40 protein-coding genes (2 of these 40 running past the window's edge) are annotated in these 57,671 nt (G+C 43.6%); 23 read left to right on the forward strand and 17 right to left on the reverse strand.

Annotated elements, in window-relative coordinates; genetic code table 11:
- A protein-coding gene (locus tag AHMF7616_RS01795) for a VCBS repeat-containing protein (protein ID WP_115371328.1) crosses the window boundary here: on the forward strand, nt 1–402 show its end. Its footprint begins 3,147 nt before the window's first position; only the last 402 of its 3,549 coding nucleotides appear in the window; the start codon falls outside the window, past its left edge; it ends in the stop codon at nt 400–402.
- Nucleotides 403–409: 7 nt separating this feature from the next.
- Nucleotides 410–2,005, forward strand: a complete 1,596-nt coding sequence (locus AHMF7616_RS01800) for an FG-GAP repeat domain-containing protein (RefSeq protein WP_115371329.1) — start codon at nt 410–412, stop codon at nt 2,003–2,005.
- A 90-nt stretch (nt 2,006–2,095) separates the two neighbouring features.
- Here AHMF7616_RS01800 and AHMF7616_RS01805 read toward each other — a convergent pair whose 3' ends face one another.
- Nucleotides 2,096–3,448 (reverse strand): vanadium-dependent haloperoxidase, encoded by a 1,353-nt coding sequence (locus tag AHMF7616_RS01805; RefSeq protein WP_115371330.1) that lies wholly within the window; start codon nt 3,446–3,448, stop codon nt 2,096–2,098.
- A 248-nt stretch (nt 3,449–3,696) separates the two neighbouring features.
- Complete coding sequence (locus AHMF7616_RS01810) at nt 3,697–4,326, reverse strand: RNA polymerase sigma factor (RefSeq protein ID WP_115371331.1); 630 nt, start codon at nt 4,324–4,326, stop codon at nt 3,697–3,699.
- A 474-nt stretch (nt 4,327–4,800) separates the two neighbouring features.
- On the opposite strand from AHMF7616_RS01810, the gene AHMF7616_RS01815 reads away from it, so the two are divergent.
- The 4 genes from AHMF7616_RS01815 (at nt 4,801) to AHMF7616_RS01830 (ending at nt 14,806) form a co-directional block, all read left to right on the forward strand.
- Nucleotides 4,801–5,841, forward strand: coding sequence for a FecR family protein (locus AHMF7616_RS01815; RefSeq protein ID WP_115371332.1), 1,041 nt, complete (start codon nt 4,801–4,803; stop codon nt 5,839–5,841).
- 48 nt (nt 5,842–5,889) lie between these two features.
- Nucleotides 5,890–9,489 (forward strand): SusC/RagA family TonB-linked outer membrane protein, encoded by a 3,600-nt coding sequence (locus tag AHMF7616_RS01820; protein WP_115371333.1) that lies wholly within the window; start codon nt 5,890–5,892, stop codon nt 9,487–9,489.
- Between the two features lie 46 nt (nt 9,490–9,535).
- Nucleotides 9,536–11,128 (forward strand): RagB/SusD family nutrient uptake outer membrane protein, encoded by a 1,593-nt coding sequence (locus AHMF7616_RS01825; RefSeq protein ID WP_115371334.1) that lies wholly within the window; start codon nt 9,536–9,538, stop codon nt 11,126–11,128.
- 165 nt (nt 11,129–11,293) lie between these two features.
- Complete coding sequence (locus AHMF7616_RS01830; RefSeq protein ID WP_147275587.1) at nt 11,294–14,806, forward strand: VCBS repeat-containing protein; 3,513 nt, start codon at nt 11,294–11,296, stop codon at nt 14,804–14,806.
- A gap of 102 nt (nt 14,807–14,908) precedes the next feature.
- Here AHMF7616_RS01830 and AHMF7616_RS01835 read toward each other — a convergent pair whose 3' ends face one another.
- Entirely contained in the window at nt 14,909–15,712 is an 804-nt protein-coding gene (locus AHMF7616_RS01835; RefSeq protein WP_233507254.1) for an NIPSNAP family protein, read from the reverse strand.
- Nucleotides 15,713–16,163: 451 nt separating this feature from the next.
- On the reverse strand, nt 16,164–17,207 hold the full coding sequence (locus AHMF7616_RS01840) for a nucleoid-associated protein (RefSeq protein ID WP_115371337.1): 1,044 nt from the start codon (nt 17,205–17,207) through the stop codon (nt 16,164–16,166).
- 149 nt (nt 17,208–17,356) lie between these two features.
- On the opposite strand from AHMF7616_RS01840, the gene AHMF7616_RS26280 reads away from it, so the two are divergent.
- Nucleotides 17,357–17,515, forward strand: coding sequence for a hypothetical protein (locus AHMF7616_RS26280; protein WP_158546073.1), 159 nt, complete (start codon nt 17,357–17,359; stop codon nt 17,513–17,515).
- Here the strand turns inward: AHMF7616_RS26280 and AHMF7616_RS01845 are convergent.
- The 9 genes from AHMF7616_RS01845 to proB all read right to left on the reverse strand — a co-directional run bounded on the left by AHMF7616_RS01845 (nt 17,504) and on the right by proB (nt 27,547).
- Nucleotides 17,504–18,112: an SET domain-containing protein gene (locus AHMF7616_RS01845; RefSeq protein WP_115371338.1), complete on the reverse strand. Its 609-nt coding sequence runs from the start codon at nt 18,110–18,112 to the stop codon at nt 17,504–17,506. The genes AHMF7616_RS26280 and AHMF7616_RS01845 overlap by 12 nt on opposite strands.
- Nucleotides 18,113–18,625: 513 nt before the next feature.
- Complete coding sequence (locus tag AHMF7616_RS01850; protein WP_115371339.1) at nt 18,626–18,832, reverse strand: hypothetical protein; 207 nt, start codon at nt 18,830–18,832, stop codon at nt 18,626–18,628.
- A 94-nt stretch (nt 18,833–18,926) separates the two neighbouring features.
- Nucleotides 18,927–19,577: an OmpH/Skp family outer membrane protein gene (locus AHMF7616_RS01855; protein ID WP_115371340.1), complete on the reverse strand. Its 651-nt coding sequence runs from the start codon at nt 19,575–19,577 to the stop codon at nt 18,927–18,929.
- A 310-nt stretch (nt 19,578–19,887) separates the two neighbouring features.
- On the reverse strand, nt 19,888–20,757 hold the full coding sequence (locus tag AHMF7616_RS01860) for a 3-keto-disaccharide hydrolase (protein ID WP_115371341.1): 870 nt from the start codon (nt 20,755–20,757) through the stop codon (nt 19,888–19,890).
- Nucleotides 20,758–21,043: 286 nt separating this feature from the next.
- Nucleotides 21,044–22,582: a TolB family protein gene (locus AHMF7616_RS01865; RefSeq protein WP_115371342.1), complete on the reverse strand. Its 1,539-nt coding sequence runs from the start codon at nt 22,580–22,582 to the stop codon at nt 21,044–21,046.
- A gap of 366 nt (nt 22,583–22,948) precedes the next feature.
- On the reverse strand, nt 22,949–23,716 hold the full coding sequence (locus AHMF7616_RS01870) for a 3-keto-disaccharide hydrolase (RefSeq protein WP_115371343.1): 768 nt from the start codon (nt 23,714–23,716) through the stop codon (nt 22,949–22,951).
- Nucleotides 23,717–23,824: 108 nt separating this feature from the next.
- Nucleotides 23,825–24,409, reverse strand: coding sequence for an NAD(P)H-dependent oxidoreductase (locus tag AHMF7616_RS01875; protein WP_199474050.1), 585 nt, complete (start codon nt 24,407–24,409; stop codon nt 23,825–23,827).
- A gap of 154 nt (nt 24,410–24,563) precedes the next feature.
- A complete protein-coding gene (locus AHMF7616_RS01880; RefSeq protein ID WP_115371344.1) occupies nt 24,564–25,811 on the reverse strand; it encodes a glutamate-5-semialdehyde dehydrogenase in 1,248 nt (415 codons plus the stop codon).
- Between the two features lie 647 nt (nt 25,812–26,458).
- Entirely contained in the window at nt 26,459–27,547 is a 1,089-nt protein-coding gene (gene proB / locus AHMF7616_RS01885; protein WP_115375414.1) for a glutamate 5-kinase, read from the reverse strand.
- A gap of 131 nt (nt 27,548–27,678) precedes the next feature.
- Here proB and AHMF7616_RS01890 point away from each other — a divergent pair, with 131 nt between their 5' ends.
- Entirely contained in the window at nt 27,679–28,137 is a 459-nt protein-coding gene (locus tag AHMF7616_RS01890; RefSeq protein ID WP_115371345.1) for an MEKHLA domain-containing protein, read from the forward strand.
- 241 nt (nt 28,138–28,378) lie between these two features.
- Here AHMF7616_RS01890 and AHMF7616_RS01895 read toward each other — a convergent pair whose 3' ends face one another.
- Nucleotides 28,379–29,677, reverse strand: a complete 1,299-nt coding sequence (locus AHMF7616_RS01895) for a glucuronyl esterase domain-containing protein (protein ID WP_115371346.1) — start codon at nt 29,675–29,677, stop codon at nt 28,379–28,381.
- A gap of 2 nt (nt 29,678–29,679) precedes the next feature.
- On the opposite strand from AHMF7616_RS01895, the gene AHMF7616_RS26285 reads away from it, so the two are divergent.
- The 6 genes from AHMF7616_RS26285 (at nt 29,680) to AHMF7616_RS01915 (ending at nt 37,882) form a co-directional block, all read left to right on the forward strand.
- Nucleotides 29,680–29,838 carry a hypothetical protein gene (locus AHMF7616_RS26285; RefSeq protein WP_158546074.1) on the forward strand — a complete coding sequence of 53 codons (159 nt, stop codon included), beginning with the start codon at nt 29,680–29,682 and terminating at the stop codon, nt 29,836–29,838.
- A gap of 42 nt (nt 29,839–29,880) precedes the next feature.
- Nucleotides 29,881–30,996, forward strand: a complete 1,116-nt coding sequence (locus tag AHMF7616_RS27640; protein ID WP_317047571.1) for a transglycosylase domain-containing protein — start codon at nt 29,881–29,883, stop codon at nt 30,994–30,996.
- Nucleotides 30,993–32,219 carry a penicillin-binding transpeptidase domain-containing protein gene (locus AHMF7616_RS27645; RefSeq protein ID WP_317047572.1) on the forward strand — a complete coding sequence of 409 codons (1,227 nt, stop codon included), beginning with the start codon at nt 30,993–30,995 and terminating at the stop codon, nt 32,217–32,219. Before AHMF7616_RS27640 ends, AHMF7616_RS27645 begins: the two co-directional genes overlap by 4 nt.
- Nucleotides 32,220–32,402: 183 nt before the next feature.
- A complete protein-coding gene (gene ggt, locus AHMF7616_RS01905; RefSeq protein WP_233507745.1) occupies nt 32,403–34,022 on the forward strand; it encodes a gamma-glutamyltransferase in 1,620 nt (539 codons plus the stop codon).
- Nucleotides 34,023–34,220: 198 nt separating this feature from the next.
- Complete coding sequence (mutM, locus tag AHMF7616_RS01910; RefSeq protein ID WP_115371347.1) at nt 34,221–35,036, forward strand: DNA-formamidopyrimidine glycosylase; 816 nt, start codon at nt 34,221–34,223, stop codon at nt 35,034–35,036.
- A 335-nt stretch (nt 35,037–35,371) separates the two neighbouring features.
- Nucleotides 35,372–37,882, forward strand: coding sequence for a S8 family serine peptidase (locus AHMF7616_RS01915; RefSeq protein WP_115371348.1), 2,511 nt, complete (start codon nt 35,372–35,374; stop codon nt 37,880–37,882).
- A 367-nt stretch (nt 37,883–38,249) separates the two neighbouring features.
- Here the strand turns inward: AHMF7616_RS01915 and AHMF7616_RS01920 are convergent, their stop codons facing one another.
- Complete coding sequence (locus AHMF7616_RS01920) at nt 38,250–39,050, reverse strand: M57 family metalloprotease (RefSeq protein WP_115371349.1); 801 nt, start codon at nt 39,048–39,050, stop codon at nt 38,250–38,252.
- A 227-nt stretch (nt 39,051–39,277) separates the two neighbouring features.
- Nucleotides 39,278–40,093, reverse strand: coding sequence for a M57 family metalloprotease (locus tag AHMF7616_RS01925; RefSeq protein ID WP_115371350.1), 816 nt, complete (start codon nt 40,091–40,093; stop codon nt 39,278–39,280).
- Between the two features lie 577 nt (nt 40,094–40,670).
- Here AHMF7616_RS01925 and AHMF7616_RS01930 point away from each other — a divergent pair.
- Nucleotides 40,671–42,902 (forward strand): bifunctional alpha,alpha-trehalose-phosphate synthase (UDP-forming)/trehalose-phosphatase, encoded by a 2,232-nt coding sequence (locus tag AHMF7616_RS01930; RefSeq protein WP_115371351.1) that lies wholly within the window; start codon nt 40,671–40,673, stop codon nt 42,900–42,902.
- A 437-nt stretch (nt 42,903–43,339) separates the two neighbouring features.
- The gene (locus AHMF7616_RS01935; RefSeq protein ID WP_115371352.1) at nt 43,340–45,127 is read left to right on the forward strand and encodes a glycoside hydrolase family 15 protein; all 1,788 of its coding nucleotides are present in this window, start codon (nt 43,340–43,342) and stop codon (nt 45,125–45,127) included.
- Nucleotides 45,128–45,240: 113 nt separating this feature from the next.
- On the opposite strand, the gene AHMF7616_RS01940 is transcribed toward AHMF7616_RS01935, so the two are convergent.
- Nucleotides 45,241–45,741 (reverse strand): Mpo1 family 2-hydroxy fatty acid dioxygenase, encoded by a 501-nt coding sequence (locus AHMF7616_RS01940; RefSeq protein WP_115371353.1) that lies wholly within the window; start codon nt 45,739–45,741, stop codon nt 45,241–45,243.
- A gap of 876 nt (nt 45,742–46,617) precedes the next feature.
- Between AHMF7616_RS01940 and AHMF7616_RS01945 the strand changes: the two genes are divergently transcribed.
- From AHMF7616_RS01945 to AHMF7616_RS01970, 7 genes are all read left to right on the forward strand, one after another.
- Nucleotides 46,618–49,845 carry a SusC/RagA family TonB-linked outer membrane protein gene (locus AHMF7616_RS01945; RefSeq protein WP_233507256.1) on the forward strand — a complete coding sequence of 1,076 codons (3,228 nt, stop codon included), beginning with the start codon at nt 46,618–46,620 and terminating at the stop codon, nt 49,843–49,845.
- A gap of 14 nt (nt 49,846–49,859) precedes the next feature.
- Nucleotides 49,860–50,117 carry a hypothetical protein gene (locus tag AHMF7616_RS26145; protein WP_147275588.1) on the forward strand — a complete coding sequence of 86 codons (258 nt, stop codon included), beginning with the start codon at nt 49,860–49,862 and terminating at the stop codon, nt 50,115–50,117.
- Nucleotides 50,027–51,607, forward strand: coding sequence for a RagB/SusD family nutrient uptake outer membrane protein (locus tag AHMF7616_RS01950; protein WP_115371354.1), 1,581 nt, complete (start codon nt 50,027–50,029; stop codon nt 51,605–51,607). The genes AHMF7616_RS26145 and AHMF7616_RS01950 overlap by 91 nt, the downstream gene beginning before the upstream one ends.
- Before the next feature lie 30 nt (nt 51,608–51,637).
- Entirely contained in the window at nt 51,638–52,798 is a 1,161-nt protein-coding gene (locus tag AHMF7616_RS01955; RefSeq protein WP_115371355.1) for a glycan-binding surface protein, read from the forward strand.
- 19 nt (nt 52,799–52,817) lie between these two features.
- A complete protein-coding gene (locus tag AHMF7616_RS01960; protein WP_115371356.1) occupies nt 52,818–54,377 on the forward strand; it encodes an IPT/TIG domain-containing protein in 1,560 nt (519 codons plus the stop codon).
- 286 nt (nt 54,378–54,663) lie between these two features.
- Nucleotides 54,664–56,319, forward strand: coding sequence for a glycosyl hydrolase (locus tag AHMF7616_RS01965; RefSeq protein ID WP_115371357.1), 1,656 nt, complete (start codon nt 54,664–54,666; stop codon nt 56,317–56,319).
- A 150-nt stretch (nt 56,320–56,469) separates the two neighbouring features.
- Nucleotides 56,470–57,671, forward strand: the 5' portion of a protein-coding gene (locus AHMF7616_RS01970; RefSeq protein ID WP_115371358.1) for a glycoside hydrolase family 9 protein. 589 nt of this gene lie beyond the right edge of the window; only the first 1,202 of its 1,791 coding nucleotides appear in the window; the start codon lies at nt 56,470–56,472; its stop codon lies beyond the right edge, outside the window.

A 57,671-nucleotide genomic window follows, 5' to 3' on the forward strand; every position in this document is an offset into this window, starting at 1 on the left:
GACGCCTTAATTGGATTGTATTTGCAAGGAAACGGTAAAGGTAAATTTACACCCGTGCCGGTTTCCCGTAGCGGTTTTTTTGTAAACGGCGATGCGAAAGGCTTAGCCCAACTCTACACCAAAGATGGTCAAAAACTAACTTTAGTAACGCAGAATCAGGATAGCTTAAAGGTGTGGCAAACTACACCATTATCAAAGCAACCTGTTAACAAAGTAATAACCTTACAACCAATGGATGCTTCGGCCGAAATAACTTACCAGAACGGGAAAAAGCAACACCTGGAATTTTATTATGGCCACACGTATCTTTCCCAATCCTCGCGTAAATTGGCGTGGCAACCCGGTATGGCCTCTATTATCATAAAAGATTTCTCAGGCCGTAGCCGGCAACTAGATTTTTAAAAAACAAATGCGATTTTTCTGCTTGTGGTGCTTAATAGCTTGGTTAAGCATTTGTTGTACACCCAAAAAAAAAACGGTTACATCGGTAGTAAATGTAACAGACTTAGCGAAAGTTTTGCCTGACTCTACCGAAACCGCCGCCCTGGATGGAAATAATTTAGCCCACGTGTACTGCTCGGCTTGTCATCAGTTTCCGGAACCGGCTTTGCTCCCTAAAGTTACCTGGGAAAAAAGCGTATTACCCGTTATGGGTCTTCGTCTCGGTATTGGAAGCGATTTAAGTATGTACACGCGTCTGGCCCCTCAAGAAATAATGGCTCTTCTAAAAGCTGAGATTTATCCCAGTAAACCTTTAATCGCTAAAAAAGATTGGATCAAAATAAAAGCCTACTATCAAAATCAAGCCCCAGAAAAGCTGGCGCCACCAAAATTACTTTCCCTGGATTCCTTAACGCTTTTTCAAGTAAGTGCATTACCCATAAACAAAGGGCGAAATGCCTTAACTTCTCTTTTAAAATACGAACCAAAAACCAAAGAATTACTCGTTGGGGACCGGCGGAATAAGCTATTTAGAATCAATGCCCAATTACAACCCACTGATTCATTACAATTAGATACTCCTCCGGTAGCCGCTATCAGTACTATAAATAAAGAACATTATCAAATACTTACGGTAGGTTCGCTTACTCCCTCTGATGCACCTTATGGCCGCCTTTATTCCTGGAATACAAAAGATAAAACTGCTGCTAGTGCGCAGCCCCAATTAACCGATTTGCAGCGCCCGGTGCAATTGGTCAGTAGTGATCTTAACCAGGATAATCGTCCCGATTTAGTTGTTTGCCAATACGGAAATCAAATAGGTAAATTAAGCTGGTACGAAGAGAATAAGGATGGTACCTATCGGGAGCATATTTTAAAAAAAGTACCGGGTAGCCGGCAAGTAATCATTCAGGATATTAACCACGATAATCTGCCGGATGTTATAGCTTTATTTGCCCAAGCCACCGAAAGTGTAATTGTATTTTATAATAAGGGAGAAGGCCGGTTTGAAGAAGAAACGTTATTGCAAATGCCGCCGGTTTATGGATCTAGTTACTTTACGTTAACAGATTTTAATAAAGATAGCGCGCCGGATATTTTACTGGCAAACGGCGATAATGGCGATTATTCTTCTTTGCTGAAGCCTTATCACGGAATCCGGGTGTATTTAAATAATAAGAAAAATAGCTTTCAGGAAACTGTTTTTTTGCCTTTGCCGGGAGCTACGCAAGCGGTAGCGCGCGATTTTGACCAGGACGGTGATGTAGACATAGCTGCCATTGCCTACTTTGCTGATTTTGAAAAACAACCGGCGGCCGGCTTTGTGTATTACGAAAACCAAGGGAATAATACCTTTCACAGCAAAACTTTTCCGGAATCTACCCAGGGCCGTTGGCTTACCATGTCTACCGGCGACTTAGATCAGGATGGCGATGAGGACATTATGCTGGGTTCTTTTATTTTTGCCACTACCCCAGTACCGACTACTTTACAGGAAAAATGGATTAAAAATGGTCCTAGTGTTTTGGTCTTAAAAAATAAGCTACAACCAAAAGTTGAATAACCTGGTTGTAACTTGTATTAAATGGGCTAATAAATGCGGCCAAATTTTTAAATTTTTGCATAGAAGGTGGCTCGTAGCCGCTGCAAAACTTTAGGGCAGCTTCGCTAATTGGCCATTCCGGCGGGTTTTTAACTTCTGATAAACGAAGTTACCTACTTCTTTACCTTCCTCAGCCCCATACTCATTGGCGGGTCTAAAGTGAATACCGCCGTACATCCGGCTCATGCCCGCCTCCCTGGATGCATCGTAGAAAGAGTTGAACTTCCGGACGGGTAAACCAATCGCTAACTGCGTAGAATCCGTAAAAGCAAAATTATCGCCGAATAAATTGGTAAGCGCAGTAGCGGCAGCTGCCGAAATAACGCTGTGCCCACTCGGAAACTCCGGAAAAGGGGGTGTTTGCAACAAGGGGTCCCATTCCGGATCAATGTATTTTTCAATGTAAGTTTCCGGGCGAATATGTACGTGTTTGTACTTGGCATCCCAACAGCTGATAAATCCGTCGGCTAACGAAGTTGTTACAAAAACAAAGGCTTCGGCCTGCTCCATAGGATTTATATTTTTAGCTTTACACACATTAGAAGTTATGGTAATCCAATGGCCACCCGGCGTTAGTTTTTGTTTAAAATAAGTAATATGGCCTTTCGTGTAAGAAACATTCGGGTTGTCGTCCCAGAATTTGGCAATTAATTGTTTTTCTGCGTCGGAGTTCTCACCCAACATGTAAATTTCTTTAGCCTCTTTATAAAATTTAGAGTTAGGCAAAGTGTCGAATGGAGTTGGGTTACGCGGTTTACATTGTGCCGCCGAATCCATTACAAAAGGTCGGATGGTATTCCAATGGGGCTCAACGGCTTGCATGTAATCGGGTGGGGTAGGCTGCCACTCATTTATCTTCTCCGACAACATGTGGCGCTGCATGGCCCTTGATTCCAGGTAATTATCTTTTAAAGCCCAGGCGATCACGTGCTCACCCACTTTTTTGCCGTAAGCTAAGGAGTTTTCTAAAACTTCCTTTTTAATCCCGGTTTTTTTAATTTTTTCCAGGTATTCGGTTTCAAATTTTTCGGTATTAGCAGGTACCAACGTTAATTTTTTCATAACGGTTGCAAATGCCTCAGCGCTCGCTACCGGATAGTAATATTCTTTGCCTTTCTCGGGTGCGGGTACATTTTCCAGGCCATTTAATTGCCCTGCCAACGACTGGCAAGCCGGATAGCCAGGTACTAACGCTTCGTATGCCGCAATGTTGGTATAAGCATAAATACGGCTGGCTACGGGCGGCGAAAAAATATCCGTAATAATAATGTGACTGAGATGCTTGTTCCAATCAATCAACTGAAACCGGGTAAAAGCATCGAGACCGGCTGGATTTGGTTTGGGCTGGCAAGCAGAAATATTAGCCAGAATTAAAATAAAGAGAAAGCGGGTAATTAATTTCATGTTCACTGGCAGATTGCCTAATCTAAACTAAAATATAAATATAACTAAAATTATGTTTAAGGCAACCAAGTTAAATAAGCTTCCATGATTCAAAAATATAAATAATGTAAAGCGCTAGTTGTAAGATAACCAGGGGAAATGTTTGACAAAATCTTAAAGCCGTTCCCTCTATTATATAAATAGTACTTACAATGTGCGATAAGAAAAATTTTAAAATTTAACTGGTGTGGTTCTTATTAAGTACCCTGTTAAGAACTTAATTTAAAAGAAGCCCGACCCAGTAAAGCGGCCAAATTAGGGTGTTGCCGGATATTATTTAAAGCCCGTTGAATATGGTTAAGCACCGATTGATAACTAACATCCATTAACTGAGCTACCTCGGTAAAACTTAAATCTTCGTAATACCGCAGGTACAAAGCCTCTTTTTGCCGCTTGGGCAAACTGTTTAATAAAATTAGTAAATTCTTAGTAGTTTCCTGATCTATCTCGGACCGTACTACTATTTCTTCCGAAGAAAAAACAACGTCGGGTTGGTAAAAAAAACGGGTAAATGCTTTTTGCTCCGTTTTTTTACGCTGTAAAATTAACCGGCGGTACGATGTAAAAAGATAAAGCTTAATAGATTGCACCGCATTAATCCGCTCCCGCGACGCCCACAGCGTAACAAATAAATCCTGAATGCAATCCTCACTTAAAGCCGCATCCTGGCTTAATCTAAGGCCATACCGGAATAAGCTCTTGTAATAACTACGGTGCATGTACGCCAAAGCTGCTTCGTTACCCTGGCGTAAATTTTCCCATAATTCTGGTTCCGACAAAGCCGCATGGGGCTGAAGTATGGCTTCTTGTAAAGTATATAAGGGTAAAATAAGTGCCATAAGCAATTACACCAAATAAATTATTTTTCTGTGAGTATAACATCGCTATATGTTAAAAAAGAGAAAGTTAGCCATACCAGCCATAAACAACCTAATCTCTTTTTTAAACAGGGAGTAACGAATAAAAATTAATAAGCTAGTTATAATAGTACTAATAAATTTTGAAAAATGGTAATTCTCATCCGGATAAATTATACAGGGGTAATGCACAGCAACTAGGTCTTACACTGCTTAATTGTTTAAGCAACACTTATTAAAATGGAGAAAAACTCTTCTGTAAGTACAATGATCAACTACTTATTCAAAAGTTAAAAAAAGCTTTAATCAAAAGAAAAGTTGATTGGTAATTTTTTAAATTTTTATGATTTTAATTAATGAAATTGTAAATTTTTTAAAATAGTTGTTCTCGTGAGTAGAAATTACCCTTTTTTACCTCTTTACATAAAACAAGCATTGCTCTAGGTTTACTACTCCATGAAATTGCCAGACTATACGCTTCAAGATTTTTTACAGGATGCATCCTTTCCGCACTGGGTGTATAAAACTGATGCAGCAGCTGAGCAAAAGTGGAATGCTTTTTTGGCTGCATATCCCGAAAAAAAGGCTCTGGCTCACCAAGCGGCATTGCTGCTCACCGGTATTTCGGTTAATCCTGCGCCCGTGCCAGATAGCCAAATGCAGGACAGTTGGAATCGCGTAAAGCACCAACTGGCTTTTGCCGATAATACGCGCCCGCTAACCACCTCGGAGCCAAGCAAGCTGAAACGTATATATTGGCCAAATTGGGCAGCCGCACTCGTACTTTTTTGCCTGAGCAGTATTTTGGTTTATTATCTGGCTAATGAGCAAAAGCAGCAGATATACCATACTCAATTTGGCGAAACTGCTACTATTATTTTACCTGATTCCTCTACGGTAGTGCTTAACGGCAATACCACTTTGCGTTATACCGCTGGTACCAAATTTAATCAAAACCGCGAAGTGTGGCTCGAAGGAGAAGCGTTTTTTAGTGTAATCCGGAAACCTGGCCCGCGTAAGGTGCATTTTTGGGTGCATACTCCGGAGGTAAACGTGCAGGTACTGGGTACCCGCTTTAATGTAACTAATCGGCGCCGGAAAACCCGGGTGGTACTAAACTCGGGTAAAGTTAATTTATCAACCGAAACCCTGGCGAAACACCCGGTAACGGAAACATTAAAACCCGGCGAAATGGCGGAGTTATTACCAGCACAGCAAAAATTTAAAAAAAGTACGGTAAATCCGGAAATTTATTCTGCCTGGACGCATAAGCAGCTTATTTTTCAGGCTACTCCCCTGGCCGAGATTGTAACCCTGCTCGAAGAAAACTATGGTTATAACGTACAGGTAACCGATCCGAAGATTTTAACCCGGAAAATTACCGGCGAAATTTTTATTGACGATGTAAATACTTTACTAGTGGCTTTAGCCACGTCGTTTAATTTAAAAATTGAAAAACAAAGCCAGCAAACCTTACGCATTACTTCGCCTATGTAATAATAGGAAGTTTATAAATACTTAAATTAAAATTAAAGCTCGTGAGAAATGATTACTAAAAAGAAAAAAGTGCTGCTTCGAAATGCCTTCCTATTGGCGTGTCTGGCTACTATGCCAGAGGTTTACGCGCAAGATTTACTTTTAGCGAACAACCAGCAAAGTAAAACCCAGGCTACGCATACTGCTAGTAAAAAAGTATTGCTGGCCCAGGTTCTCCAGGATTTACAGCATCAATACCATGTTTCCTTCTTGTACGAAACACAAAATTTAGAAGGAAAACTGGTAGCTGCCTATTTAACGCCAACGGGCAAAATAGAACAAGATTTAGATAAACTACTTGCTAACGTTAATTTACGTTTTGCTAAAATTAACGAACGCACTTTCGCTATACTTCCCGATACCAAAACTGCCGAAATAAGCTTACCTAGTGCTTTCCGGCCGCTCACATCCCCAAACGAAACGGCAGAACAAGGCTCTGGTCTTGCGTGGTTAGCCAGCAGTCGTCCCGAAATATTACCCAATTACGTAGCAACTAAGGCCCCGGAATGGCAAATTACCGGCAAAGTAACCGGTGCTAACGGCGAAGGTTTACCTGGGGTAACCGTATTGCTCAAGGGAACTACCACCGGTTCTACTTCTGGTCCCGATGGCACCTATACGTTAAACATTCCTGAACAAGCTGGTACTTTAGTTTTTTCTTTTATTGGCTATACTACGAAAGAATTACCGGTTAGCGGATCGGGTCCAGTAAATGTTACCCTGAGCGAAGATACCCAAGCCTTAGAAGAAGTGGTTGTAGTGGGTTATGGTACGCAAAAGAAAGAAGCCGTTACTGGAGCTATCACCTCCGTGGGAGCCAAGCAAATTGCTGAGATTCCCGTGCCTAACGTGCAGCAAGCCATGCAGGGCAGAGCGGCTGGGGTAATGGTTATCAATCAAGGTTCGCCGGGTACGGCTCCTAACGTGCGGATCAGAGGTATTGGTTCTATTTCTTTTGGTACCGAGCCTTTATACGTAGTAGATGGAGTGCCTACCGGAGGTCTGAATAACATTGACCCGAAAGATATTCAATCGGTGGATGTTTTGAAAGATGCGGCGGCCACGGCTGTTTATGGTTCCCGGGCGGCGAATGGGGTAGTTATCATTACCACCAAAAACGGTGGCCGCGATGGTAAGTTCCGCGTGAACTTAGATTCTAATGTAGGTGTTCAAAACGCCTATAAAATGTACGACTTGTTAAATACTGAACAATACGTACAATATGGTACTACTTTAACCCGAAATAACAGCGCTACAGCGGGATTGCCTCCCCGGTTCGATCAGTTAGGTCAAACTATTCCGGGCACAAATCAAACCTACGGTCAAACCAACACTAACTGGATGGAAGAGCTTTTTCAGCCAGGATTATTAACGCAGCATAATTTGTCCTTGTCTGGTGGTACCGAGAAGTCTCAATTTTATACCAGTGCCGGTTACTACAAACAAGAAGGCACCATGATCGGATTAGGTTTTGATCGATATAATGCCCGCATTAACTCTACCCATAAAATCAGTAATTTTGTTACGGTTGGTCAAACTTTGACCGCAGGTTACAATCAACAAGATTACGACAACTCGGCGCAAAGAAGCCGCATTGTAAATGCCATCCGGATGGTACCTTATTTACCAGTTACCAATCCCTTGGTAAACAGTGGTTACCGGGAAATTGATGGAGCCGATTCCAATGACCCAGATAACCCGGTTCGTTTATCGTTATTGAATACCGCTGAACGACGGAATACCAATATCATCGGTAATATCAACGTGGAATTAAGATTTACCAATTGGTTACGCTTTAAAACAATTGGCGGGGTAGATTACTTTAATAATTTAGATTTTCAACGTCAACCTCAATTTTCAAGCGGGTCTAAATCAAACGCTAGCTTAATTCTACAAAACAACCGGAATACCGGACGTACTTTGTTGACTACTAATCAGTTAACGTTTGATAAAACCTTTGGCGATCATTATGTAAATGCCATTGCGGTATATGAGCGCCAGGGTAATAAGTCGTTGCAGGAAAATATTACCGGTAACCAACCAAACAATACGTTCGAAACGCTTTATAACGCTACCCAGCAGGTTACCAATTTTCAACGGTTTGAGACTTTGCTTATTTCTTATTTAACGCGTTTAAACTACGAGTATAAAGCAAAATACTTAGTTAGTGCTTCTTTCCGGCGCGATGGATTTTCGGTATTTGCTCCGGGTAATAAATGGGGTAACTTTCCGGGTGCATCCGTTGGCTGGCGCGTAACTGAAGAACCTTTTATGAAAGGTCTGACGACTTTATCGGAATTAAAATTACGGGCTAGTTATGGCAGCGTTGGTTTTAATAATATTGGAGCTTATCCATGGCAAGCGAATGCGTTGGTGAATAATGCCAACTATCAGTTTGGGGGCACATCGCCGGTTAATAGTTCTTACTACAACGGTATATCCAACACGCAATTAGGATGGGAAATTACTAGAATGGTTAACTACGGAGTTGATTTTGGCTTCCTGAATAACCGAGTAACTTTCTCCGCTGAATATTTCGACAGAACTACCACCGATGATAACCGTTTGATTCTGCAGGTGCCTACTGCTCCAAGTTTTGGTTTTACTGGTGCTACTGTGGCCCAAAACGTGGGTAAAATGAAAAACTCGGGTGTAGAGTTTCAGTTAGGTTATAACGAAAGCGATAAAGCCTTTAAGTGGAGTGTAAACGCCAATGCCAGCGTTATTAAAAACAAAGTAGTGGAAATGAGCCCGGCTCTTCCATTCTTGGATGCGGGCGCGAACCAGGATTTTGGTAATACCGATTTTACCCGTACTGCACCTGGTGAGCCAATACAGTCTTTCTACGGCTGGGTAATCGATGGTATCTACCAAAGCCAGGATGAAGTAAACGCCGATAACGTAAAACCTACGACTGATGCCCGAGCTACCGCTCAGGTCTTAAATCCAAATATTACCGCAGATCAACTAAATGGTATAAAGGGCTATCGTCAAAATGAAAGAACCTCAGCTGGTGATTTTAAATACAGAGATTTAAACGGTGATGGTAAAATTGACAATAACGACCGGACATTCCTGGGTAGTCCATGGCCAACTTTCCAGTATGGTTTAAATGCCTCGGCTAATTACCGGAACTTCGATTTAAGTTTATTCTTACAAGGAGTAATCGGCAATAAAATTTATAATGCTACCCGTGTACAATTAGAAGGAGGTCAGCGTTTATTTAATGCTGGTACAGCTGTACTAAATGCCTGGACGCCAACTAACACCAATACCGATGTTCCCAGAATGATTGCTTCGGACCCCAATGGAAATAACCGAACTTCTGGCCGGTTCTTAGAGGATGGTTCTTATGCCCGGTTAAAGAACATCAGCTTGGGTTACACCATTCCGCAAGCAGCCCTTAGTTCTTTTTCAAATGGTAAAATTGGCGGCATCCGGATTTATGTACAGGCAACGAATTTATTTACCATCACCGATTACTCCGGATTAGATCCGGAAGTAGGAGCCTTGCAGGGTCAGGGAGCTACCTTGTTAACCAACGGAGTTGACTTTGGACAGTATCCACAGCCTCGGTCTTTTGTAGGCGGATTACAGATTACCCTTTAAGTTTTAAAGAATTTAAATAGCTTAGTCATTCATTTTTAGATTTATCATGAGAAGAATATATGTATCAGCATGTTTGTTAGGAGCGCTACTCCTAACAAACTGCCAAGATGATTTAGAAAAAACGAATCCTAACCAACTCGTCGTAGAAAATTATTTTAAAAATGCGACCGAGTTGCAGGGAGCTGTGAACAGTATTTACTCCGCCATGCGGGGTACCAACTTAATGAGCCGGGAGTGGTTCTTTACCCACGACATGCGTAGCCCGGATTATACTTCAGGTGGTCCAGCCTTGGAAGCACCGCGTGGTCAGATTTTAACGGGTGGTACTACTCCGGATAATCCAGTAATCACAGCTTCTTTTACGGGTTTATACGCGATGGTGCACCGGGCAAATACCGTAATTGCTAACGCTCCTAAAGCTTCAGAAACAGCCTCTGATGCGGACAAAGCAACCATTCAAGCATTGGTAGCCGAGGCCCGGTTTTTAAGAGGGTGGGCTTATTTTGAATTGGTTAATTTCTGGGGAGAAGTGCCTATTTACACCGAACCCGTAGCCGCCGTTGATGCATTTAAGCCCAAATCGCCAATTGCGGATGTGTATGCCGTAGTTATTGAAGATTTAAAAGCAGCTCAGGCGGGCTTACCAGCTAAACAAACCGGTGATAACCGGGGACGGGCCAGCGGCGATGCGGCTACGGCTTTTTTAGGTAAAGCTTATTTACAGCAGCTAGACTATGCTAACGCCCGCATAGAACTTTTAAAGCTTTACGGCAAGTATACCTTAACGCCGGTGTACAACGATAATTTCCGAGAAGAAAATGAGTTTAACTCCGAATCTATCTGGGAACAAGTAAATGTGGCCAATGCCAGCAACGGTTTCAACTGGAACGGGGATGCCTCCGGGTTAGGAGCGGCACTTGGTACCGTTCGTAGCCAGGAAATTAACCCATTATCCTGGCGGAATATGATTCCTTCGGATAAGTTACTGAACGAATACGAAACGCCGGCAAACACTCCTGGTTTAGCCAAGGTAGATCCCCGCATGAATTTTACGGTTTACTTCCCTGATATAGCTCCAACGGTAACTGGCTTGCCCGTTACACCCGATACTTTTAAAGATAAAACCGGTGCCGATGTGCCCATGACCGAAGCAGCCCAGGGTAATGCTAATAAATCGAACATTAATGGCAAGCAGGTAAAAGTAAGCTGGGAAAAATACGCGGCTATCTATAAAACCAACGCTGACCCAACTTTTGTGGTTTCGGGTATTAACTTACGGGTTTTGCGGTATGCGGAAGTCTTATTAATGCTCGCTGAAGTAGAAGCGAATGCCGGTGATCTAAGCAAGGCTGTGAGCTATCTAAACGAACTGCGGGCTCGTCCGGATGTGCAAATGCCTCCATACCCAACCGCCAAATACTCGGTAAACTCCAAAGAAGAAGTGATGCGGGCGGTTATTCACGAAAGTGCCGTTGAAAGAGGCGGCGAAGAAGGACGTGATTTTGATACCTTACGTTGGATCAGAGCCAAGTATATTTCAACCACGCCTTCGCCATTCGAAAACTACACATTCAACGAAGCTACCCACATGTATTTACCTTTACCGCAAAACGAAGTAAGTCGCAATCCTAACTTATAATTTATAATTTAGAAATTTCATATTAACGTATTAACAATTAATTAAAAAAGGCTCCTGAATAATTCAGGAGCTTTTTGATTATATCTATAACAAGTCGGTATTCTAAATCCTTGCTGAAAAGTAGTATATTCGTCAGAAATCCATTACTTATTGTACATTCCGGTAATGAAAATTAATAAATCTTTGATTTTTGCTCCTATCTTTTTATTCCTCACCAATTGCCAATTTTTCAAACGGGAAAAGCCTTTATTCACCTTGCTAGCCCCCGAAGAAACTGGTGTTACTTTTACCAATACCATCACCGAAAGCGATTCTTTAAATGTATTAACCTACGGCTACATGTATAATGGCGGGGGGGTGGCCGTAGGCGATGTGAACAACGATGGCTTACCCGATCTGTACTTTTCCGGTAATATGGTTTCGAGTAAACTGTACCTGAACCAAGGAAATTTTAAATTTAAAGACATAACTACGCTTAGCGGTACTGGTACTAAGTCGTGGGTTAACGGCGTAACCATGGTGGATATCAACCAGGATGGTTTATTAGATATTTACGCCTGTACGGTTACCCCTTTAAAAGGCCAGCCTGCAATACCTAATCTGTTATTTATAAACCAAGGCCTGAACGCAGCTGGCGTGCCGGTATTTAAAGAAGAAGCCCAAACTTTTAACCTGGCCGATACCGGCAACTGTACCCAAGCGGCTTTCCTGGATTATGATAAAGACCAGGACTTAGATATGTATTTACTGCGCAATGATTCCCACGGTAACGGCAATCCCAACGTGCCTCGTCCGAAGATTACCGATGGTTCTTCACCCAGCAACGATAAGTTATTTCGCAATAATGGCAATAACACGTTTACCGATGTAACCAAAGAAGCCGGTATTTTAATCGAAGGCCGCGGTTTAGGAATAGCCGTTAGTGATATTAACCAGGATGGCTGGCCGGATATTTACGCCGCCAACGATTTTTTAAGCAACGATTTGCTCTGGATAAATAACCAAAACGGCACCTTTAGCAACAAGCTAAATCAGTACCTGAAACATACCAGCTACAACGGCATGGGCACCGACATTGCCGATTATAATAACGATGGCTTGCCCGATATTATCGAAATGGACATGATGCCGGAAGATAATAAACGGCAGAAATTAACGATGGAAGCGCCTAATTACGAACGTTTTAACTTAAACAAGCACCTGGGTTACGATATCCAATACGTGCGGAACACTTTACAACTAAATAATGGGAACGGTACCTTTAGCGAAATAGGCCAGCTGGCCGGCGTATACGCTACCGATTGGAGCTGGAGCGCCTTGCTGGCCGATTACGACAACGATGGCTGGCGCGATTTATTTATTACCAACGGGTATTTAAAAGACATGATTAATCTGGATTACATGCATTATCAGTCGGAGCAGTTAATGTTTGGTACCCAGGAAGCCATGGAAGCCAAACTCAAAAAAGAATTTAATAAGCTGGAAAGTGTAGTAGTGCCTAATTATATCTTTCAAAATAAACACGATTTAACTTTTGCGAATAAAAGTGCCGCCTGGGGACTGGAAAAAACGTCTACTTCCAACGGCGCCACCTACGCTGATCTGGATAAAGATGGCGACCTGGATTTAGTTATTAATAACCTGAACAACCCGGCTTTTGTGTACCGCAATAATGCCGAAACAATTAATCCAACACATTTTTTAAAAATTGAGCTTCAAGGGCTAAGCCCAAACCGGAATGGAATTGGCGCTACTATAAAAATTAAAAATAAAAAGCAGCAGCAGCTTTACGAGCATTATCTTACTCGCGGTTACCAATCTTCCGTGGACCCAACTATTCACTTTGGCTTAGGCAAAGCGCCGGTAATTGATACTCTGGAAATAATTTGGCCGAGCGGGAAACAACAATTGCTCACTAAAGTAAAAGTCAACCAAACTTTGCTTCTGCAAGAACAAAACGCCACTCGAACCAAACCAATTAACAGACCAGCTTCAACGCCACTTTTTCAAAAAGTTGCGGCTCGTACCGGTATTGCCTATAAACACGAAGAAGTTGATTACGTGGATTTTAAAAATCAGCCTTTGCTGCCGCACAAATACTCGCAAAATGGCCCGGGTTTAGCCGTGGGCGATGTAAATAACGACGGCCGGGATGATTTTTTTGTGGGTGCTTCCGGTAATCACGTTGGGCTCATTTACTACCAAACCCCACAAGGCACCTTTGCGAGCCGCTCTTTAAGCAAGCAACTCAACGCAGCCGACGATATGGGAGCTTTATTTTTTGATGCCGATAACGACCAGGATTTAGATTTGTATGTAGTAAGTGGGGGCAATGAGTTTAAAGCCGGGGCCGGCCAATACCAGCACCGCTTGTACCAGAACGATGGTAACGGAAATTTTACTCTTAACAACCAAGCCTTACCCCAGATTACGGCTAGCGGTTCGGTAGTAACAGCCGCCGATTTTGACCAAGATGGCGATTTAGATTTATTTGTAGGAGGCCGGAACGAGCCCCAAAAGTACCCCTTGCCGGGCCAAAGCTGTATATTGCGCAACCAAGGTGGCCGTTTTATTAATGTTACCCAACAAGTGTGCCCGGAACTGGAACGAGCTGGCATGATAACCGCCGCCCTTTGGACCGATTTTGACCAAGACAACCAGGTAGATTTAATTTTGACCGGTGAGTGGATGCCGATCAGTTTTTTTAAAAATAACCAAGGAAAGCTCACCAATGTAACAGCAACTACTGAACTGCAAAACACCAATGGCTGGTGGAACAGCCTGGCTGCCGGCGATTTTGACAACGACGGCGACGTAGATTATGTAGCCGGCAATTTGGGTCTTAACTCCCGTTACAAAGCCAGTCCGGAGCAACCGGTAAGCGTAGTGGCCAAAGATTTTGATAATAACGGCAGCGTAGATCCGGTGTTGAGCTATTTTATTCAGAATAAGAACTACCCAGCGCCGGCCCGCGACGCCCTCACCGACCAGATGGTAGCCATGCGTCGCCGGTTTTCGCGTTACGCCGATTACGGCGCCAGCACCATGGAGCAGTTGTTTACCGACGACGAGTTAAAAGATGCGTCTAATTTTAAGAGTTATACATTTAGCAGCAGTTATATTCAAAACAAGGGTAAAGGTAAATTCACGATAAAGCCTTTGCCCGTGCAAGCCCAGTTTGCCCCGGTGTTTGGCTTAACTGTGGCCGACTACAACTACGACGGCAACCTGGATTTATTACTGGTGGGTAATTCTTATGCTTCGGAAACAGCTATGGGCTATTACGATGCCGGTATGGGTACCTGCCTGCTGGGTACAGGTAAAGGTACGTTTCGGGTAGTGCCGCCCAAAACTGCCGGATTGCTAGTAACCGGCGATGCCAAAGCTATGGCCCAGCTTTTAACGGCTAAAAAAGTACCTTTAGAGATAATAACCTGTAATAACGATAGTTTACAAGTCTATAAAGGTCCGGAACCCAAAGCCGAACTCCAAATAATCCGGGTAGCTCCCACCGATGCCTACGCTGATTTAATTTATGTTAACGGTAAAAAACGCCGTGAAGAATTTTACTACGGAGCTGGTTACTTATCGCAATCCTGCCGGGCTCTAATAGCTACCAGATTAGCTCAGGTATACATTACTGATTTTGCCGGGAAAAAGCGCCAGATAAATCCCTGATTTTTAAAAATCCGGTAAAAACAAAAGCAGTACTATCTTAGAAATACTGCTTTTGTTTTTAACTAACTTTGTCTGGCCTAAATTTTAAAAATTAGCTTTAACTTAGATTTGCGAGTAGGAGGTAGGTACTAAAAACGTGCGGGTAATGTTCGACACAATTTTAGCATCGGCGTATTCCGGCATGCCGCTTATTTTTTTCCATTCGGGGTCGCTGCCAAAGGTTTTCCAGTTCTGGTCGTGCTCCGCCATATCGTCGAAAGTAAGCAAGTAAGTTAAGTTAGGCCGCATTTCCCCAATAATAACTTCGCCAAAAAATACCGGCGTTAAACCTACCCGTTTAAAAATAGCAATTTCGCCTTTATTAAACATTTCAATTTTCTTTTTACCGGCGGCTTCGCTGGCGCTTTCGTAGCGGCGCAGTTCAAAAATACGGGATTTCTTTTCGGGTAATTCCATTTTAGCCATATTGGCAAATGCCTCCAGCAACGAACTTTCAATGCGCTGGTAAGCTGGTTCAGTAGCCGGCGCGTTTAAATAAGCGGCGCCAGCTTGCTGGTAAGCCGCATCGGCCAGTAAGCGTTCATTCATCCGGCCAAAATCTTCGATGGATTTAAACGGAATGATTACGTATAATTTAGTAATGGCCGTGGTGGGTTGCTGTTGCGTAAATACGCCCACATTTTTGCTGCCTAAGCGGTTAAGCGCCGGAATAGCGGCATTCTGAAAATAATCTTCGACTAACTTTTGCTGAACATCGTTTTTTAAGGTGTAAACCCGTAATTCGTAATACTCGGGTTTCGTTGCTTTTTGCTTTACCGAGGCCAGGACCGGGTTTAAAAAAGGAACCGTACTGGTTAAACAGCCGCTCAATAGCGAAGCTTTTACAAAGGTACGTCGTTTCATCATGAAGTATAAATTCTGGTTTAATATAAAAAATTTAAAAAATGGAATCGTTCGCGCTCCATCAAGAACTTAAAGGGTAGAAAGAATAAAGTATTTAGTCCTTGAAAAAATAAAAAATTTAAAAAAAGAATAAGTAGGCGCAAACCCGATGCACGCTGAAGTAAATTAGAAAAAGATCTTTACCTGTGCAATCAAAACCATAACAATATCTGCTTTCTGGTTTAAAAACAAAATAATATTGTAATGGCTTAATTTTAAATAAGTAACAGGACAAAATTAAGTTGATAAAAACCTGAGTTTAAGTAATTGATTATTAATTTATTAACGATCGAACAACGAACAACTAAAAACGACCAACTACTTAAATGTTTATGCTATTAAGTATAAGCGAGTTAGATCTTTTAAATTTTTCGTGTGTAAAAGTACTGGTGCTTTAGCCAGAAAGTAAACAGGATTAGCTCTCTTGTTTAAAAAACAGTTGATAGAAATGTAAACCGCGTTCTTCATCGTAGCCTTTTTGCATGTTTTCGGAGTTGCCGTGCACGTAAACATGAAAATTCTTGTCCAGCTTAATCACGCTTTTCAGGAAGCGGGTATTTTTCTTGAAAGCATTTTCGTGAATGTCGAACTCCGGCTTTATTTCAAAGCCGCGATCGGTTTCAAATTCGGTTTTATAACTTTGGAAACTTTGAATTAAATCGGGTTGGGCAATCACTTCGTTCTGGAATTCCTGCAAATCAAAAACTTCTTTTTCTTTTAAAAATTTTACCGATTTATTCAGCAGATCGGCTTGTTCGCCGCGCGATACTTCAAACTCTTCGGGCAAACGCTTTTCCACGAACGCTTTGCACAAACTCATTACATTTTGGGTGTGGTGGTACGCATCCTGGCGCGATTGTACTTTTAAAAAATCGTCTTTCCAGTAAACGGCTTCTTCGCGTTTATTCAGGTTATCTACCGTGAGTACCACAAAACCATGTTCCCGGTCGGTGTTAAAAATGAGGCAGCCTTTATCGAGTTTATTTATGTTTACGCCGTCTTCGCTGTCAATGTCAAACGTATCGCCGCTGGGGTATATTTTCAGGTACGTTTCGCGGTTTTCCGATTTAAACAAACCTACGGCTTCCAGGGCTTCACCATCCAGAACCAAATCGTGGAGGTAGGTTACGTAAAATTCGCCGCCTTTCACGTTGGGGTGCGTACTTTGCTCGTACAGGTGCCGGGCCAGGTTCTCCGATTGTTCCAGAAATGCTTCGGGATTATCAAATATCCGGGCCACAAAATTATACACTTCGTTCAGGTTAATATCCGACTCGTGGTACAAATTATAATATGCCTCAGATTTAAACGGCGATAAAAAATAACGCTGCAATAAATCTTTTACGGTACTGTCCAGGTCGAGCGGTTTTTTAGAAAACTGAATGCTTTCGTCGCGGCTTTTATTGCCAACTTTGTGCAGAATAATGTGTTCTAGTTTAACTTCGGAAGTAACGAGCATAAACGCGGTTATTGAAAAAACAGAACCGCAAAGATACAGGTTTATGCGTACATCAAATCAGGCAATCGGCAGAAGGAAAAAATTAAAAATATTAAAAGCCAATTAGCAATAATAGCCTTTAACCCGATGCGTTGTAACTTTCAGGCAAAATGCCTACACTTGCATTTCTCATGAACCGCGACAAACTAAAGCGTTATTTTAAAAAAATAGGCCTGGCCGGCTTCTTGTTCTTTTTAATTAAAGGCTTAATCTGGCTGTTTATTTTTATGGGCGGCTGGAAACTGGTTAGTCGTTGGTTAAACGGCTAAAGCTACTTTTTCCGGTTGGTAATAGCAGTTTAAAATGGAATCTGGTTCTAAAATGCCGGCCGCAATTTGTTTTACTTTCTCCTGATATTGTGTTTCAATCAGTTCCGCGAGCGGTTGGGCTACCTGGTTAAAATATCTAAAAGCTTCTTTTATTTGCATATCCCATTCTCCATGGAAGTGTAGCAAATCGTTGGGCATTACTTTGGTGCGGGTGGTACCGGGTTCCGGTAAGCATGCAAATGGTTCGGTAGCATTTAAATAGCCGTAATCGTCGGTGAGTTCTTCGCCGGGGTAAATATCGCGCACCGCTAACTCAAAATTATAAGCTGTAGAGATGCAGTTAGAACGGAAGGAATGATTCACGAAGCGGGCATGATCCCAGCATAAAACAAAGTCACCTTTATTATCGCGGTACGTGTAGGTGTTTACTATTTTTTGAAAAACCGAGGGCAACTGGCTTACTTTTTCGGGAGTAAAAACCTGATCGAGCGGGTCAAAAGCCCAGGTAATGGTACCTTTCGGAATAAATTGGGTAGCTACCACACCGTAGCCTATTTCTGTACTAATAAATCGAAGTTCCGTGTGCGGATGAATCATATGGAAACAGGTTTCAGCTCTGATTTGAATGAATGGATTATCTTTAATCGAATAATGGCTACGCATATTTAGGCTTAGTTGTTATTCTAATATTAATAAAACTTCTGAGTATATTTTAGGAAAGAATAACTGAAAATTTTAAATTTTTGGGCGGATTATGGCTGCAGGTGGGAGCGTGTACCTTGTAAGGCCATATCAATGAATACGAAGTAGGAATAACCACCTTTCATGCAATAGTTTATAAATTACATGTTGTTATGGGTAGAGTTCGCGTGAGCGGTCTCTACCCATTTTTTGTGCTGCCAATCTCTGATTGGCGTAATGGAATATGTTGGTAAACGCCAATCGGAGATTGGCTGTCCGGAAAGTGCGTAGAGCGCTACGCTAACTCTAAGCACAACAAAGCGGTTATTTCTAACTCATAACTCTAAACTCATAACTTTTAACTAAATAAAAAAGTACATAAAAAACGCTGTTGAGTAAACCAACAGCGTTTTTTATGTACTTTTTTATTTAGTGACTGCCCGCCGAAGTACCCATATCCTGGCCCCCATCTTCGGTGCTGCTGGCATCGTGCCGGCCCCCTTTCGGTGGGTGTTTCGGATCGTCTACGTTTTGGTTACCGCCGCCGCTGCTACCAGTGGGCGCTTTCGGCACCGACCGGATATCTTTTAAAATATCGTCTTTTTTGTCGTCGCTTTTATCTTGGTTGTCTTTCATCGTCTGTTGATTTAGTGAAACACCGCCGGCTTTGAATGAACCGGTTAATTGTTTACGCAGATTAGAAAGCGGAGTAGCAGAAAAATTTAAAAAATTACTTAATCCCCAGCTTGGTTTTTACCAGGGGCATAATATCGTGGCTGTCTTTGGCGTAAATAAACGAACCGGTGCTGGCATCAAAAATATAATCGTAACCGTTTTCTTTGCCTACATCTTTCACCGCTTTTTCAGCTTTATTTAAGATAGGCTTAAATAATTCTTCGCGCTTTGCGGCTACTTTTTGCTGCCCCGAAGCCTGTGATTGCTGCATTTGCTGTTCCAGGTCCTGAATCGCTTTTATTTTGGTTTGTTTAATCGCATCAACCATTGTTTTTTCCTGGGCCTGAAATTCCGAGATTTGCTTTTGGTAGCTGGTCTGTAAACCGCCAAATTGTTTTTCTAAACCACCCACGTACGCTTGCAAACTGGCTTCGGCTTTTTTAGTTTCGGGCATTAATTTTAATAACTCTGCCGAGTTAATGTAACCAAACTTTTGCCCAGTTCCGGTAGTTGCAGCGGCAACACCACCCTGGGTTTCCAGGGTAGTAGAATCTTCAGAAGATAAATTAATGGCAGGCTTATCTGTTGCCGCTGGCGTAGTGGCGGGGCTTTTGTCTTTTACTTTGGCATTTTGCTGGCAACCCGACAGAAACAAAGTTCCACTTAAAAAAACGCTTACACCAAACAGATAAATTGATTTTTTCATTATGAATAGATACCGTTAAAAAGAATAAAAATTTAAATTAAAATACGAAATAGCATTATTTATCCTCTATTTCCTACGGGTAAGTGGCTTAAATTTAGCAGGGTTTTTACAAAAGCTAACAGTGAGGATACTGCCAATGGGCGAGGCTGTCGTTGGTGTCTTCACAAACGAACCTCTATGTTTTTGCGAAACTTCTAATGGCTACTAATTGGGTAATACCTTTAGGATAAGAAAGCGCCTCTATAATAATTTCGCTTTTATAGACCGTCAATAGGCAGTAAAATTTAAAAAAACGGCGGATTTTTCATTATTAAGATTTTGCGGCTGGTTTCGCAATTCGGGGTTTAGGCGGCGTTTGCGTTTTTAAATTAAGCAAACGCAAATTCCGAAAATCAATGGCGTGGCTTTCGGCTTGCAGCGCAATGTAGCCGGTTTTGAGCGGAGCGCCATCCTGGGCTTTCCAAATTTTGCTGTAGGCATCTTCTTTGCCTTGTTTCCAATACACTTCGCCTATTTCGGGTTTTTGGTAAGTAAACACCGTATCACCTTCAATAATATGCCGGATCAGCGAATCGCCGTAAACTTGTATCTCCGCTTTTACCCAACGGTCGCCGTTATACGTTTTTGATTTGGAGTCGATGCAATGATCAGAAATTAACTTGCCTTGCATGTCGTGCATTTGCGTGCCGGGAGTACATAAATTGCCGGTGTGCCGTTCGCCGGTTCCTAAACCACCCAATAATTGCACTTCCAACGACACCGGAAATTCCTGACCCATGGTTAAACTTTTCGCCGATTGCGAGTGGTACATAATGCCGCTGTTACGCACGTTCCATGCTTCGCCACCGGGCACCTGGTTGCCCAAAAAGCGGTACTCAAACTGCAAAATATAGTGCGAGTAAGGCGTTTTGTAATACATGTGCCCGTATTTGCCATCGAAGTTTTTGTATTCATCATACGACACCCGGATCATATCGCCTTCGGCCCGGAAAGTGTTTTTGTAATTATCGTTTAGGGCATGGCCGGCAATTTTAATATCCCAGCCGGTTAAATCTTTGCCGTTGTACAACGAAATCCATTTTTGCGTTTGGGTTTTTGTTTTTTGTTGCGCTAAAGCCGACGAAAGGGTAAAACTGAAAATCAGGGCGATACAATAAATAGGGCGTAAGTTCCAGATCATGAGGAATGGATAAATATTTAAAGATGAAACCTGAACCGCCAGCCTGAAAAATTAAAAAATTTAAAAAATTGAGCCGGATGTTCTACTAAAATAGCATAGTAAGTAAAAGGACAAATGAAAAGAGATACTTCAGTTTCGCAAACAGACCATCAATTTGCCAATGACTAAGTAACCGGACGAAATTACCTTAAACTATTTAATCTCATAATAAATTGCTTGAATTCAGATTTTTAATACCTATTAGTCTAGGATCTAATATCTAAATACTAGTGTCTAAGTTACTGAATTACTTTACCGCGGCCGGCGTACTCATGTCGGTGTTGCTTATAAAAGCAATTCGTTTGCTGTCCGGCGACCACGACGGCGTGTTAATAGAACCCTGGCCTCCGTATAAATAAGCTATTATTTTCGGCTGTCCACCGGCAATTGGCATCAGGCGTAAATACACGTGCTTATAAAACGGATGATCATCGGACTTTACTTCTTTTTTATCAAACGATAACATCACCATCCATTTGCCATCCGGCGATACGTGCGGAAACCAGTCGTTGTATTCGCCGGTAGTTACGGTCTCTTGTTGGCTGCCATCGGGCCGCATGCGCCAGATTTGCATGGTGCCGGTGCGGTTCGAGTTAAAGTAAATATATTTACCATCGGGGGTATATTCTGAGCCATCATCGAGGCCCTGAGCCGTGGTTAAACGTACTTCCGGGCCACCGCCGACCGGAACTTTGTAAATATCAAATTCTTTGTTGCGCTCGCCGGTAAATAATAGCGATTTGCCATCCGGCGACCAACCGTGCAGGTAAGAAGGGCCTGTGGGCGTAATTTGTTTGGGTTTGCCGCCGGTAACCGGTACGGTGTATACCATAGAACCGTATTTTGGATCACCGCTGGAACTACTTAAACCCAGCATTTTACCATCAAAAGAAAGTACGTGGTCGTTATTGTTTTTCTTTACAAAGTCGGTGTTTAATACCTGCGGCGTTTTTTTAGCCAGATTAAAGGTGTACATCAAACCTTCGGCGTTGTAAATTAAATCTTTACCATCCGGCGTCCAGTTAGGGGCTTGTAACGATTTGGGCGAGGTATAAATAATTTGCCGGTTGCCGGTAGTTACATCCATTAACTCGATCTGGCTGCCAATGTATTCTTTATAAGGAACAAAGTTTTCGCGGGCCGGGATACTAATGCGCACATCCCGGAAAGTAGCTTTTTCGGTAACATCAGGGTTGTGGGCGCAAATAAATAAACCCACGTATACTTCGTCGCCTAAATTAACATCGGTAATTTCGGAAATAACAAACGGTTCGCCAAAGCGAGCTACCTTCATAATATACTTACCCCCGCGTCTTTCCAGTTGAAAAACATCCGGCGCTGTTACGGTAGATCGTACTTCTTCGGTGGCAGCACCGGTGCTGCGCCGGAACTGCAAAGCCGTGAGGCCATCGCCGTGAATGGAAGTATTAACATTAGCTGATTTAGAATCTAAGCTGGTGCGCACCATCCAGCCAATTTTGCGGTGCGGATCCACGCCTTTCCCTACCAGGTTGCCCCGCGAGTACAGAATAAAATCGCCTTTCAGTTGCTTCCACATAAACTGAAACTCATCGTGGTCGCCCCAGATATTGGTGCCGGACCCGCTTAACTGGTACTGCCCGGTACTGGCGTTAAAAGTGGCGGATCCGGCTTTTTTTACCGTGCCCACGTCGTTGTTTTTCTCAAACACTCCTAGTTGCTGGGCTTGGACAGCAAAAGCAGGAAAAAGCAATAATCCGGCGCAAAAGGCTACCAGCAAGGTAAAGGTGTAAGCGTTATTTTTCATTCGGAATAGATAGGTTGCAAACTGGCCAAAGATGATCGTTTCGGAAAAGCGCAGTCTTGGTTTTTAATGGTTACAAGATAAATATTTGCCACCATTATCGATACATTTTAAAATATTTATTACGCTCCCGTGAAAATTGGCTGGACCTTAATCAACAAATGGAGCACTTGGCTTTAGGCAGGCTGACTGTATAAAAATTTAAAAAATGAGAGTAGTAAGAGATAAACTAGTTCTGGCTTTTGCCGAAACACCCGCAATCTGTGACCCGAATGAAGTGATGCCGATATTACCGGAATTCTGATTTATAAAATAAAAAAGACGCATCTAAGTGCGCCTTTGTACTATAAATCCATTTTTAGATCAGGATTACAATTCTTTGATTTTGATGTTGCGGTAATACGCTTTGTTGCCGTGGTCTTGCAGAGCAATAAAGCCGGTAGTAACTTTGGCATAATCCGGATAATCTTTCCATTTGCCTTCGGCCCGTTGCTTTTTCCAGAAATCGCTGCTACGTTCAAACTCCACAATTTTTTCGCCGTTTAGCCAATGCTCCACGTGACCATTATTAAAAATAATTTTGCTGGTGTTCCACTCGCCCACTGGTTTTAGTTTCTTTTTTTCGTTAGCCGGCGCAATGGCGTAATCCGCGCCGGCTTGTTGCCAGTTTTCCAGTTTCTCCGGGAAGCCGATGTCGTCCATTACCTGGTACTCGGGACCGGTTTCGTACGGCGATTGGTATTTCTTATCTTCTACTACGTGGTACATTACCCCGCTATTGCTGCCTTTGTCAACTTTCCAGTCCCAGGTAAGCTCAAAGTTGCTGTATTTTTTATCACTTACTAAATCGCCGCCGTGCGCATCTTTAGCGGCTCCCAGGCATACTAAAGCGCCATCTTCCACAGTCCAGTTTTTTACTTCGCCGGTTTTATTAAAGCCGTGCCAGCCCGCCAGCGATTTGCCATCGAATAAATCTACGGCTTCGCCGGTAGAAGTAGCAGAAGCCGTGGAATCAGCGGTAGGAGCAGTTTCGGTGGCAGCAGGCGCTTCTTTCGATTCGGTTTTAGTGCCCTGGTTGCAACTCGCAACGGCGCTGCCCAAAGCAATTAAACTTACCAGAATAATTTGTTTTTTCATTTTAGCTTTTTGGTAGAAGGTTATAAAGGCCAATATACAAGTTACCCGCGAACTTTATTTATTTTGTTCGGCAACAATTATTCTGATTACCTAAAGAAAGGCTTACGGTTAATTATTGGTACTTCCGGGTGAGATAAACTGGGGCGTATGAAAATCTAAAATTCCGGTTTCGGGCCACGGGCCTTCCGGAATGTGCAGGGTAACATGCGGCCACGAAACGTAAAATTCGTTCTGCATGGTGGTAGCCGTAACTAAGTTTTTTAATACAATTTCGAGATCATCTACCCGCCATACATCTTCATTGGGGTCATTATTCTTGTTTTGAGAAGCCAGAATAGCTTCTTGGCCTACCCGCGAAACCACCAAAGTAGAGCAAGGCGGGCTCCAACAACCCAAGCCCGAAAATACAGCATGTAACCGGGCAGCTATGTCGCTGCCTCCCACCGATTCCATGGTTACGGCGCACGCCAACGGCTTACCAAAAAGCGCCGAAGAGTTCTCGAAGGAAGTGATTACTTCCATAAACCGTTGCAACGGCGAACCCCAATTACTCCAATAAGTACCCGAAACAACCAAAAATCCGTTGCTCTCTTGTAGTAATTTATAAACCGCTTGTATGCTGGGTTTAGGTTCCGCTAAAGTAAGGATGGAAGCAGCAGCGGCCAGGTTATTTACCAGATATTCTGCTGCCATTTTTGCCAAAAGCCCGGAATTGCCCTACGTACCCCTAATGGAACCGTTGATGATTAAAATTTTCTTTTGTTTACCTTCCATTTCCCGGAGTAGAGTTACGGCTTAGGCGCTGCTGTTTTTCGGTTGTGCGCTTAAGCCGTATTTTTAATTTTTATTACACCCGTATCTGGCCATTGCCTTTTACCACCCATTTATAACTAGTTAGTTCTTCCAAACCCATCGGGCCGCGGGCGTGCAGTTTTTGGGTACTAATGCCAATTTCGGCCCCTAAACCAAACTGTGCGCCATCGGTGAAGGCCGTAGAGGTGTTGGCAAATACGGCGGCGGCATCCACGCTGTTTAAAAATTGCGCTACGTGCGCGGCATCTTCCGAAATAATGGCTTCGCTGTGTTTAGAAGAATGCGCGGCAATATGCGCCAGGGCAGCGTTCAGGTCTTTCACGGTTTTTAAGGCCAGCTTTAAGGATAAAAACTCAATGCCAAAATGTTCTTCCTGGGCTGGTTTTAATAACTCGGCCGGGTACGTTTCTTTTAATACTGCAAAGGCTGGTTCATCAGCAAAGATCTCAACTTGTTTTTCGGCGAGCAAAGAAGTTAGTTCGGGTAAATCGGGCAGGCGGTTTTCGTGTACCAGTAAACAATCCAGGGCATTACAAACGCTTACCCGCCGGGTTTTGGCATTGGCAATAATGGCCTTGCCTTTTTCAAGATTTCCGGTTTCGTCGAAGAAGGTGTGTACAATACCCGCCCCGGTTTCTATAACCGGAATTTTCGCGTTTTGCCGAACCATATCAATTAAGCCCTGACTGCCGCGCGGAATAAGGACATCTACAAAGCCCCGGGCCTGCAATAAAGCTTCGGTGGCGGATCGGTCGAGGGGAAGCAGCGCTACAATGTTGGGGTCAATTTGGTGTTGAGCTAATACTTCGTGAATAATTTTTAAAATTGCGGCATTGGAATCGGCGGCATCGCTGCCCCCTTTTAAAATACAGGCATTACCGGTTTTTAAACACAACGAAAAAACATCAAAAGTTACATTGGGCCGGGCTTCGTAAATAATACCCACTACGCCTAAAGGCACGCTTATTTTTGAAATTTCTAACCCATTTGGTAAGTCCTTCTGCAGCAAGGTACGGCCCAGCGGCGAAGGTAAACCCGCTACGTTGCGAAGATCACGGGCAATATCTTCCAGGCGGGCAGCCGTTAATTTTAAGCGGTCATACTTGGGATCATCCGGGTTCATGCGAGCCAGGTCTTTCTCGTTTTCCGAAAGGATCAAATCGGTTTGAGCCACGGCTTGCGTTGCTAAATCCAGCAGGATGGCGTTTATTTTTTCGGCTGGTACCAGGCCTAGGGTTTGACTGGCTTTTTGGGTATTTTTAAAGGTATCTTGTAAGGTCATGGTATTAATAATAAAACAAATTACGGATGAGTAGTTTGTTTTAAGCTCTGTGCTAAAGGTACTGTATTATTTAAAATATGCGAATGCCAGGTTTATTTGCTGTTTGTTCCTGGTGTCTTTTTCGGTTTTTAGACTGCGGTGCTATTTAGTTATAACTATTTACCGGCGCAAGTTTAAAAAACTATCCGGTAACTTTCGTGACTTTACTTCGGCAAATAACCGCAACAATCAACTTCACGGATTAGGTCTTATACTTTAAAAAATTAAGATAATAGTTATGCAGCTGTACTTACTTAGAGCCTTTTCGTGTCTTCAGGCTCAAGTGCTATCTAGTTTGTTATATAATTCGTTTGCCTTCTGGCCGGCGGGCCTCGTTACCCCTCCGCTTACGGCACCTCCCCTAAAAACAGGGGAGGAGATGTAGCTATTCCGATTTTTCCTTTCCTCGACTTGGTCTTCGAATTTTGCTTCGCAGAACCGAAACCTTAAAAGGCCTTCAATAGTAAAACTGGTGTTAGTTACACTTAGCTGCGGCTATTACTTCTTTCATTTTTCTAATACTTAAATTTTAATAATCTGAATAGAAGGAGTTATTAACCTAAGTGCTTATAATCAATAAATTTTTTAAATTTTCTGTGATTCTACGTTTAACCTACTTCCGTATTTAAGAAAAGATAATCGTAGTGTACGAGTGGTTTTTGGTTTTGCTGGCCCAGGCGTTCCTGCGCTTTATCGGAGCTGTACTCGGCAATGCCTTGGCCGATTAGTTTTTGGTTTTCGTCGAGTAGTTTAATAATATCTCCTTTTTGAAATTCACCAATAATATTAATAACTCCCACCGGTAACAAACTGGTGGCTTTGGCCGAGGTAAGAGCGGCTTTAGCGCCGGCGTTGATCTGCACGGCGCCTTTGGCGTAATTCTCGGCGTGGGCAATCCATTTTTTGCGGCCCGATTTGTTTTTGCTAGGAATAAAGCGGGTATTTACTACTTCCTGCTGCAGCACTTTCGGGATAATATTCTCTGTTTTGCCGTTGGCAATGTGTACCGCAATGCCCAATTGCGCTACTTTGTGGGCCATGTGGCTCTTGGTAAGCATGCCGCCGCGGCCAAATTGTGATCGCTGGGTAGTAACAAAAGCCCCAAAACCGGTAGCTTCGGGCTGGATATCCGTAATTACCACGGATGCCGGATTTTTCGGGTCGCCGTTGTAGATGCCGTTTACGTTGCTCAAAATAATTAAAGCGTCGGCGTTTAACATAGAAGCAATTAAGCCGGCCAACTCGTCGTTATCGGTAAACATGAGCTCCGTTACCGAGATTACGTCGTTCTCGTTCACAACCGGAATAACGTTATTCTGGAGTAAAACCTGGAAGCAATTTTTTAAATTTAAGTAATGCTGCCGGTCCCGGAAATCTTCTTTGGTAACCAATACCTGGGCACAAATTAAATCGTGTTGGCCGAAAAGTTCGGAATAAGTATTTATCAGTTTTACCTGCCCCACGGCGGCCAGTAATTGCCGGCTGGTAACGGCATCGGCTTTTTCGGAAACACGAATCAAGCTCCGCCCCGAAGCTACCGCTCCCGACGAAACGACAATTACCTCTTTGCCCTGTTTTTTTAACTGCGTAATTTGCTCTACCAGGTGCTGCATGCGGGCAAGGTCGGGCATGCCGTTTTCCTGGGTAAGTACGTTAGAACCTATTTTTACAATTAATCTGCGGTAGGAGAGCGCCATAAGAAATCTGCACAAAAATTTACTGGCGGTAATGTTAAGCGTTTCTGCGGAATATTGCAGCACAATTTTATTTCGTACAGCAGATTCCTTAATTTCCCGGCCATTATAGCGGCTACTCTGGTTCTTCCGAAATGACTTTAACTACCGATTTTATTCTTCAGCACAGTGTTTTGTTAGCTGAATCTTTTAAGCGTGCCACCGGGCAAGTTTTACTAACCGGCGATTTTACTCCCGAAAAATTGGCGCCGCAACTCTACCAAGCGCCTTTTGTATTGCTGTCACACGGTACGCAGACCGATCCGGTATTTAATTACGCGAACCAAACGGCGCAACAACTTTGGGAAATGTCCTGGCAAGCGTTTACGCAATTGCCCTCCCGGCTTTCGGCGGAGCCCGTGGCCGTAGCCGAAAGACAAGCCATGCTGGAAGAAGCCCGCCAAAAAGGATTTATCTCGAACTACAACGGCGTCCGGATTTCGAGTACCGGTAAACGGTTTATCATTAAAAACGCTATTCTCTGGAATATTTACGACTCCACCGGAACATACCATGGGCAGGCCGCTACTTTTAAAGAATGGGAGTTTTTATAGTGGTAAAGCTTTTAATTGCGGGAAGCGTTTATTTATGAAAAGCCATGGCAAAGCTAAAAGTACGCTTCCGAAATTTAAATTAAAATAAGGTCCTATTTAGTTTGTTGAAACACCTATTATAAACTGCTTTTCTAATTATAAGAAGTAGGCTTAGATTTCTCGACTGGTTCGAAATGAATTTGGTTTTTTGTAACCTCCTACAATTAGGTTTTTTTAAATTTTTCTATTTTTCACATCTATTTTACTGCGCTTGACCAAAGTGTTTATCGGCAAAGCTGAGGTACTGCTGCCAATCGTAAAGCGTTACATCGTGTTTGCCGCTGCGGTTGTGGTACCGCACCGTTTCACCAACGGGTTGGTTTAAGCCGGGCATTGCCGAACTGTCAATGCCTTTTTTGCCGAATAAAGCATAAACGGGAGCAGTAGCCTGAGCGCTCAAAAATTCGCCTTTCGGGTCGGACCATTGATCTTCCTGGGCGCTGGCTACGTACAAAGGGCGAGGTGCTACCAAAGCTAATAATTGGTGCTGATCGACGGGCATTTGGTTAGGATTATGATCGAACTTGCGGTAATTTGGGCTGAACCAATGCGGAAATGCTTCATTTAAGCGGGCTACGGTTTCGCCGTACCACCGCCGGGCCAGAGCTGCTCCGCCTTCGCCGGATTCGTTGGAAATAATTATAGCAAAGCGCGGATCGTTTACGCCGGCCCACAACGCTGCTTTACCAATGCGCGAATGCCCTTGCAGGGCTACTTTTTTAGCGTTAACCGCCGGTTCGGTTTCTAAATAATCCAACATGCGGCTCATGCCCCAGGCCCAAGCCCCGATTGCTCCCCACTCGTTCGGTTGAATTTTTAAATTTTTACGGAGTTGCGTCCGGATACCGGTTTTATAGCCTTCGGGATAATCAGGTTCCAGGTCGCCGTAGTAGGCAGTAGCTAAGCCGTAACCGCGCGCGATTATTTCTTCCACTACCCAACGGCTGGCTTGTAAACCGCGCGTTTGTTCGTTGGCGCGGTTCCCGGTTATGCCCGCATTTTTATCTTCGGCTACCCAGCGCGAGGTAACTTTAATCTGCGGATCGGGGTGCACGGTGTGATTGCCTTTAAAATTTAAACCCGCAAATACGGGTACAGGTCCTTTCGCTTGTTTGGGCAGGAACAGCAACACGTCCATGCTGGCCCCGGTATCCGCGGGAGTAAAGTAAATAGTTACTTGCTTTAAAATAGCCTTGCCGCCCAAGGCTTGTTTATCTTCCGAAACTACCTTGTAGTGCATACCGGCGGGTTTACCCGGTAATCTTCCGTACACATTATCGGCAAACAACTTTAAGAGCGCGGGTCGTTGGGTGGTGTTCCACTGCGTGGCCGAAGTTATTTTCTGGCCACCGGTAGTTTGGAGCAAAGGTGGCAGGGTGTAGGTGCCCACCTGCGATTCGTCGTAGTTAAATTTTCCCGGTTCCTGCGCCAAGCCCGGGAAAAAAGATAAACTCGCGCAGCTAAACAACCCGAATGTTAATAGTACCGCTGTTTTTTTCATAGTTGGCTGAAGTAAAAAAGGAAGATAAGTATTTACCGGGAAACAGCACAAAAGCTGGAAATAAATTATCTTTAAGCACTTATTTAATAAGACAAATTAGCGGGCTAATTTCCGTGGTAAGTAACTGTAATAAATTTGAAGCAGCTTCAAGAATAATTTAAAAAATCAGCCGGCGCGGTATGTGGCGACAGAGAATAACGCGATTGATTACCTTTAATCGGTCTTATCAATCCTGCACAAAATTTAAAAAAACAACGGTGGGCGGAGTCCTGATTGTGGCCTTGCTGGGCCTGTTGCTGGTTTTTTTAAATTTTTGGTTTCCGTTGCGGGTACAAATCACTTATTCGCCGGTAATTACCGCCAGTGATGGCAGCGTAATTAACGCTTTTTTAAGTCCGGATGATAAATGGCGCATGCAGCTGCAAACCCACGAAATTAATCCCTTGCTCAAAAAAGCCATTCTCCTGAAAGAAGACCGGTATTTTTATTATCACCCGGGCGTGAACCCGGTAGCTTTGAGCCGGGCTTTGGTAAATAATGTAATTGCGGGAAAAACTACTTCCGGCGCTTCCACCATTACCATGCAGGTGGCCCGTTTGCTTTACCCTAGGCAAAGAACAATTCCGAATAAATTAAAAGAGTTGTTCCGAGCCTTAAAGTTAGAACTAAATTACAGCAAAGACGAAATTTTAACTTTATACCTGAACCTCGTTCCTTTTGGCGGCAATATCGAAGGGATAAAAGCCGCCTCGGTGTTATACTTTCAACAATCGCCGCAGGAGCTTAGCCTGGCCCAGGCCGTTACTTTAACCGTTATTCCGAATAAGCCTTCGAGCTTGCGAATTGGCATGAAAAACGACCGGATTGTAAGTTTCCGGAACAAGTGGCTCTGGTATTTTGCCAAACAAAAAGCTTTTCCGGCCAAAGAAATTGCCGATGCCATCAACGAACCGTTAGTCGCTTATCGAAGCGAAGCTCCGCAGATTGCGCCGCATTTTGCCTACCGGCTGCAAAAACAATTCCCGAACCAGGCCATTATTCAAACTAATTTAAACCGCGCCATTCAGGAAAAAGTGGCCCAATTAGCCTATAATTACCAAGGAACGCTGCGGGCCAGGAATATCCGGAATGCTTCGGTGTTAGTTATTAATAATCAAACCAAAGCGGTAGAGGCTTACCTGGGTTCCGCCGATTTTTCCGACCACGAACACGGGGGACAGGTAGATGGCGTTCGGGCGAACCGATCGCCGGGCAGTACTTTAAAGCCGCTTTTATACGCTCTGGCGTTCGACAAAGGCCTGATTACCCCCGCACCGTGATCAGCGATGTGCCCGTCGATTACGCCGGCTACCGCCCCGAAAATTATTTCGGCAACTACAACGGCAACATTACCATTGAATATGCCCTGGCTACCTCGTTAAACATTCCGGCGGTAAAAATCCTCGACCAGCTTACTGTACCGGTTTTTGTAGATAAATTAAAACAAGCGCAGTTTTCCCAAATTAAAAAAACCGGCGATCAATTAGGTTTATCGGTGATTTTGGGCGGTTGTGATGTAAAGCTCGAAGAACTAACGGCCTTGTACGCCAGCTTTGCCAGCCAGGGACGCTACGCGCCCTTGCGGTGGCAGCAACAAGATCCGTTAAAGTACCAGCGGCAACTCTTGTCGCCCACCGCTACTTACCTGGTAAACCAGATTTTAACGCAGTTGCAGCGCCCCGATTTACCGCATAATTTTCAGAACAGCGGGCATTTGCCCCGCATCGCCTGGAAAACCGGCACCTCGTACGGCCGCAAAGATGCCTGGAGCATTGGGTACAACAAAAAATACACAGTAGGCGTATGGGTCGGTAATTTTTCGGGCGAAGGCGTACCCGAGCTAAACGGTACCGACTCGGCGACCCCCTTGTTGTTTGATATTTTTAATACTATTGATTATAACTCCGCCAACGATTGGTTTGCGGCTCCGCCGGGTTTGGCCCAGCGTTCTGTTTGTACGGCCACGGGCTTGCCCGCCAATACTTTTTGCCAAAACCGGGTACTCGATGCTTATCTGCCCGGTATTTCGCCGGTAGCCAAATGCACGCATTTAAAACCCGTAATGGTTTCGGAAAATCAGCAATTTGCGTATTGTACTACGTGCTTGCCCGAAAGCGGCTATTTGCAGAAATGGTACCCGAATTATACGCCGGAAATTCTGGCTTTTTACGAAGCGGAACACATACCCTATGAGAAAATACCGGCTCATAATCCGCAGTGTTCGCGCATTTTCAGTGAGTTTGCGCCGGTGATTACCGCCCCAACTTCCAATATGGAGTATTTACTGGAACGGGCCGAAAAACAAAAATTAATGCTGCATTGCAATACCCACAACGAAGTAAAACAAGTGTATTGGTACATCAACGACCAGTTGCTGCAAGCGGTCCCTGTCAATCAAAATTTGTTCTTCACGCCCGAAAAAGCGGGTAAATACAAAATCTCCTGCCTCGATGATCAGGGCCGCAATACCGATAGCTACATCACCGTCCGGTTTCTGGATTAAAATTTAAAAAAAAGCTATACTTGCTTGCATAGGTTGCGTATTTTCTAATAAACCGTTTCTTTTATTAAAAAGTAAATTACCAATTTTATGATAACAGCTTTTTACACCAGGCTCTTAAAGCAGGGAAGTGTTTGTTTATTGACTTTCTTGTTATTGCTGCAAGCTTGTTCCGGGCCCAGAAATATGAGCCGGGGTCCGGTAGCAAGCAACGGGATGGTAGTTAGTGCGCACCCGGAAGCCAGTCGGGTAGGAGCCGAAATTTTAAAAACCGGGGGTAATGCCGTAGATGCCGCCATTGCGGTGCAATTTGCCTTAGCGGTGGTGTTACCGGCCGCGGGCAATATCGGGGGCGGTGGGTTTATGGTAATCCGGCAGCAAAACGGCGAAACCAATACGCTCGATTACCGGGAAATGGCCCCGGCCCAAGCCAGCCGGGATATGTACCTCGACGCGCAAGGCAATGTTATTCCTAATCTCAGCATTCAGGGGCATTTGGCAGCTGGCGTTCCCGGTTCGGTAGACGGAATGGTAAATGCCCACCAAAAATACGGTTCGCTGCCCTGGGCCCAGCTGGTGCAACCTGCCGTAGATCTGGCCGCTAAAGGTTTTGCTATTACCGAGAAAGAAGCCAACGGCTTAAATAACAACCAGGCTAATTTTTTAAAATTTAACGATGCTACCTGCGCCTTTATTCGCCAAACGCCTTGGAAAGCGGGTGATAATTTGGTGCAAGCTGACTTAGGGCAAACCTTAACCCGCATTCGCGATAATGGCCGGGCCGGTTTTTACGAAGGCGAAACCGCCCGTTTGCTGGTTGCCGAAATGCAGGAAGGCAAAGGCTTCATCTCTCAGCAAGATCTGCAAAATTACCAGGCCAAGTGGCGGCAACCCGTAATTGGTAAGTACAAGGGTTACCGTATTATTTCCATGCCGCCGCCTTCCAGCGGGGGAATTGCTTTATTGCAACTACTACGTTTGGTGGAACCTTATAATCTCCATAAATACGGCTGGAACTCCGTAAAAGCGGTGCATTTATTAACCGAGGCCGAACGTCGCGTGTACGCCGACCGTTCCGAATATTTGGGTGATCCTGATTTTTACAAAGTGCCCGCCAAAGCATTACTCGATACGGCTTACCTAACTGCGCGCATGCAGGATTTTAACGCAAAGCAAGCCACCCCGAGCGCCCGTATCAAACCCGGCAACTTAACCAACTACGAACACGAAGAAACTACGCATTTTTCGGTGGTAGATAAAGCCGGCAACGCGGTATCGGTAACGACTACTTTAAACGGCGGTTACGGCAATCACGTGGTAGTAGACGGCGCCGGCTTTTTACTTAATAACGAAATGGACGATTTTAGCGCCAAGCCCGGCGTACCCAATATGTTTGGTTTGATAGGCACGGCCGCAAACGCCATTGCTCCCGGCAAACGCATGCTCAGCTCCATGACGCCCACCATCCTGGAACGCGGCGGTAAATTATTCATGGTGGTGGGTACCCCCGGGGGTTCCACGATTATTACTTCCGTTTTTCAAACCATCCTGAATGTACTGGAACACGACATGGGCATGCAGCAAGCCGTAACCGCGAAAAGAATCCATTCGCAGTGGTTGCCCGACGAAATTCGGTACGAGGATAACGCCTTAAGCGCGAAAGAAATTAAAAAATTAAGTAAAATGGGGCATACTTTAAAAGATACCCGCGCCATTGGCCGTGTAGATGCAATTCTAGTGTTACCCGATGGCAAACTGGAAGGCGGCGCCGATCCCCGCGGCGATGATACGGCTACGGGGCATTAGATTTTTTCATTCTATAAAGCTTTTAGAGAATAGGAATTAAAATTATAGCATTATTTACGAATTATTATGTGGAGACTGATATAGGCTCCGAAGATATGCAGTAGAAAAAGCTAACTTTTAAGCACTCTGGTCAAGAACAATTTATAAGCAAGCCAAAACCAAATACCGACTGCTTGGTTATTTACCAAAAAACTGCTCATGCCCGAACTGCCCGAAGTAGAAACTTACCGCCGCTATTTTGAAGAAACAGCCCTTGGCCAAACCGTAGTCGATCTGAAAGCCGAAGACCCGCGTCGCCAACTAACCACCGATTACGATACTTTACTGCAGGCGCTGAAAGGAAACCAGTTCGTGGATACGCACCGCATTGGCAAGCATTTTTTAATAAATTTAAGTACGGGCAAAGTACTGGTGCTGCATTTCGGGATGACCGGTGACCTGGCTTATTACCGCGACGAAGAAGATACCCCGCGTTTCGCGCGCATTGTTTTTTACTTCCAGAACGGATTTCGGCTGGCCTTTATTGACTCGCGTAAATTCGGGCGCGTGGGTTTAGCAGCTTCCGTCGAAGAGTATCAAAAGACTAAAGCCTTAGGTCCCGATGCCCTGGATATTACCTCACCGCAATTACAAGCAAGTTTAGAAAAACGCAAAGCACCAATTAAAACCTTATTGCTCGACCAAAAAGTTTTGGCCGGTATTGGCAACTGGATTGCCGACGAAGTTTTGTTTCAGGCCAAAATTAATCCGGCCCGGTTGGCGAATACCTTAACTCTTCCTGAATACGAACACTTGCACGCGGCTATTCAACTGGTTTTAAAAACCGCTATCGAGCACGAAGCTATTTACCAAAATTTTCCGAAATCATTCTTGATTCATGCCCGCGGCTGGGACGAGGTAGTAGAAACTACCGTGGCCGAACGGCGGGTTTGTCCAAGGCACCAGACTCCTCTGGAAATTATGAAAGTAGGCGGAAGAACCACTTATTTTTGTCCGGTTTGTCAACCACTCTAATCGGTAAGGCTATCTTTACCGGGCAAATAACTTATTTTTAAATTTTATCTTTTATCCGTATCTAAAACAGCACCTTTATTTCCTGACTTTTTACCAAAGGATTCGTATTTGCAAGAAAAGGCTAGGTATTGTTTAAATGCCGGGGCGGGGTAGTACTATTTAAAAAGTAATTGTTCCTGAAAAAGATTCATCCGATCCATTGCTTTCGCAAGCACTCTCTTTTAAGTAAAGCAAAGAACCGGTCAGTTTGGTTTTGGGCGTTTTGGTTTCTCTGGCCAGTAAGTGGATTCGGGCAGAGAATAAGCAGTAACCTTCCATTTAAAAAACTGGCGCCGGTGCTGCAAAAAGCAGCTCCTGAAAGCACGGGGCAACAATACCGTGTTCAGGTGAGCAATTTTTTAAAATTTTCGCAATGGCTGCGCCAGGCATTACCCCAGGTATCTATAAAAGCGCAAGATCTGGCTTCTCGTACCGTTATTTTAACCAACGTAAAGGCAGCCGATGTAAATAAACTGCTTTCCTCTTCCTGGGTTAAATACCTGGATGTTCCTGACCGTATTCCCCGCACCGAACTGATTTTGGAACACGCTGATTTAACCGCGAATCAGGTAAGAGCTGTGCAGCAGAAATACCCGCAGATTAACGGCCAAGGATTAGTTGCATCGCTTAAAGAAGATTCTTTTGATACCACGGACCTGGATTTAAAAAACCGCATTATTCGTACGGCCGCTTTGCGTAAGGCCCCTACAATTCACGCTACCACCATGGCTACTTTACTAGCGGGTGCGGGCAACTCGGGTCCATCGGGTACCGGGGTGGCCACCCATGCTGACCTGGCCTCCGCCGATTTTAGTAATTTAATGCCCGATAATATTCTGGACTTGTTGCCCCTCGGCGTATCGGTTCAAAATCATTCTTATGGGGTTACTCCCGAAAATTATTACGGCCTCGAAGCTCAGGCCTATGATAAACAAGTCCGGGAAAATCCGGCGTTACTGCACGTATTCTCGGCGGGCAATGCCGGAACCAGCGCCATTACTACGGGTACTTACGCCAACTTGCCGGGTTGGGCCAATATTACCGGGCAATTCAAAATTTCAAAAAATACCTTAAGTGTGGGAGCTACCGATACCTCAGGTCAGCTTAGCCCTATCAGTTCGCGTGGTCCGGCTTACGATGGCCGGATAAAGCCGGAATTGGTAGCTTTCGGAGAAGGTGGCTCTTCGGAATCGGCGGCGCTGGTTTCCGGAATGGCCTTGTTGGTACAACAAGCTTACCGGGAGCAAACCGGTAGTTTACCAACTGCCGCGTTAGTAAAAGCAGTTTTAATTAACCGGGCCAACAAATTGGGGGATGCCGAAATCAGTTACGCTTCCGGTTTTGGTCAGGCGGATGCCTTGGGTGCGGTGGAAGCCATAAAACAAAAATATTTTTTTAACGGGGAAGTAGCCCAGAATAAAACCAGTATTTTTTCTATTAGTGTACCGGCTAATACCCAAAATTTAAAAATTACCTTAGTATGGCACGATGTAGAAGCGGAGCCGGGTGTTGCCCAAGCCTTGGTAAATGATTTAGATGCAACCTTAGTACAAGGGAATGCTAATAAGCAATGGTTGCCGTGGGTATTAAGCTCCTATCCGCACCCCGATTCTTTACAGCTCCCCGCCCGTCGGGCTCCCGACCACCTAAATAACGTAGAACAAATTACCGTGACCAAACCAGCGAGCGGCCGTTACGAGATTCAGGTAAAAGGCTACCGGGTTTCCCAGGAAACCCAGGCATTTAGTGTGGTATACGAGATGCAGCCCGAAAAATTAACCTGGACTTACCCCGGTACCAACGATTGGTTAGCAGCGAATACCCGCAATCGGATTCGTTGGGAAAATCAAACCAATACTACCATTGGTAAATTGGAGTACCGTTTTTTACCCAACGGAAACTGGCAAGTTGTTAAAACAGGCGTCGATTTAACCCGCGCCTTTCTGGATTGGCAAAGCCCGGATACCACCGCCTTGGCCCAACTGCGACTTACTACCGGGAACAAAACGGCATTATCCGATACTTTCGGAATTACTCCACCTTTAGGCTTGCAAACTGGCTATAATTGCGGATCAGAAACCTTATTATTCTGGCCGAAACGGGCGGGTGTAACGGAATACCAAATCTGGCAGCTCGGGCCGGTTTACCTGGAACCAGTTCAACGAACCGCCGATACCATATTGGTAATTAAGAAAAACCAAAGTACGGCAGTGCATTATGCGGTAGCCCCGGTGGTGCAGGGAGTGGTTGGCCCGAAAAGTTTTACGGTGGATTATAATGCGGGAACTTGTTACATTAATAGCTTTTTGCCTCAACAAATCGTAACAGATTCTGTAGTTTTTGAAGGAGTGCTGGGTACCAATTATGGTTTAGAATCGGTTAATTTACAAAAGTTAGAAAATGGAATTTTTAAAACAATTCAGACCATAAGCCCGGTTACGCAATTAAATTTAAAATTTTCGGATGTGGCTCCTTCCCCCGGCCGTAATGAATACCGGTTACAAATAGTTAATCAGAAGCAGGAAGCTTTTTATAGCCAGACCGAAGGCGTATTTTTTACTCAACCTCAGTTTATTCAGTTGTTTCCTAATCCGGTTACCCGGGGTAATGATTTAAGCGTGGTAGTGGAAAATGATGCCGAAGCCCAAATAGAAGTTTTTAATTCGTTGGGGCAAATAATAAGCAGTTTTAACGAGTCCGGCATTATAAAAACGGTTTCAACTGCTGGCTTGGTGCCCGGCGTGTACCTGGTGCGGGTGCAATCTCCGGGAATACCAGCAGTAATTACCCGCTTGGTGGTGTGGTAAAAAGTCTGATTTTAAAAAAAATGTTCTACTTAGGACTTTCGGAAAAGTCGGCATTTCGGATACTGCTAATGGGCGGTGCCGTCGTTTGTATTCACAAACGGTTTTAAGCGTTTTTGGCGAAAATTCAACTAACATTTATTTTTGGTAGTTATACCAGAATTGCGTTTGGTTTAGCTATCTAATTTACAAGAACAGACATTCGGAGGAGTAAACGAAGCGGATTTTCGTTTTCACTTAGAACAATCTTTTTGGCTTAACTTTGTGACTGATTTTTAAAAAAGCCTTCCTGCTAAAGCAAGAAGGCTTTTTTAATTTTAACTCTATACTATCCGCTATGGACTATGGATTGTGGTCCATCGACTAAGACCTAATACAAATACCGTAAGGCAGTGCGGTCATTAGCATTAAAGGGCCGGCTTTGACCGGTACCAATACAAGCTAACATCCAAGAAGTAGCATCGGCAGTAGTAGGTGTTCCCGGAATGTGAATGGCGCCTACGGTGCTGGCTCCTTCGTTGGTGTACGCGCCACCGCAGCTAAAACTTCTGTCCTTATAATCGGTGTGCCGGAAACCAATGCAATGTCCCATCTCGTGCGCCAAAATAGAAGCCAGGTAGCTCCGTACCGGATTCGTACCAATATAATCCGAATTTACTTTTACGGAATTATACGGATTGCCGCCCGATGGGAAACCAGCCGAAGCCAGGTAAGAAGAGCCGGTAGGAGCTTTTGTTAAAGTAATATTAGGGCTGGAAGAAACCCTTTGAAACTTAATCAGTAAACCTTCGGCGTTGTAGCGGGCAATGGCTTCGTCTAAGGCGGCTACGTAAGAAGTAGGTAAAGAAGTAGAAATACCCACCCGAATAGTACGGCCCGAACCGGTACTTACTAAATTGGTGGTGCGGTATTGCTCTGTTTCACCGATACGCAGAAATTTCGGATCATGCGGGGCGTTGAGTTCACTATTTGTTATAACAATATCGCCTTCTACTAAATAGCCTTCTTCTACTTTTTTAATATCAGCGGTGCCAAAACCCATTTCATAAATTTTGTCGAGGGTTTCCGAAGCAATATCTTCTTTTTTTACTACACCTTCCGGTTCGTTCTGACAAGAAACAAGACCTAACGCACAAAAAGCAACAACCAGAGATAAGTTTTTAAATGCCATAAGAGTTTAGATTTTTAAAAGATTATACATGAAAAAGAACTACGAAAAACAATTTTTTAAATTTTACGATGGCAACACCTCCGCCCTAGGCACTACGATGTTTAAAACCGCTTATCGTGAAAAAATAAGCAGGTAGCGGCATAAAGAACAAAGAGAATGAAAAGCAGATAGGAAGTAATAAGCTTTTTGCTGCTAGTAAGCAAAAGGCTTATTACTCATTAGTACTATTAATATAAGTAGTTTAAAGCAGTTTTATCGTTGTTGTTAAAAGGGCGGCTTTGACCAGAACCAATACAGGCTAACATCCAGGAATTAGGGTCGGCGGCTGCCGGTGTACCCGGAATCTGAACCGCTCCAACGGTACTGGCTCCTTCATTAGCCGTAGAGCCGCCACAACTATAACTGCGATCCATGTAATCCGTATGCCGGAAACCAATGCAATGCCCCATTTCGTGCGCTATAATGGTACCCACATAATTGTAAAAAGTAGCCGTATTGCCATCCCCAATAGCGCGGGAGTTTACTTTTACGGAGCCATACGGATTACCGCCCGTTGGAAATCCGGCTGAGGCTAAGTACGAACCATTGGCTTTTTCGAGAACAATATTGCCACCCGAAGATACCAGTAAAAATTTTATTAACAGGTTTTCAGCGTTATACCGATCAATGGCTACTTGCGTACCGTTCTTGTAAGAAGCAGGTAAACGACTGGATACACTTACGGTTATAACGCGGGGATTAACGCTACTGGCACCCGGGGTAACTAAGCTGTTGGTGCGGTATTGTTCGGTTTCGCCTACGCGTAAAAACCGCGGGTCATGTTGGTCGTTTAGGGCAGCTTCCGTTAAGAAAATATCCCCTTCTACCAAGTAGCCGTTATCTACCCGCTGCACCTCCTTCGTACCAAAACCCATCTGGTAAATCTTATCGAGCGTTTCTTTGGCAATATCACTTTGCTGAACTACTTCCTGGTCTTCCTGGCAACCACTAAAAGCAAGTGCTACAACCATAACACCCCATTTGGTAAGATTTTTTAATTTCATGCTTTTTTGTTTAAGGTGAATAAAATATTTACATGATGTGATTTAAAAATTTAGACCTATATATCCAAAGATATTTTTACAAATATTTAAAAATAATGCAGAAAAAGCTGGTATTAAGGAGAAATAGAATATTTAAAAACGATATATTTAGAAATATTTTAAAAAAATTCTGTAATATTCTGTAACCTTTAATTTATTTTATAATTTTATTAAAATGGTATTTTGCTTATAAATAGTATAATTGGTTACTAGTAGTCTAAAAAAGATAAATCAAATTCGCATAGATTGTATAAAACAGTCTGAACAGTTAGGTTTTAAGGTCTTACACCTATATAATAGCAGGAGTAAGGTTGTACTTCCTTATTTAGAATCCAGGTAAGGAGCAAATCATCAAGTTTCTGTTAAATCAAAGCCTATAATTTTTTTCTGCGTATAAGGGCTACTAAAACTTAGCGCGTAAACAAAACAATGGAAGAGGCAAATGCGGAAAGAAAGCGCGTAAGTTGTGGCAATAAAGCTTAAAATTTAAAAAAACTATCCGCTGCCTTTATCCGATCTAAAACGGCTAAACAATCTTATGGCAAGAACTATTATTATATCTAACCGGCTTCCCTTAAAAGTTCAGAAAAAAGAATCGGAAATTACCTTTGAAACCAGCGAAGGGGGTTTGGCTACCGGTTTGGGCTCCGTGTATAAACAAGGCGATAATTTGTGGATTGGCTGGCCCGGTTTATTTCTAGAAGAAGAACCAGACCGCGATTACGTACGCGATGAGTTATTAAAAGAAAACATGCAGCCGGTATTTCTAACCGAAACCGAAATTAAGGAATACTACGAAGGTTTTAGTAACGAAACGTTATGGCCTACTTTTCATTATTTCAGTCAGTATGCGGTTTACGAAAAGCAGCATTGGGAAGCTTACGTGGCTGTAAATCAAAAATTTTGCGACGAAGTAGTAAAGTTTGCCCAACCCGAAGACACTATTTGGGTGCACGATTACCAACTGCTGTTACTGCCGCAGCTTATCCGAAAGCAACTTGCGGGTGTTAGCATTGGTTTTTTTCAGCATATTCCATTTCCCTCGTTCGAGATTTTCCGGTTACTGCCTTGGCGCCGCGAAATTATTCAAGGTATGTTGGGAGCCGATTTAATTGGTTTTCATACCTACGACGACATGCGGCATTTTCTCAGCTCCACCAACCGTTTGTTAGGTTATGGTAACTTACACGGCCTGGTAGATACCGGTAAACGCACCGTGCTGGTAGATGCTTTCCCGATGGGGATTGACTACGAAAAATATGCTGCCCTGGCCATTGACCCGGAAACGATAAAGTTAGAGCAGGAATTCCGGCAGGCTATCGGTACGCACCGGGTAATTGTGTCTATCGACCGATTGGATTACTCCAAAGGAATTCCCAATCGCTTGTACGCCTTTGAGCAATTTTTAAAACGCTACCCGGAGTTCCAGGAAAAAGTATCGCTGGTCATGATTGTGGTGCCCTCGCGGGATACCGTAGAGAAATACAAACGTTTAAAAGAAGAAATAGATGAACTGGTGGGCCGTATCAATAGCTCTTACCGCACCATCAGCTGGAACCCGATTCAGTACTTCTACCGCTCTTTTCCTTTGCCGGAAATTTCGGCTTTTTACCGCATTGCCGATATTTGCCTGGTTACGCCCATGCGCGACGGCATGAACCTGGTGAGCAAGGAGTTTATTGCTTCTAAATTCGATCAAAAAGGCGTATTAATATTAAGCGAAATGGCCGGTGCCGCCCAGGAACTAGCCGATGCCATTCAGATTAACCCGAATAACATCGACCAAATGGCCGATGCCATTAAGGAAGCTTTACTTTTACCGGAACCAGAGCAGATGGTGCAGATGAATGCCATGCAAACGCTTATTAAAACCTACGATATTCACCAGTGGGTAAAAGTATTTATGGACCGGTTGAGTTACGTAAAAATCAAACAGCAGTCGTTTACAACCGATCCGCTGGCGGGCGAGGCCCTCGAACACCTGATTCAGCATTATCAGGAAAAAACGCCTCGTTTGATATTCCTGGATTACGATGGTACTTTGTCGCCGTTTACCAAAGACCCGCGCCAGGCTGGTCCGGACGAGGAATTGCTGCAAATTTTAAAAAAATTAACGACTGATACGCAAAATCGGGTAGTAATTATTAGTGGCCGGGATCGCCAAACGCTGGAAAAATGGCTCGGCCATTTACCCGTTGATTTGATTGCCGAACACGGGGTATGGTTAAAAAGGCGGGAAGTAAACTGGGAAATGATTTTAACCCTGAGTAACAACTGGAAACGGGAAGTACGCCCCATTATGGAAGCTTACGTAAATCGCACGGCCGGCTCTTTTATCGAAGAAAAAGATTATTCTTTGGTTTGGCACTACCGGCGCGTTCCCACTGGTTTAGGAGAGTTGCGGTGCCGCGACCTGATTCATCATCTCGGTTATATTGCTTCCAATATTAACCTGCAGGTAATGGAAGGAAATAAAATTGTGGAGATTAAAAACTTGGAAGTAAATAAAGGAGTGGCCGCCGCCCGCTGGCTCGAGTTATATCCATCTGCTTTTGTGATGGCTATCGGCGACGATCGCACCGATGAAGACATGTTCCGATTAATGCCTCGCGATAGTTATACCGTGAAAGTGGGTGCGCAACGCTCCGTAGCCCAATTTCATTTAGCCTCGGTCAAAGACGTCCGGAGCTTGCTTCAGGTTTTAGGTAACCAGTACAAAAGCGCCGATCAAGCCCAAGATTCTCCGAAAAGCGTTCCTGTCTCCGAATAAATTTAAAAAAACGGCATTTTAGCTTTTGCGTTTGACCAAGCTTTTTTTGACTAAGGTAAATAGTTAGAAAAAGCTTGGCTAAACTGGTTTAAATTTATGGTAATCAAAAATAAGTTTTAGTTCAACTTTAAAAAATAGACTGGCGGTTAACGGTTTTGTCAACAAAGGAGTAAGTATTTTTAAATTTTAATGGGGCTATCAGTAAAGAATATTATAATTGAAAAAGAAGTAAATATTAAATAAGTGGCTATGATTTAAATACTTGAAGTGTTTTTATATACATACTTACTTTTTGTTAATGCTGGTAAAAAGTACTTTGTATAGCTACTGAAGCCGGTGTGCCGGAACGACTAACGGCCAACCTGCGTATCAGTCAGCATTAAAAGGTTGGGCGCAAAGCTTGCGCTTATTCTATTACACACTTTAATAAAAGATTAATGCTTCAAAAACATACCTACGACATGGGCCTGATTGGCAATTGCGCTTATTTGGCTCTGATTCGGAAAGATGCCAGTGTGGCTTGGCTGTGCTGGCCGCGTTTCGATTCCAGTTTTATATTCGGCAATTTACTGGATACTCAGAAAGGTGGCAGTTTTACCATTCAGCCTAGTACTTCGGCTTTTAACAGTTACCAGTATTACATCGAAAATACCAATGTACTGTGTACCGAAATAGAAAATGAAGACGGCCGCTACCGCGTTACGGATTTTGCCCCGCGCTTTTCGCAGTACGATCGGTACTATAAACCGCTCATGTTTATCCGGAAGATAGAGCCGCTTGCGGGTGCGCCGCGCATAAAAGTTTGCTGTGAGCCGGTGGGCCAGTACGGTATTCAAACATTAGACCAGCGCCGGAGCAGCAATCACATTGCTTTTTTGGGTTTAGAAGAAGAAATGCGGCTTACTACCAATATTGCTTTAAGCTACTTGCTGGATAAGGAATATTTTGTATTAAACGAAACCAAATATTTAGTAATGACTTACGGGGCACCCTTGGAAGCTCCCCTGGAAAGTACCGCCGAAGTGTTTCTGACGAAAACCATTAAATATTGGCGGAACTGGGTTAAAAATACGAGTATCAGTAATTTTTATCAAACACAGGTTATTCGTTCGGCACTTGCTTTAAAACTGCACCAGTACGAAGATACCGGAGCCATTATTGCGGCCACTACCACCAGCTTACCCGAAGCTCCGCATAGCACTCGTAATTGGGATTATCGCTTTTGTTGGATGCGCGACACGTATTATATCCTGACGGCTTTTAATAATATTGGTCACTTTGAAGAACTAGAGCGTTATTTTCATTACATCGCCAATGTTTCGGCTAAAGCTAAAGATAAGTTTCAACCGCTGTATTCTATCAGTACCGGTACCGATTTAATTGAACAAGAATTGAGTCACCTGGATGGTTACTTAGGTAATAAACCCGTGCGGATTGGAAATGACGCCTATACTCACATTCAAAACGATGTGTACGGGCAAGTATTAGTAGCATTGCTGCCCTTGTACGTGGATAGACGGTTTATCGGGGAAGAACGTGTGGAATCGGAAAAGCTGATTTACAAAACTTTGTACCATATTCAACGAACCATGGACATGCCCGATGCCGGTTTGTGGGAGTTCCGTAATTTTGCGCAGTATCATTGTTATACCTATTTATTTCATTGGGCGGGCAGCAAAGCGGCGTTAAAAGTAGCTAATTTCCTGCAAAACCAAGAAATGGCCAACATGGCCGAGCGTTTAATGCACGAAGCGGCCAGTAAAATTGAGGCCTGCTACGATCCGGTACGCGGCGTATATACCAACGCCATCGGATCGCCGCACCTCGATGCCAGCACCTTGCAATTAATAATGATGGGGTACCTGGATCCAAACTCAGAACGGGCACATTCGCATTTACGGAACCTGGAACAAGAATTAAAAACGCCGAATGGTTTGTTCTATCGGTACCGTCACCAGGATGACTTTGGTATTCCCGAAACTACTTTCCTCGTTTGCTCTTTTTGGTACGTAGAGTCTTTGGCCTGCGTAGGCCGGTTACAAGATGCTAGCCGGGAGTTTGAACGTTTGCTTTCCTATACCAACCATTTAGGATTGCTCAGCGAAGATGTAGATGCCACTACGGGCAGCCAGTGGGGTAATTTTCCGCAAGCGTATAGCCATGTGGGTTTAATGAATGCCGCCTATCGAATAACTAAAAGATTAGATGTGCCCAACTTTATATAAAGAGTACGAGCCGGAGTTAATTTGCAGGTTCCGGCTCGTATTTAAACTGTTTAATCGCAGCTTTCTGAAGAAAATTTAAAAATCCGTCCTAGTTAAAGAAAATATAGATTTTTTTAATAAGGCAGGTGTAATTTTTTAAAAATAAAGTGCAAAAGCCAGATTGGCCCTATTAAAAGAAATTTTAAATCATCCAAAAAGGACGGCTTTTTCCCTTCTATCTTGTGCCCGATAAATTGCCCCACCCAGGCAATTCCAAAAATAAACAAACTTATCTGCCACAAGAAGGGCCAACCAGCTTCCCGATGCAATTTTTCCAACGTAACAATTACCGCAGAAAATAGCGCAATAATAACCAACATCGTGAAGGCCAGCGGAACAGATAACCGGAAGTAATATACCACCGCAAATACTATCAGGAAAGTAGCCCAATTAGTATACCGTTGCATTTCGCCTAAACCGCTAATTTGCGGAAACGGGATAGACCACACCAAGCCCAGTAAGCTAAAAACAATTAAAGGAACGCAAACCCAATGAATAAGCTTGTTAGTCTTATTTTCGTGGCTTTCCGCGTAAGTAGCAAAGTAAGCCTCTAAGTTGCGATTGGTAACAGCCATGTATCACGTATACATTATCTCTCCATAAATTGTTAGCCATTTTTTTTTATGTTAGGCTTATAAGGCTAAATCCTTCTAGCAAAGAATAACTCACTAGTTTTCCTAGCATTTAGCATTCTGAGATTTACTAGTTTTTGCTGAACTCATAAATCGGTAAACTTTTGCTGAACTCATAAATCAGTAAACTTTTCGTATATCAATGCGGCCTGTAGATTATACGCTACGAGTAAAATAAATTATAAATTTTTCAAGATTCTATTAAAATGTTTTTTGAGTCAGTCTAAGTATAAATTATTTAATAAAGCGGGAGCAATGTTGCTGTTTTTTTAAAGTTTAATCCTTTTTATTATACTGTTTTAACACATAAGCTTTGTTGTTTCTAAAAGCAGCAATTTAGGTTAATGTAAGACTTACAAAAAGCACTTGTTATAAAGATAAATCTAGTAAATGCCGTTACTTGTGCTTAAGGTGTGAGCAAAGATGAAAACCTGGCCCTGGATAACATTTTACTCTCTTGTGTTAACATTAAGACCCCAGATTAGAAACATTTCGCAACCATCTTGTTAAAGGTTTGTCATTAAATTTACATAATGTGTACCTGTGTAAATCCGTTTCGTAACTAAAGTATGGCTTCTTTTACAGGTTTTTTATAAATTTTTTAATAATTATACGCTCGAGTAAACTCCGAAGAACTAACTTAAAGTATATAGGGTTAAAATACAAAAATCTAAGATCTAACCGCCATTACATATTTACAAACTATTAAGATTATAGAGTAAACAGCATCTACCTTAAACCAGCTACGCAGGTAAGACCTGAAAGCTGTCTTCTTTTGAAAGATCTCTATTTATTTACGATTATTTTATTTAACAATTTATGATGAAAAACAAGTACCAATACAGGGATTATCTGATGTATAATCCAACATGTACTTTTTTAAAAAATTGGCAAGCACGGACGTTTTTTCTTTTTGTAATGTTCGTGCCGGTATTTACCAGCTTTGGTCAAACAGCTACCGCTAAACGAGCCATTACCGGTAAAGTAACTTCGGCAGTAGATAACCAAGGTTTACCTGGAGTTAGTGTTCTGATAAAAGGTACTCCCAACGGTAGTGCTACTGATGTTAACGGTAACTTTTCATTAGAAGCCGCAAATACGGACGTGTTAGTAGTTTCTTACATTGGTTTTTTAAGCCAGGAAATACCGGTAGGTACCAAAACGCAGCTTAACATTAGCCTGAAAGAAGACGCTAAAGTTTTAAACGAAGTAGTGGTTACCGGTTATGGGGAGTTAAGAAAAGCCGATGTACCGGGTGCTCAGACTACTATTAGTTCTAAAGCTATTGAAAAAACAGTGAATACCACCGTGGAGCAGGCTATCCAGGGCCGGGCACCGGGCGTGTATGTTACCCAGAACACCGGTTCCCCCGGAGGAGGCGTTTCCGTAAACATTCGGGGTATTAATTCTATCAACGGAACAAACGAGCCGCTTTATGTAATTGATGGCGTGCAGATTTCCGGATCGACATCAACAACTGGTTCCAACCCACTGGCTACCTTAAATCCATCGGACATTGAAACCATGGATATTTTACAAGGTCCTTCCGCAACCGCCATTTACGGTTCCCGGGCAACCAATGGGGTGGTATTGATAACTACTAAACGCGGAAAGTCCGGGGATGTAAAAATAAACTATTCTTACCTGTATAGTTTACAAACGCCGCCTAAAGAGTTAGCCGTTATGAATTTGCGGGAATATGCCCGCATGGATAATGAATATAAAGCTTTAAACGGTGGAGCCGTTCGGGAAGACTTTTTAGACCCAACTATTCTGGGTGCCGGAACCAACTGGCAGAAGGAGTTATTTAATAATGCCCCCATGAATAAGCACCAGCTTAGTTTAAGCGGCGGAGGTGACAAAACAACTTATTATTTATCCGGCGAATACCTCGATCAGCAGGGGGTAGCGCTGGGTTCTGGCTTTGACCGGGGCTCGGTAAGATTAAACCTGGATAATAAGGCTCGTAAATGGCTTACTTTAGGCGCTAACCTTAACTTTGCCCAAACGAATGAGCAAATTTCTTCTACCCAGTGGGATATTATTAACAATGCTATTCAGCTTTCTCCTGCGGTGCCGGTTAGAAACATAGATGGTTCCTTTGGTGGGGGCCAGGCCAGGCCTAATCCGGATGGAAGTTCGAATACAGCAGAACAGTTTAGCCCGCCTAACCCGATTGGTTTAGCGAACTTAGTTACGAACGAGATTAAAAGACGCCGCATTCTGGGCGGCTTAAACGCTACCATCAATATTACTGAAGGTTTAGAGTTCCGTACTTCTTTTAACGGTGACTTTGGCGCCTCAAACGGTAATAATTTTTTACCTACTTATGAGTTTGGCTATCAGCGCAATGGCGTTTCTACTTTAACCGTGCGCGATGAGTTCAGCACTTACTGGAACTGGAACCAATTATTGCAATATACCCGCACTATGGGCAAGCACCGGTTTACGGTAATGGGTTCGCACGAATCGCAGGAATCCTCTTACCGGGCTACGGAAGCGAGCAGAAGAAATTTCCCGACTAACACCATCATTGATTTAAATGCGGGCGGCGATGCTAACCAGACCAATGCGGGCGGACAGACTAGTTGGGGTATGGAATCGTACTTAGGTCGGGTAAATTACAACTTTGGCGACCGGTATATTTTGCAGGCTAATTTCCGGGCCGATGGTTCTGCGAATTTTGGTTCCGAAAATAAATGGGGATTCTTCCCTTCGGTATCGGGTGCCTGGCGTTTATCAGAAGAGTCGTTTTTTAATATTCCGGCTATTAGCGATGTGCGCTTACGGTATGAAACGGGTTTAACCGGTAATCAAGGCGGCAGCGGCCCTATCTACGCCAGACTTCGGTTGCTCCCAACCGAATGGGGTAACGGGTTTTTACCGGCAAACTACCCTAATCCAGATTATCAATGGGAAGAAACCAAGACGAATAACTTTGGTATTAATTTAGGATTTTTACAAAACCGGTTCCAGATAGAAGCGGATTATTATGTAAAAAACACCGATAATTTAATTATTAATAGCTCCTTGCCTTGGTACATGGGTACTACCGGCGCGGGTGCTATTAATCCTCCGGTTATAAACTACGCCGCCTTGCAAAACAAAGGCTGGAGCTTCACCTTTAACTCCGTAAACATTAATAAAGGTGATTTCCGTTGGGAAACAAACCTGAATATTTCGCATTTTAAACCAAAAATTACCAAGCTTTACACCGAAAGCAGTTCAATTGCCCGTAACGCCCCTTCCTGGTACATGTCGCCGCAATGGTCGCAGCGTTCTGAAGTAGGTTCCACTCCTTGGTATTTCTTCGGTTACATTGAGGATGGCATTTTCCAGACGGTAGAAGAAGTTACCAATAGTCCGCGCCCCGCCGATAATAATGGCAAACCGCTTCCGGTTGCGGAAGACCAGATTTGGGTAGGTGATGTTAAATACCGCGATTTAAATGGCGATAGCGTTATTACCGCCGCTGACCAAACCAATATTGGTAGCCCGTGGCCTAACTACTTCGGTGGTTTAACCAACACGTTTTCTTACAAGGGCATAGATCTAAGCATTTTATTAACCGGAACTTTCGGGAATGATGTTTACAACTACGTGCGTATGCGCAACTCTAACCCAAATAACATCAATCTGGGCCAGAATATGTTTGCCGAAACTTTAAATTATGCCCGGGTTACGGCTGACGGAACTTTAGAAAATCCCGGAACCAATATTTCCCGGATGACTGGCAATGTTAATAACAATTACGGCCGCCATACTACTAAATATGTGGAAGACGGATCTTTTGTAAGAGTTAAAAACATAACGGTAAGTTATAACCTTCCGGCATCGCTCCTAAACAAACAGAAATTTGTAAAGGGTGCCCGCTTTGGCATTAGTGCGCAGAACCTGTACACCTTCACAAAATATTCGGGTTACGATCCGGAAGTAGGTTCTTATGTAGGACCAAACATGGGTAATGATACTTCTCCTATTGGGGTAGATACGGGTCGTTATCCCCTTACTCCTGTTTATTCATTCAATATTGGTGTAGATTTTTAAAATTATAAATAGCAATGATTCATAAATATATTTTTGCCGGAGCCTTGGTTACCTTAACCCTGTTTTCCGGATGTAAAGAAGATTTCCTGGACAGACCGCCTTTAGATGCATTAACATCTGAAACGTTCTACCAAACAGATGCCCAGGTTTTAGCCTCTACCGCACCACTATATAATGTAGTTTGGAAAAGTTACCACGATCAGGCTTCTTTTCACTTAGGAGACATTCGGGGGGGACCACTTGGTATCCGTGGGGTACTACGGGAGCCGTAGAAAACGTACTTTTTACCACCACCGGCGTAACGCAATCCAGTCTGGATGCTTATCAGGCATTTTTTAATGTGATTGGCCAATCTAATATGGCTATTTATAACATTAATAAGTTTGCGGGCCCGGAGGTGAGCGCCACTGCCAAAAACCAAGCTTTAGCAGAAGCCCGGTTTATGCGGGCTACGGCTTACAGCCTATTGGTGATGAACTTTGGGGAAGTGCCTATCATTACCAACAATATTGAGGAAATGAATAATGTCAATATTGTGCGTAATACCATTCCGAGTGTTTGGGAGTTTATTACTCGGGATTACCTGTTTGCCGCCGAAAATTTACCACTCTCGGTTGCTGAGCCCGGTAGATTAACCAAATGGTCGGCCGAAGGAATGCTGGCCCGTACGTACCTGACGCGCGCGGGGGTAGGTAAATCAGTGGGTACCAGAGACCAGGCCTTTTTAGATAAGGCGAAAGAGTATGCCGAACGGGTAATTAAAATGAGCGGCAAGCAATTAATTAGGCCTTACGAGAATTTGTTTAAATACCCCTACGATAACAACAGCGAGTCTTTGTTTGAATTGGAATGGGCTACTACGAATAACTATGATGCGGCAAATACCCAAACGTCGCAGATTACCCCTTTTGCGGAGATAGCGGTAAACAATGACGGTTGGGGTGGCAGTTTTGGTGCTACCTATTGGATGCTTAGTTTATACGATGGCTTAATTGACAAAGGTACTTCTCCAGGCCCGGAAGATGATGGGGTTAAACCTGGTTTTACCGTGGATCAGCGTTTGAAGGCTTCTTACATGTTGCCTGGTTTCGTATATCCAGAAATTAAGGTTAAAAGAGCTTTCGGACCAAATAAAGCAGGAGATGCATTAACTGTACCGGATCCGGGAACGGCTGATTTGAGTTCAGCATTTATTAAAAAGTATGTGGTAGGTAATGATTTAAACGGTGTACCGGCCACGCAGCAGCGCTACCCGCACAATAACTACATGTTACGTTTAGCCGAAATGTATCTGATTTATGTGGAAGCTGTTATTGGTAACAATGAATCAACAATGGACGCAACAGCAATGGGTTACTTTAACGAAATACGTAACCGGGCTGGTTTACCAACTTTCGAAGGTCCTATCCGGATGAACAGTACCTGGAATGCCGATCCAACAGTATATAAAGATGATGTTCTGGAAGAGCGGGCCAAAGAGTTCGCCATGGAGGGCATGACCTGGTACGATTTAGTGCGCATGCACTACTATAACCCGGAAAAAGCATACGCAATCATTAGTAATCAAGATAGAGGAGGTTTTGTATCCAAACCAGATCGTTTTCCAAATCCTACTGGCTGGACCTTTACCAAAACGGCTTGGTTTACCAACAGAAATGCGAAAGTAAGTTCCGGTAATTTTTATCTGCAAATTCCAGCGGTAGAAATTAGCCAGGCACCTAATTTAACTCAGCCAGCGGTTGATTATGTTTTTGGAGAATAGTCTTAAAATAAAATAAGTTTAAAGAATTTTATGAAATCTCAAATAAAGTTATGGTTATTCCTTTTCGTTGCTTTGGTAACCGGAGGAGGACTAACAAGCTGTTCAGAAGATGATGAGCTTGTAAACAATGGCAAACCCATGGTGAGTTATGTACGGGTAACCCGCCCCGAAGCTTCCGACTCGCTGATAGTTAAAGCTGGTCAGAGCCAGATGATTGCCATTATGGGCCAAAATTTAGGACAGGCGCGCGAAGTATGGATTAATGACCAGCAAGCGGTTTTAGTACCTACGTTTATTACCAACACCAGTATTATTACCCGGGTGCCTGCGTTGTTGCCAACGGAAATTAACAATAAAATGCGGATTGTATTTGCAAATGGCGAAGTACTGGAGCATCCTTTTATGGTTGACGTGAGCGAACCAGTGGTTTCTTACTTGCTCAGTGAATACGTACCAACAGGTAGTGTGGCCACTATCCGGGGTAACTATTTTTACGCTCCCGTTAAAGTAACCTTTACGGGTGGGGTAGAAGGCGTTATTGAAAACTTGGAAGATGACATGATTCAGGTGAAAGTTCCGGAAGGAGCCCAACCGGGCCCTATTACCGTGGCCACCAATTTTGGTACCACCGAATCCGAATTCTGGTTCCGCGATAACCGTAACATTATCCTGGGTTTTGATAATACAACCAATGGCTTATGGACAGGCGCTGGAAATATTAAAGAATCAGATCCAGATATAACCCCGGTTGATAATAAATTTCTCCGGATGAACCAGAAATTAGGCGAATGGAGCTGGTATGAATTATACGTAGGGCCAACTACTAGTGATGTAGCCCTGGAAACCCGTAACATTCCGGCAGAAGCTTTTACTAACCCCAAGAATTACAGCCTGAAATTTGAAATAAATACGCTGGAGCTTTTCTCAGGAGCATCGTTCCTGATGTATATGGGGCCGGGCGATATGGGAACGGATAGAAATACACTTCGTTATACTTGGACGCCAAACATTGACACCAAAGGACAATGGGAAACCGTAACTATTCCGTGGGAAGATTTCTGGAAAGCAAACGGCAGTTTTGCCTATACGCCAACTGGCTACGGAGTATCCTTATTCTTTAGTGGTCCTAATGCCTTTACCGGCAACTTTGCCCTGGACAATGTACGGGTGGTGCCTAATGTAAATCCTTAAGTTTTTAGCGTAGTTAGATATGAAATATTTTTTAAATACCAAGTTATTGTTCCTGGTATGCTGGGTGCTGTCTCTCGGATTGCTCACGGCCTGCGACGATGAAGATGAAAGCAGCCCTAATAACGGACAAGTAGCTTTATTAAGTTTTGGACCTACCGGTGCCAAACACGGCGAGCAGATTCAGTTTATTGGTTTAAACCTGGATAAAGTAGAAGCTATTGATTTACCCGGAGTAACCGTGGCAAAAGCACAATTTGTGAATCAATCGTCCGAGTTAATTACTTTAGTTGTACCCGAGGCGGCCACGGCCGGAAAAGTGACGTTGAAAACCCCAGCCGGCGATGTAGTTTCTAAAACGGTTTTAAGTTTTGAAGTGCCCGTTACCATTACCGCCGTTACTCCCGAAGCAAGACCCGGGGCCAATATTACGGTTACCGGTAGTAAACTTAACTGGGTAGAAGGCGTAATTTTTGGAGATAGTAAAGACACCATTACTACTTTTGTCAATCAAACCCTTACTGAACTTACCCTTACAGTGCCCCTGGACGCCAAAAATGGTATTCTTACGTTTATTACCGGCGGTACGGAACCATTAGTAATTAAAACAGAACAGGAACTGATCGTTACATTACCCAAAGTAACCGCACTTGCTCCCAATCCTTTAAAGCACGGCGAGAATTTAACTATTACAGGTACTGATTTGGACCTAGTAAAAGAAGTAATATTTACAGCGGTAGGAGAAGCAAAAGTTACCAGTTTTGTGAGCCAAACCGCCACAGACCTGGTGGTTACAGTGCCGGATAATGCCACCAAGGGCGTTCTTACGTTAGTGGTGCCGTCCATGGAACAAGTTACTACCACTCAGGAACTTAACTTGGTGTTGCCCGCAATTACCAGCGTGTCGCCTACCCCCGTGGACCCCGGAGCAGCTTTAACGATTAACGGTACTAACCTGGATCTGGTTAAAACAATTACCTTTGGCGGAGGCATTGCCACATCTTCTTTTGTAAGTCAATCAGCTACTAAAATGGTGGTAACTGTTCCGGCAAATGCTAAAAAAGGCGCTTTAAAATTAACCACGACCCGTAACTTTGATGTACTAACAGACAAAGAAGTACAAATAAAAGGCGATACCGGCCCGAACATTGCCAAGTTTATTTTTGATGAAGCTTTGAGCAGCGAATGGCAAAAATGGGGTGGCTGGGGTACCGGTACGCAAGATTTGGAAAATGCGGAACAGGTAAGCCGGGGTTCTAAAGCGATTAAAGTAAGCTTTAACGATGCTTATGGAGCCTTACAACTTCATCCGAATAAAGCTGATGCGTTTAGTGGATTTACGCATTTGGTACTTTATGTTCGGGGAGGTACCAAAGATTGCCGCTTAGCCATTCAGGTGAAGAATGCCGCGGGTACTACTTCCAGCGATGTTCCCTTTGATGTAAAGTTAGGGGAATATAAACTAGTCGAAATCCCCATTACCGCATTGGGTAATATTTCAGGAGGCGTAACCGAAGTTTTCATCAAAAATTACGGAGAAAACCCGAATACTGTTTACATAGATGATTTGGGATTACGGTAATAACTATTTCATTTAAACTAAAAAGGAAGAGAGAGAACGCTCTTCCTTTTTAGTTTATAAAAGATCCACTAAACTTATTACGCAGTTTTTCTTTCTACAACTGCTAGTAATTAAAGCCAAGTGAATCTGATTCGATCAGATTCTTTCTTAAACTAACAGTTTTCACTGCCACAATTAAAGGAATCCTTAACAAGCATGTGGATAGCCTGAATCTGATTGTTATACCGGTTAAGAATACCTTATTTTTAAAAATTATCTGCATTACCAAGCCAAGTTCAGCGTTACTATGGAAAAATTTTACCCATACCTGCTTTGTGTATTCGTGTTGGTTTTGTTCTCCGCTCCGGTTTACGCCCAAAAGTACGAAGCAGAAAATGCCACTTTAGCCGATGGAGCTACCAAGCAGGCCTGTGCTACTTGTTCGGGTGGTTTCTATGTCGCGCAAACCGAAGGAAACCTGCTATTTACGATCACGCTGCCGAAAGAAGGATTTTTTAATATTGCTATTCACGCGGCTTCTACTGGCGGTAGTAAAATAAATACCTTTAGTTTAGACGATAATACGTTGAATTTTGCCTTATCGCAAACTACTTACTCCACGCTAAAGTTAGTTGGTGCGCAAAAACTGACTGCCGGGCAGCACCAAATTAAAATTCTGAAATCCTGGGGCTGGATTAATATTGATTACTTGCAGTTAGAAGAAGTAAGTGCTAACAACCGGTTTAATTTAAATCAAACATTGGTAACGGCCAATCCAACCCCGACCGCCAAATCTTTGTATGACTTTTTGCTGGATAATTACGGCGATAAAATTATTTCGGGCGTGATGACGCTGAATAGCCTGGACGAAGCAACCTGGTTAAAGCAAAATACCGGTAAAGAACCCGCATTGCTGGGTATTGATTTAATGCACAGCGGCCGGGGCTACACCTGGTACAATGATAAACAACCCGTTATAGATGCTAAAACCTGGTACACCCGTAATGGTATACCGGCTTTAATGTGGCACTGGCGGGATCCTTCCCGCAAAACCGAAGAGTTCTACGTTAAAAATCAATCAAAACCGGAAGGAACCGATTTCGACATTAGTAAAGTATCGGATGTAAACTCTGTTGAGTACAAAGCTATGCTGGCCGATATTGATTACACCGCTGGTTTGTTAAAAGAATTGCAGGATCAAAACGTACCGGTCATCTGGCGACCCTTGCACGAAGCCGCCGGCGGCTGGTTCTGGTGGGGAGCCAAAGGGGGAGCACCTTTAAAAACCTTGTGGCGCTTAATGTACGACCGTATGGTAAATTATCATGGATTGCGCAACTTAATCTGGGTATGGACCCGCGAACCGAACGACGATGATTGGTACCCGGGCGATGAGTACGTAGACATAGTAGGGCGGGATATTTATAAAGACGGCGATCATGGTTCCCAGACATTAGAATTTAGCGACCTGAATAGCCGCTACGGTGGTAAAAAAATGATAACCCTGAGTGAAGCAGGTTCTTTCCCGGATGTAGATAACTTAGTTAAAGATGGGGCAGCCTGGTCGTGGTACATGCCCTGGTACGGAAGTTATACCCGCAATAATCGCTACAATTCGCTGGATTTATGGAAAAAAATGTTTGCGCACGCGTACGTAATTACCCTGGACGAGATGCCGGATTTAAAAAATTACGTACGCCAGGAACAAATAGTAACCGGAATTTTTAAAAAACTGCCAAAACCGCTTTCTTTTAAAGCTTATCCAACCTTAATCCAAGACAAACTTTTTATTCAATCAGAAAAACCAATGGAAACCTTAGCCATTTATAATTTGCTCGGGGCTTGTGTCAGAGAAGAAAAATTAAACGGCAAACAAGCCTGGGTTTCTTTCGCAGGAATTAATTCGGGTATGTACCTGGTAGTAATTAATCATAACGAATCAATAAAAGTCTGGAAAAAATAATAGTTTCGGCATTATCAATTCTTTTCCTGCTTCTCCGCGAATTGAAGGTAGTTAGCTCGGTGATTGGGGGTACGCAGATTAATAATAATGCCTTTTAAGCTTTCAACTTGGTACTACATTCATTCTAATCTACCTCAACTATAAGATTATATGCATTTCTTTCGTAAATCATTCATCATTGTTTCTCTAAGTAGTTTGCCTTTTTTCTCGCAAGCCCAAACCTCCGCTGAGAATATCCGGTTAAATCAGGTAGGTTTTTATCCGCAAGCCGAAAAACTGGCCATAGTATTAGGGGAGCCTAAAGAAAATACTTTCCATGTGAAAACAGCCGATGGCAAAAAGACTGTTTTTACGGGTAAATTAAGCCCCGGCAAACCCAATGAATTTTCGCAGAAACCTACCCGGGTGGCGGACTTCAGTAATTTTAAAAATAATGGCCGTTTCGTGGTTGAAATTCCGGGAATGGGCACCTCTTACGCTTTCCAGATTCAGAAAGACGTCCATAAAGCCGCGGCGGCCGCTTCGCTCAAAGGATTTTACTACCAAAGAGTATCGATTAATTTGCCCGAAAAATACGCGGGTAAATGGCACCGGCCGGCTGGTCACGCCAAAGCAGATACCGAAGTGCTGGTGCATCCTTCCGCGGCTTCGGCCCAACGGCCTGCTAATACCGTTATCTCGTCGCCGCGGGGGTGGTACGATGCCGGCGATTACAATAAATACATTGTGAATAGCGGCATTACCATGGGCACTTTGTTAGCCGCCTACGAAGATTTTCCGGACTTTTTTAAAAATCAGAAGCTTAACATACCCGAAAGTACCAATCCGGTGCCCGACATTCTGGACGAGGTATTGTGGAATTTGCGCTGGATGCTGACCATGCAAGACCCGAACGATGGCGGCGTTTATCACAAATTAACCAACCCGGCTTTTGATAGCATGATCATGCCGGACAAAGCCGTCAAAACACGCTATGTGGTTCAGAAGAGTACGGCGGCTACTTTAGATTTTGCCGCGGTTATGGCCCAGGCCAGTCGCGTTTATAAAAACTACAACCGCGAATTGCCGGGGTTATCCGATTCCTGCCTGACAGCGGCCGTAAAAGCGTGGGAATGGGCGCAAAAAAATCCGAATGTATTATACGAACAAGAAGCGATTAATAAGCAATTTGAACCTAAAATTACCACCGGAACCTACGGCGACCGGAACGTGAGCGATGAGTTAACCTGGGCCGGCGCCGAGCTGTACGTTACCACCAAAAAAGATACCTACTATACCGCCGCTAATATCAATACTTCCGAAAAACTAGCTTTGCCTTCGTGGGCGCAGGTAAAAACCTTGGGTTATTACAC

This window comes from Adhaeribacter pallidiroseus (assembly GCF_003340495.1).
GTDB classification, from domain to species: Bacteria; Bacteroidota; Bacteroidia; order Cytophagales; family Hymenobacteraceae; genus Adhaeribacter; species Adhaeribacter pallidiroseus.

Excerpts from the sequence above, each read along its gene's own strand:
- AHMF7616_RS01800 (WP_115371329.1), top strand. The coding sequence starts at position 410 with ATGCGATTTTTCTGCTTGTGGTGCTTAATAGCTTGGTTAAGCATTTGT.
- AHMF7616_RS01805 (WP_115371330.1), bottom strand. The coding sequence starts at position 3,448 with ATGAAATTAATTACCCGCTTTCTCTTTATTTTAATTCTGGCTAATATT.
- AHMF7616_RS01810 (WP_115371331.1), bottom strand. The coding sequence starts at position 4,326 with ATGGCACTTATTTTACCCTTATATACTTTACAAGAAGCCATACTTCAG.
- AHMF7616_RS01815 (WP_115371332.1), top strand. The coding sequence starts at position 4,801 with ATGAAATTGCCAGACTATACGCTTCAAGATTTTTTACAGGATGCATCC.
- AHMF7616_RS01820 (WP_115371333.1), top strand. The coding sequence starts at position 5,890 with ATGATTACTAAAAAGAAAAAAGTGCTGCTTCGAAATGCCTTCCTATTG.
- AHMF7616_RS01825 (WP_115371334.1), top strand. The coding sequence starts at position 9,536 with ATGAGAAGAATATATGTATCAGCATGTTTGTTAGGAGCGCTACTCCTA.
- AHMF7616_RS01830 (WP_147275587.1), top strand. The coding sequence starts at position 11,294 with ATGAAAATTAATAAATCTTTGATTTTTGCTCCTATCTTTTTATTCCTC.
- AHMF7616_RS01835 (WP_233507254.1), bottom strand. The coding sequence starts at position 15,712 with ATGATGAAACGACGTACCTTTGTAAAAGCTTCGCTATTGAGCGGCTGT.
- AHMF7616_RS01840 (WP_115371337.1), bottom strand. The coding sequence starts at position 17,207 with ATGCTCGTTACTTCCGAAGTTAAACTAGAACACATTATTCTGCACAAA.
- AHMF7616_RS26280 (WP_158546073.1), top strand. The coding sequence starts at position 17,357 with ATGCCTACACTTGCATTTCTCATGAACCGCGACAAACTAAAGCGTTAT.
- AHMF7616_RS01845 (WP_115371338.1), bottom strand. The coding sequence starts at position 18,112 with ATGATTCATCCGCACACGGAACTTCGATTTATTAGTACAGAAATAGGC.
- AHMF7616_RS01850 (WP_115371339.1), bottom strand. The coding sequence starts at position 18,832 with ATGAAAGACAACCAAGATAAAAGCGACGACAAAAAAGACGATATTTTA.
- AHMF7616_RS01855 (WP_115371340.1), bottom strand. The coding sequence starts at position 19,577 with ATGAAAAAATCAATTTATCTGTTTGGTGTAAGCGTTTTTTTAAGTGGA.
- AHMF7616_RS01860 (WP_115371341.1), bottom strand. The coding sequence starts at position 20,757 with ATGATCTGGAACTTACGCCCTATTTATTGTATCGCCCTGATTTTCAGT.
- AHMF7616_RS01865 (WP_115371342.1), bottom strand. The coding sequence starts at position 22,582 with ATGAAAAATAACGCTTACACCTTTACCTTGCTGGTAGCCTTTTGCGCC.
- AHMF7616_RS01870 (WP_115371343.1), bottom strand. The coding sequence starts at position 23,716 with ATGAAAAAACAAATTATTCTGGTAAGTTTAATTGCTTTGGGCAGCGCC.
- AHMF7616_RS01875 (WP_199474050.1), bottom strand. The coding sequence starts at position 24,409 with ATGGCAGCAGAATATCTGGTAAATAACCTGGCCGCTGCTGCTTCCATC.
- AHMF7616_RS01880 (WP_115371344.1), bottom strand. The coding sequence starts at position 25,811 with ATGACCTTACAAGATACCTTTAAAAATACCCAAAAAGCCAGTCAAACC.
- proB (WP_115375414.1), bottom strand. The coding sequence starts at position 27,547 with ATGGCGCTCTCCTACCGCAGATTAATTGTAAAAATAGGTTCTAACGTA.
- AHMF7616_RS01890 (WP_115371345.1), top strand. The coding sequence starts at position 27,679 with ATGACTTTAACTACCGATTTTATTCTTCAGCACAGTGTTTTGTTAGCT.
- AHMF7616_RS01895 (WP_115371346.1), bottom strand. The coding sequence starts at position 29,677 with ATGAAAAAAACAGCGGTACTATTAACATTCGGGTTGTTTAGCTGCGCG.
- ggt (WP_233507745.1), top strand. The coding sequence starts at position 32,403 with ATGAGCCGGGGTCCGGTAGCAAGCAACGGGATGGTAGTTAGTGCGCAC.
- mutM (WP_115371347.1), top strand. The coding sequence starts at position 34,221 with ATGCCCGAACTGCCCGAAGTAGAAACTTACCGCCGCTATTTTGAAGAA.
- AHMF7616_RS01920 (WP_115371349.1), bottom strand. The coding sequence starts at position 39,050 with ATGGCATTTAAAAACTTATCTCTGGTTGTTGCTTTTTGTGCGTTAGGT.
- AHMF7616_RS01925 (WP_115371350.1), bottom strand. The coding sequence starts at position 40,093 with ATGAAATTAAAAAATCTTACCAAATGGGGTGTTATGGTTGTAGCACTT.
- AHMF7616_RS01930 (WP_115371351.1), top strand. The coding sequence starts at position 40,671 with ATGGCAAGAACTATTATTATATCTAACCGGCTTCCCTTAAAAGTTCAG.
- AHMF7616_RS01935 (WP_115371352.1), top strand. The coding sequence starts at position 43,340 with ATGCTTCAAAAACATACCTACGACATGGGCCTGATTGGCAATTGCGCT.
- AHMF7616_RS01940 (WP_115371353.1), bottom strand. The coding sequence starts at position 45,741 with ATGGCTGTTACCAATCGCAACTTAGAGGCTTACTTTGCTACTTACGCG.
- AHMF7616_RS01945 (WP_233507256.1), top strand. The coding sequence starts at position 46,618 with ATGATGAAAAACAAGTACCAATACAGGGATTATCTGATGTATAATCCA.
- AHMF7616_RS26145 (WP_147275588.1), top strand. The coding sequence starts at position 49,860 with ATGATTCATAAATATATTTTTGCCGGAGCCTTGGTTACCTTAACCCTG.
- AHMF7616_RS01955 (WP_115371355.1), top strand. The coding sequence starts at position 51,638 with ATGAAATCTCAAATAAAGTTATGGTTATTCCTTTTCGTTGCTTTGGTA.
- AHMF7616_RS01960 (WP_115371356.1), top strand. The coding sequence starts at position 52,818 with ATGAAATATTTTTTAAATACCAAGTTATTGTTCCTGGTATGCTGGGTG.
- AHMF7616_RS01965 (WP_115371357.1), top strand. The coding sequence starts at position 54,664 with ATGGAAAAATTTTACCCATACCTGCTTTGTGTATTCGTGTTGGTTTTG.